The following is a 57,671-nucleotide window of genomic DNA, read 5'->3' on the forward strand; positions in this document are numbered from 1 at the left end:
TTTAAGTAGTAAAAGAGAGGGGATTATCAATGTTGACGAAGTTTAATCTTCACCGTGTATATTAACCTTAATCCTCTCTTTTGTTCTTTCTGATTATTTATCTAATTTAATGAATTGTAAACTTAAGACGTGTATAATTAATTGCTAGTACAGGCTTACTTACGAAAATCCTCGCGGATTTTCTATTCAGTTTGTATTTGCTAAATTAGTTGCTTAAACACGCAACGAAATCATACACAAACACGTTATGTGCAACTTAAGACATACTGACAATCATAATTTTTCTAGTTTAGCAAAACCTACTGTCTTTCTATAATTATCGGGAGAAACACCTACTTTCTTCTTGAAAAACCTACTAAAATAAAATTCATCGTCATACCCAAGATTAGCTGCGATTTGTTTCAAAGGTTTTGAGGTTAAATATAGTTCGCGTTTAGCCTCTATAATAATTCTATTAGAAATTAACGAACTAGGTGTTTGCTGTAAATATTTTTTCACAATTCCAGCCAATGTTTTAGTGCTAACACATAAAACATCTGCATAATCTTTCGGAGAGTGTAACTCAGAATAATTCTTCTCAATAGAATCTACTAAATTTTGCAATATTTCAGATTGATCATCAGAAAATTTTGGCACTATATCTTTATTGGATTGTTTTTTTTGTCTCACAGCTTCTATTAAAAACACCTTTAAAAAAGCCACAAGAACCTCATGCTGAGCAATAGAATCTCTATCCATTTCTTTTGAAATTTGATCTATAAGGTTAAAAAACAACGCTTTTTCAGAAATTTTAAAATGTGGTAATCCATGAAAGTTGTTAAAAAGAATGCCCTCTGTTTCAATTTCATTTTGATGTCGATATGTACAAAAAAAGTCAGGGTGAAAATTTAATAACCAGCCTGAACAAGACTCTTCAGAAGAAATCATAAATGGTTGATAAGGTGACAAGCAAATCATTTGGTTGCCTTGTAATTCATAATTAGAAACATCTACATTTAACTTGTAATTGTTTCCTTTTAGTAAAATAATAGAATAATAATTTTTTCGCTGTAAATGGTCAAATTGATTAAGATTTTCAAACCTTTCTAGTCTAAATGCCAGTTCACCATTTTGCTTATCAATAATAATTTGAGCCATAAGAGTCTATTTCTTCTTTAATGTTACGTATTAAAAAGAAAGGAGTGTTTGTTACACTCCTTTCTAAAGATAACAATTATTTCGAAGCTATGATGTTTATTTTTTGAATTGCTGATGCTTCAAAACCATCTAAAAGAACAGGCGCATTTTCCATAAGTGCTGCTGCAACTTTCCCTGTTAAATGTGTATCTCTACCAGAATCATCTGCAAAAGTATCAAAGATTGCATATGTAGTAGCATCTATTTTTATAGCATACCAAGATAAAGTTTTTGGCTCGTCACCAACTAATTGTTTGCCGACATTAAGGAAGTTTTCAACATCTGTTGTCTTTGCTTCTTTAGATTTCATAATAACAAGCAAACCCTTGTTTTGCAATCCGGATTTATGATTAGATGCTAATACATCTACTGCTTGAATATCTGTGCTAGGATCAAAGTTCTCTAATAAATCACCTGCATTTGCTAATAATGCCTTCGCAACTTCGCCTGTTAAATGTGCTTGTCTTCCTTCTTCTACTTCAAAAGTATCATAAATACCAAAAGTATTATTATCTATTTGAAAGGCAAACCAAGATACTGTTTGAGGTTCTTGATTTACTAATGCTAATCCACCAAGTAAGAAGTTTTTGACGTCTTGTTCTTTTCCTGTTTTTGCTTTCATAATTACTAATAATCCGATAGTTTCTTTTTTTGTACTGTTCATAATGTTTGTGTTTTTAGATTTTGAAAATGTTTGAATTGTAAATCCTAGTAGAAAAACTAGGAATGCTAATTTTAATGGAACTTTAGTTTTCATCGTTTCTTGTTTATTTGTTACAGTGCAAATTTGAGACGAAACAAAAGACTATGGAATGGATGTTTATTACTAACGCATGGACAATTTTCAAAAAAAGCAATACTATTGAATCCAGTATGCACATAACATGCGTATAAACCAAATTAAAAACACTTAACCCATTAATTTTTAGAATACATAATATTCCTATTTTTCTTTTCAAATGAAAAGAACTTTCCGAGGTTCCGGGCTCATGCGTTAAGAATGGCAATGGCATCCTTTTTTAAGCCAATCTTCTGGTTTGATGTTGCCTATCAATTTTTTTTAACGGACCTCTTACACACTGCTGTAAAATTAACATGGATATGGCAAAAATGGATGCAGATTTTTTTAAACGGTTTTAATTTACAAAACTTCGGCTCTTTAAAATTTATTTAATATTAGTTCTATACATTGATTGCCATGCAATGAAATTTCAAAACTTTGATTTCAGTTGGCAGAACAAGCCATATTAACAAGAAATCTACAGGCCAAAATAACGTCTTTTTATTTCTGTAATATTATCTTTACACCTAAAGTCTAAACACTAAATGAATGAATTTAACCATAGATAATATACTTTTAATTGGCTCTTTATTACTTCTTATCAGTGTTCTTGCTGGTAAAACTTCCTATAAATTTGGAGTACCCACTTTATTACTCTTTTTAACAATTGGAATGTTAGCCGGTTCTGACGGTATTGGAGGTATTCGTTTTGATGACCCAAAACTTGCTCAATTTATTGGTATGGTATCACTTAATTTTATTTTATTTTCAGGTGGTCTGGACACCAATTGGAAAGCTGTTAAACCCATTCTTCGTGAAGGTATTGCCCTTTCTACATTAGGCGTCTTATTTACTGCTGTTTCGCTTGGTTCATTTGTTTGGTTTATTACTGATTTCACTATTTATGAGAGTTTATTATTAGGCTCCATCGTATCTTCCACAGATGCCGCTGCCGTATTTTCTATTTTGAGATCAAAAAGTCTAGCATTAAAAACAAATTTAAGACCCACTTTAGAGTTAGAAAGTGGAAGTAACGACCCAATGGCGTATGTTTTAACAATTGCATTTTTAACCTTGGTTATTAACCAAGACCAAAGCTTTGTATCTATAATTCCATTGTTTTTTCAACAAATGATTTTTGGTGGTCTTGCGGGTATTCTCTTTGGAATATCAAGCAAATATATCATCAACAAAATAAAACTGGATTTTGAAGGCCTCTACCCTGTTTTAGTTATTGCTTTGATGTTTATTACATTTTCTGCAACTAATTTTATAGGTGGCAATGGGTTTCTTGCCATTTACATTTGTGCCGTTTATTTAGGCAATCAAGACTTAATACATAAAAAAACCATCATGAAAATGTTTGATGGTTTCGCTTGGCTAATGCAAATTGTACTATTCCTGACTTTAGGTTTGCTTGTTTTCCCTTCACAAATTATCCCATATATGGGTATTGGACTCTTGATCTCGTTATTCCTTATAGTTATTGCGCGACCCATAGGTGTATTTCTCAGTCTTATATTTTTCAAAATGAAAATGAAAAGAAGGTTTTATATTTCTTGGGTTGGTTTGCGTGGCGCGGTACCAATTGTATTTGCAACTTATCCACTTTTGGCAGGAATTGATAAAGCCAATATGATTTTTAACATTGTATTTTTTATTTCTGTTACGTCTATTTTAATTCAGGGAACAACGCTTTCTATTGTTGCAAAATGGTTGGGTGTAGGCATACCAGAAAAGCAAAAAAAGCTGACTACCACGGATATGCTATTGGCGGAAAACCCCAAAGCGGAAATGAAAGAATTCCAAATAACATCAGACTGTTATGCTGTTAACAAGAAAATAGTGGAATTAGGCTTCCCTAAAAACGCAATTATTGCAATGATTAAAAGAGATGACAGCTATATTATTCCAAACGGATTAACAAAAATTGAGACAAAAGACATTCTTATTGTTTTAGCAGATAAACCCAAAATTTTTGATGAAGTTTACAGAAATCTGAAATCACAATAAATTCTTTAGATCAATCTATATTATTGACATTTTAGCATCTCAACTTGCTAACTATTGAAGTGTTAAATTTTATGACTAGCCGTAAGCGCGTTAAGGATGGCAATGGCATCCTTTTTTTACGTCTAAACGTAAAAAGAGATATAATGGACAGCCTGACTTTTTACGCCAAATCCCTAATTTAATGTTGGAAACGGCATTTTTTAGCGTAAAAAGGAACGCCCAAAAAAAATAACAGCACATTTTTGTAACAAAAACTGCTTTGCTTACGTATAACTATATAGAACACGTTGTTCGCACAATTTAATTAGAGAAAGAACGTACATGAGACAACTTAAAATTACCAAGCAGGTTACCAATAGAGAAACTGCTTCGTTAGACAAATATCTTCAAGAAATAGGAAAAGTTGACTTAATTACCGCAGACGAGGAAGTAGAATTAGCACAACGCATAAAAGCGGGTGATCAGGTGGCTTTAGAAAAGTTAACCAAAGCTAATTTACGTTTTGTAGTTTCGGTGGCTAAGCAATACCAAAACCAAGGTTTAACGTTGCCAGATTTAATTAATGAAGGAAATTTAGGCCTTATTAAAGCGGCTCAACGTTTTGATGAAACGCGTGGTTTTAAATTTATTTCGTACGCTGTTTGGTGGATTCGTCAATCTATCCTACAAGCTTTAGCGGAGCAATCACGTATTGTGCGTTTACCGCTAAACAAAATTGGATCTATTAACAAGATTAATAAAACCTTTGCTTTCTTGGAACAAGCACATGAGCGTCCACCAAGTGCCGAGGAAATTGCCAAAGAATTGGATATGACGATTAACGATGTTAAGGAGTCTATGAAAAATTCAGGGCGTCACGTAAGTATGGATGCGCCTTTAGTGGAAGGTGAAGATAGTAACTTATATGATGTATTAAATTCTGGCGAATCACCAAATCCAGACCGCGATTTATTACATGAATCCTTACGTACAGAAATTGAACGTGCTTTGGAAACTTTAACACCTCGTGAAGCGGACGTAATTCGGTTATACTTTGGTTTAGGGAACCAACACCCAATGACGTTAGAAGAAATTGGTGAAACCTTTGACCTAACACGTGAACGTGTAAGACAAATTAAAGAAAAAGCTATTCGTAGATTGAAACATACGTCTAGAAGCAAAATACTGAAAACTTATTTAGGATAAGTTTAAAAGCAACAAACAGTTACAACATAACTGTTCGTTTTTTGATTGATGAAAGAACCCAGAGCTGATTACTCTGGGTTCATTTTTTATATTATATTTCCATCTCCCCAAAGGAAAAATTTTGAGTCTACCCCTAAATACTATTTGAAAATGAAGGACTTTTAAAAGACTTTATTACCTTTACCGAAACATCAAAACAACACATAATGAACGCAAAAGTAATAGCACCTTCTATGCTTGCTGCCGATTTTGGCAACTTACAACGTGATACTGAAATGGTTAATAATAGTGATGCCGATTGGTTTCATATAGATGTCATGGATGGTCATTTTGTACCGAATATTTCTTACGGCTTCCCTATTATTCAAGCCATAAAAAAGCACGCTACCAAGCCATTAGACGTCCATTTAATGATTGAGAAACCGGAACGCTACATTGAAGAATTTGCTAAAGTCGGTGCGGATATTATTACAGTTCATTACGAATCTACGGTGCATTTACACCGAACCTTAACCCAAATTGAAGATGCTGGCTGTAAAGCGGGTGTGGTATTAAATTTAACAACACCTATTAATGTGCTGGAAGACATATTGCCAAAATGTTATATGGTATTATTAATGTCTATAAATCCAGGTTTTGGAGGTCAGAAGTTTGAAGATATTACCTACAATAGGATTAAGAAATTACGCCAAATGATAGATGAGCAAGGTTTAAATACACGTATTGAAATAGATGGAGGCGTTACGGATAAGAACATCAAGCAATTGGTTGCAGCTGGTGCAGATGCTTTTGTTGCCGGAAGTCATGTTTTTAAAAGTGATAATCCTACGGAAACAATAAAGAAGCTTAAAGCACTTGCTAACGGATAAAAAAATACGTGTAAACGCATAAAAAAGCTCCTTTCGGAGCTTTTTCGTTTTTAAATAATTAGTTAGTTAGTTTAAAATTGTTCTATTAAATAGTTTATTAGGTCGGTTGTGGTAACAATACCTACTAGTTTATCATGGTCTACAACTGGTAAAGCGTGGAATTCTTTAACTGCTAAAATTTCAGCTACTTCTTTTATAGTTGTTGTGGAAGGTACACTGACTAAATTTTTAGCCATGACCTGCTCAATAGTAAACATATTGTAAACCACTGTATCTACAGAATCATCTTCTTCATCTACGGCATCTGCAAAACTAATACGCAATAAATCGGTATAGCTTAACATACCTTTAATGGCATCACCACTAACCACAGGAATATGACGTATTTTTTTAGTTTTAAACAGCCTTTCAGCTGTTTCTAACTCATCGGTGTGATTTAATGTAATGACTGTTTTAGTCATGATTTCGGAAACTGGTGTGCGTTTTTTCATAGTACTTGATTTTAAATTGTTTACTAAAAGTACGCAAGATAAACAGCAATAAATATGATAAAAATCAGCTAAAAGGATTAATAACCTTCGAAATTAAAATTAAGCATTTGTTTGGTTTTAGCATATACTCTCGGGAATTGAGAACGAAACTCTTTTGGTGTTTCAATAAAGGTTTCAATAATAACCGCAACAAATTCGAAGGCATTGGTATACGCGTAATTTCGGATATATCCGGAGTTCAATAAGCGCTGTCGCAACTCGGTTTCTTCAGCTAATACGTTTGCTAATTCTTTAAAAGTGTCCGCAAAAATGGTGGAACTAGCATCTCTGTTTTTTAAACTATTGAAATGGATAGCATGTGCAAATTCATGAATACCTAAATTAAGATTATCATTGGAAACCGAGTAGCCTTCTACAAAATGCTCCCAGGATAAAACTAGCGCCTGCATCCTGGGGTTAAACTCACCTTTATGATGGGCGTCATTGGTTTCTGAATAGTAAGCCGAAGGATAAATAATGATACGCTTAATCATTTTTAAACTGTAATCCCTAAAACCGAATGTAAGCATTATAGCTGTTGCCGATGTCATGACAATCATTTCGTCCGTGAGATCTAAATTATCACGACTCACAAATTGTTTCGATTTTATGAAGAATGCCAATCGGTGATGAAACACCCGTTTTTCCTTTTCAGATAAGCGTTGATAAAACCGGAATTCCGATTGTAAAAGCTGTTGTTGACTAGCAGAAAGCTTTCTGTATGGTGGTACCAAATAGCGATATAGTGGTTTCCGTTTGATTAAAACATACCCTATATCAATCATATTAATAAGGGCATAAAATACAAATGAGGAAAGCACAACCACTAGGAAAATTGCCATGACAACATAAAACAAAGGAATTTCGTCAGGCTTAAACATAAATGGTTCTTGGGATTGTAGGTTTATAAATTTAGGTATTTCAATATACAAATAATGCGCAACTATTTATAGAGGTTTAAATATCTACATAATACTATTACATATGCTCAAGTAGATGGTTATAAAAACAAAAACCACACCCATAATCTCAAGAAAACTTGATTTAAAGTGCGGTTTTATCGTAGTGACCTCGAGAGGGTTCGAACCTCCAACCATCAGAGCCGAAATCTGATATTCTATCCAGTTGAACTACGAGGCCATTATTTGTTACTATTATTTGCTTTTATCTTATTTTTTATAAATTCTCTTCCAACACCAGTTTTAAAAAACCGTTCTCTTTCTATGGCTTCTTCCCTTGTCTTGAAAGATTCGAAATATACTAATTCCCAAGGAATATAACCCTTTGTAGACTTGGTTTTACCAGAATTATGTTCCAACAGTCTACTAGCTATATTATCCGTGTGACCTTTATAGCGTCTTCCATCTACTTCGCTCTTTAAAACATATGTATAAAACATAATTGCCTAAATTTGATATTCCCTGCCTGCTGGCAGGCAGGTATCCAGTTGAACTACGAGGCCATAAATTCCTGCGAAAGCAGGAATCTATATTAAAAATATTTAAGACAACTTAGCCTTTACAATATTTGAAATTGTTTTTCCATCTGCTTGACCTGCTAATTCTTGACTAACAATGCCCATTACTTTTCCCATATCTTTCATACCTTCTGCCCCAATACTGTCAATAGTTGCAACTACAACTGCTTCAATTTCTTCATCAGATAGGGCTTCTGGTAAGAACTGACTGATAACTTCCGCTTCATCAATTTCTGGCAGCGCTAAATCTTTTCTATCTTGTTCTAAATAAATAGCGGCACTATCCTTACGTTGCTTAACAAGTTTTTGAAGTATTTTCAACTCCTGTTCCTCGGTTAATTCGGTTTGAGCTCCTGATTCTGTTTGCGCTAAAAGAATAGCAGACTTAACAGCACGTAAAGCGGTTAATGCCGTTTGGTCTTTTGCTTTCATGGCGGTTTTCATAGCCGTCATTATATCTTGTTGTAAGCTCATAATAGGAAATTAATTGTACCGCGAAGATAACAAGAAAAATAGATTTTGACCGTGATGAAAATGATAAAAATTTCAAAAAGAAAACCCGAAATAACAAAATTTGCTATTTCGGGCCTTCATGAAGTTCAAACACTAAACTTAATACTATTTTTAATCGACGTTATCGTGTAAAAACGAATTGTTATTTCGTATTTGCATATCGTCGTTATCATCTAAACTGATACTGGTATTAGAAATATTAGAATCTGATGAATGTCTAGATTCGTCTAAATTTACACCTTGACGCTTATAAGCTGGTACACGCTCAATGTCATCAATTTTCGCACTATTAAACTTATAATTGAAGTTTTTCATTTTAAGTCTGCGTTCTGCAGCACGTTCTTTTAGCATTTCAGAAATAGGCGTATGAATGGGATCAATTTCTTCACCAGATACAGCGTCTTCCGCTTGTTCCGTGTGTAAGGTTTTCTTCTCAAAAACAACTTCTGAATCCTCAATATCAAGTTCCTTTTTTTGCTTGGTTTCAACTTGAGTCTTGGTGTTCATGCTAGATTCTGCTTCAATATAATCATCTAAAGCATACCGAACTTCACCATTTTTATTGGATTCGGTTACGGGAATTATTTCAACATGATCTGTAACGTCTATTTTTTTTATATTTTCTTCCAGTTCATGCACTACCATATCATCAGCCTTATTTTCAATCGCTGAATTACTAAATGGCATATCAAACGTTAAGGTGATTTGTTGCTCTTCTTCAGGCTCTTCAAAAACGGTTTCTGACGTAACGTCTGCAGCAGGATTGGCATTGGTTATTACAAATTCATCCGAACTCACATCAGACAACACATCCTCATGGGTTACATTCATATTTCGAATAGCATCGGTTGTTTTAATCAAACCCGTTCCTTCATCTTTTTTAGGTTCTGGTGATTTTAGCACTTCTAAATCCTCCAAATCCAAGGTGTGCTTAACCACTTTAGGCTCTACCTTTTCTTCAAAATCAATGCTTGGCATAATAATAGCCGGCTCACGTTCTTTACGTGTTAAGTCTTGCTCCATAGACTGCTCGTCTTCTAAAGCATGAATGACTTTTTTAATTTCGGTATTAGAAATTTCATCTTGTTGTTCAATGTCGAAACCCGTTGCAATAATGGTTACTGCAATAGATTCGCCCAAACTTTCATCCTCACCAACACCCATAATAATATTGGCGCCATGTCCAGCTTCATCTTGAATATGATCATTAATTTCACCTATTTCATCAATTGTAATTTCTTGTATTCCAGATACTATTAGCAGCAATACATTTTTAGCACCTGTAATTTTGTTATCGTTTAATAATGGTGAATCCAAAGCTTTCCTAATAGCTTCTTTTGCACGATCTTGACCAGAGGATTTTGACGAACCCATAATAGCAGTTCCACTATTACTTAAGACTGTTTTAGCGTCACGTAAATCAATATTTTGTGTGTAGTGATGCGTAATAACTTCGGCAATTCCACGTGCCGCAGTTGATAGGACTTCATCAGCTTTTGAGAACCCAGCTTTAAAGCCTAAATTTCCATAAACCTCACGCAGTTTATTATTGTTAATAACAACGAGTGAGTCTACAACACTTCGTAATTTTTCAATACCAATTTGGGCTTGTTCATTTCTCATTTTACCCTCAAAATGGAACGGCATGGTAACAATACCAACGGTTAAAATGTCTAACTCTTTAGCCATTTTAGCTATAATTGGTGCGGCTCCTGTTCCGGTTCCACCACCCATTCCAGCGGTAATAAAAATCATTTTTGTATTGGTATCCAACATGCGCTGCAAGTCCTCAAAACTTTCAACGGCAGATTGCTCGCCAACATCCGGATTTGCACCTGCACCTAAACCTTCGGTTAAGTTTAACCCCAACTGAATTTTATTTGGAACACCACTGTTTTGAAGGGCTTGCGCATCGGTATTACAAATTACAAAATCAACACCTTTAATCCCTTGTTGAAACATGTGATTAATGGCATTACTTCCGCCGCCCCCGACGCCTATTACTTTGATAACATTTGATTGATTTTTAGGTAAATCAAAAGAAATGTTTGTTTCGAATTCTTTGTTGCTGCTCATGAATTTCGTTTTATATGTACTTAATTATTGTCTTATTTATTATTCTTTTCTTGTGGTTGCCTTACTCGGCATTGTCTAAAAAATCTTTTATACGTTCTGAAAATTTGTCCAAAAAAGATTTTTTTGGTGGTTTTGGCTGCTCCTCTATAATTTCTTCTTCTTCTTCCGCTTCCGGTTCATTTATAGATTCCTCATAAGCGACTTCCATTTTTTTACGTTCTTGTCTTTTTAAGCCGTCCATGACTAATCCAACAGCTGTTGCATAAAGCGGACTCGTAACTTCATCGTCACTATTACCAGCTAAATGCTCGTTTGGAAAACCAATTCGGGTATCCATACCCGTTATGTATTCTACCAACTGCTTTAAATGTTTTAGTTGTGCGCCACCACCTGTTAAAACAATACCTGCAATTAGCTTTTTCTTTTGTTCTTCGTGACCGTAATTTTTTATCTCTACATAAACTTGCTCCACAATTTCCACAACACGTGCATGGATAATTTTAGATAAGTTTTTTAAGGTGATTTCTTTCGGTTCACGACCTCTTAATCCAGGAATAGAAACAATTTCATTTTCCTTATTTTCACCTGGCCACGCAGAACCAAATTTTATTTTAAGCAATTCGGCTTGTTTTTCAATTATAGAACAACCCTCCTTAATATCTTCTGTAATAACGTTACCTCCAAATGGAATAACAGCTGTATGACGAATAATACCATCTCTAAAAATGGCTAAATCCGTTGTACCACCACCTATATCTATTAATGCGACACCGGCTTCTTTTTCTTCCTGACTTAACACAGCATTTGCCGATGCTAAAGGCTCAAGCGTAATGCCATCCAAATTTAATCCTGCACTTTTAATACAACGACCTACATTTCGGATAGATGATACTTGACCAACTACCACATGGAAATTAGCTTCCAGTCTGCCACCGTACATACCCACTGGCTCTTTAATTTCCGCCTGACCATCCACTTTATATTCTTGTGGCAAAACATGAATTATTTCTTCACCAGGAAGCATGACTAACTTATGTACTTGGTTAATCAGTTTTTCAATATCTTCATCGTTAATTACCAGTTCGGAATTAGCACGCGTTATATAATCGCTGTGTTGTAAACTACGAATATGCTGACCTGCAATACCAACCGTTACATTTTCAATTTTAACATCGCAAGCCGCTTCTGCTTCTTGCACTGCTAATTGAATAGACTGAATGGTTTGTGTAATATTATTTACCACACCACGATGCACACCTAAACTTTTAGATTTTCCAATACCTAAAATCTCTACTTTTCCATATTCATTTTTACGACCAATCATAGCCACAATTTTTGTGGTTCCGATATCTAATCCTATTGCAATAGTTCCTTCCATGATTTAAGATTTAGTGCACACTACTTGGCTATCAAACTGCAGATTCACCTTACTGTAATTATTCAATATCTTTTCTTTAAATGCCTTTTTATAAAAGACTTTTAAATTATTTATTTTCTTATCTAATTTTTCTAAACCGCCAACATATACTTCAAAAGCGCATTGTCTTAACCGCAGTGAGATACTTTTGTCTTTATGCTGATGAATGCTCGTGACATGTTTACTTAAAAACGCATCATCTTTAACTTTCATTGCCATTTCATACACGTTTTGAAGGTCGTTTTTTGACACATCTCCTGTAACAAGTGGCACTCTAGCTGTATAATTTGTTGATAACGGCATGTAATTCCCGGCATCATCAATATAAAAAGACGCCGAATGTTCAACTCGGGCTATCGGTTTTTTTTGTTCTACATCAGCAACTAAACGTCCGTTAACATCAATAAACACTTGGGCTGACTTAATCATTGGATTAGAATTCAGGGCAGATTCCAATAAATTCAAATCTATGGTTTCTTTAGGCACATTTTTAGTACCTCCTTGATTTACTATTAACAATTTACTAACAGTTTCATGTGTAATAAACAGGTTATCCTCTCCATTGAAATTAATTTCCGGATTACTCACCAAACGTTTGTCATTTTTCTTGGAAGAAAATGCAAATAAACCGACTACTAGCATTAGTAGAAAGAACATCTTTATATAGTTCCAATTAATTTTCATGATTCAAAGCTTGTTTTATATGTTTTACTTGTTCGCCAATATCGCCAGCTCCAATTGTTAAAATAACATCTGCTTGACTTGCTTTAACTTTGTTAATTAAATCAGATTTTGAAATGAGTTGTTTATGCGCATTCGTCATTTTTTCTAATAACCACGATGCTGTAACACCTTCAATTGGTAATTCGCGTGCTGGATAAATGTCCAACAACATCACCTCGTCAAATTGTGATAGACTCTCTGCAAAATCTTCAGCAAAATCCCGGGTTCTACTAAATAAATGGGGTTGAAAAATAGCCAAAACCTGTTTTCCAGGATACATTTCTCGAACCGCCTGATGTACGGCATTTATTTCTTCCGGATGATGGGCATAGTCATCTATATACACCAAATCATCTTGTTTTATATGATATGAAAACCTACGTTTTACGCCTTTGTAAGACGCTAAAGCTTTGACGATCTGTTGGTGAGGGCAACCATATTCTACAGCCATCGCCAAGGCTATTAGTGCATTAGACAAATTATGTCTACCAGGTAGGTTAAATTCTAAATTTTCAAGTATCGTTTTTGGTGTTTTTACATCGAAAATATACGCACCGTTTTCAATTTTTATATTTTGAACGGAATAATCCGAAACATTTTCAATACCATAAGTAAGTCCTGAAATTGGTAAACCATTTTTTACAAATAACGTTCCACCTTCCTTTAATTTATGCGCAAAATCGTGAAAGGATTTTTCCAATTCAGAAGCATCGCCATAAATATCCAAATGATCCGCATCCATGGATGTGATACACGCTATATTCGGTGAGAGCGTTAAGAAGGACCTATCAAATTCATCGGCTTCTACAACGGATACCTCCGTACCATTTAAAATTAAATTCGAATTGTAATTCTCACTTATACCACCCAAAAATGCCGTAACAGGAACATCACAAACATTCATTATATGTCCTAAAATACTGGTTGTTGTTGTTTTTCCGTGTGTACCTGCAACTGCTAAACAGAAGGTATTTTCGGTAATTAATCCCAATACTTGAGAGCGTTTTAAAACGCGATAACCACTATTATTAAAATAGGCCAATTCCTTATGATCTTTTGGAACAGCAGGCGTATAAACCACTAACGTGTTGTTACTATTCAATAAATAATCTTCTAAATTAGCTACTGTATCTTCAAAATGAACTGAAATACCTAAATCAATTAATGCTTCCGTAATGTCGGAAGGTGTTTTATCATATCCCGACACGCGTTTACCATTCGCATGAAAATATCGAGCAAGCGCACTCATACCGATACCTCCAATACCAATGAAATAGACGTTATGTATAGAATCTAGATTCATTTATTCGATTTATTTAATAGCAACTCTACTTCATCAGCAATATGAGTCGTTGCATCTACCATAGCTAACTTTTTTATATTATCGCCTAGCATTTGTTGCTTTTCTGGTGCAATAATTAATTGGGTGAATTTATTTTGAAAATCCACTTCCAAATCATTTTCTGTTATTAATATAGCTGCGTCTTCATCTACAATTGCTTGCGCATTTTTTGCTTGATGGTCTTCGGCTACATTAGGGGACGGAATGAATATAACCGGTTTGCCAACAATGCATAATTCCGAAACCGAAATTGCACCTGCACGCGATATAATAATATCGGCCGCCGCATAAACATAAGCCATATCGTTAATAAACGCATGAACTTGGATGTTTTTAGTGTTTCCGTAAATTTTGTATTTATCATAATACAACTTACCACACTGCCAGATAACCTGAATATTATGGGTTAATAAGAAATCGAGTTCCTTTTCAATCAACTCATTAATCCGTCTAGCTCCTAAACTTCCTCCTAAAACAAGAATGGTTTTTTTATCTTTTTCAAGCGAAAATTTCCCGAAAGCATCATCCCGTTTTTTGGCAATATGCAACAAGTCCGCTCGCACTGGATTTCCCGTTTTTATGATTTTATCTTTAGGGAAAAATCGTTCTAGTCCATCATAAGCCACACAAATTTTATCAGCCTTTTTGGCCAATAACTTATTGGTTATTCCAGGGTATGAATTTTGTTCTTGAATTAAACTCGGGATGCCTTTTGATGTAGCAATCTGCAATAAAGGACCACTAGCAAAGCCGCCAGTTCCAATTACCACGTCTGGCTTGAATTCGGTAATTATTTGGCGTGATTTCCATAAACTACTTATCAGTTTAAAGGGAAAACTTAAATTCTTCAACGTTAATTCTCGTTGGATTCCAGAAATCCACAAGCCTATAATTTTATAGCCCGCTTGTGGTACCTTATCCATTTCCATACGGTCTTTTGCGCCTACAAATAAAAATTCAGCATTTGGAAAACGCGACTTCAATTCGTTTGCAATAGCAACAGCTGGATAAATATGACCACCTGTACCACCGCCTGAAAGAATTATTTTGTATGTCTTATTCGTATTTGTCACTACTCTGTGTAATTTCTTCTTATTAAAGTGTTTCCGTTAAAATATCCAAAGGATTCTCTTCGCGTTGTTCACTATTTACTATTTCTTCTCGTTTTGCACTAACGCTTAGAATAATTCCGAGCGCCAAACAGGTCATCCAAATAGATGTTCCTCCACTACTTATTAAGGGCAAGGTTTGGCCTGTAACTGGAAATAATTGTACTGCTACAGCCATGTTTATTAAGGCTTGGAAAACAATAGGCAAACCAACACCTAAAACAACTAGTTTTCCGAATATGGTTTCCGATTTTTGGGAAACAATAACAATTCGAAACAATAAAGCCAAATACAAAAATAACACGGAGAAACCACCAATTAATCCGTACTCCTCCACAATGATGGCGAAAATAAAATCGGATGATGATTGCGGTAAAAAGTTTTTCTGATAACTCTTGCCAGGCCCAACGCCTTGCACGCCTCCAGTTGCAATGGCTATCTTTGCTTTTTCTATTTGATAATCTTCTTCTGTAATGGCATCATCGGAAAAACTTTCCACACGACTCATCCATGTATCCACACGGTTTGGCATAGCATCTGGAAAGGCTTTTGCCGTTAACACAAAAAGCGTTAAGGCTAGGATTCCCAAACCAATTATAATTCCTAGATACCGAACCGGATAGCCACCCAAAAACACAAGGATTACAACCATACTGAACATAATAGCAGCCGTTGAAAAGTTGGCTGGCAAAATTAGTGCTAGCACAAAAAACACAGGCGTCCAAAGTGGCAGAATGGATTCCTTAAAGGTGATTACTCGATCCTTAATTTTAGCCATATAGTGCGCCACATAAACCATGAGCACCACAAATGCAAAAGTAGATGTCTGAAACGACATACCTACCACCGGTATTTGAATCCAGCGACTCGTGTTGGTTCCAGCGCTGGATGACCCTTGCATAAGCGTTAAAACCAGCAACATTAAAACTACCGGTAACAGCAAAATGGAAATAGCTCGAAAATACTTGTAAGGCATTTTATGAACTATAAAAACAATTAAAAAGCCTAATACCAAATGCATAATGTGACCAAAAAATATGGAGAATGTCCCTTTTCCAGCACCATTGTACGCTAAATTACTAGCCGCACTATAAACTGGTAAAAAGGAAAATATAGCCAATAGCGCCACTATTGCCCATAGATATTTATCACCTTTTATGTTTTTAATAATTGGATGCACTTGTTTTCTTTGTTATCTCTATTACCTTTTTAATCACTTTGCAATACGCTAAATGAGACTTCTATTTTTATAAATTTCTTACCGATTCTTTAAATTGACGACCACGATCTTCATAATTTTCGAATAAATCGAAACTTGCACAAGCTGGAGATAGTAAAACATTATCACCTGATTCTGCAATTTTATAAGCAATCTTAACCGCTTCATTCATGTATTGAGTTTCCACAATAATATCAACCATGGATTCAAAATTCTCAAACAATTTCTTATTGTCAACACCTAAACAAATAATAGCTTTTACTTTTTCATTGATAAACGGAAATAACTCTTGGTAATCGTTGCCTTTATCTTGCCCTCCAACAATCCAAACGGTTGGTGCGTTCATACTTTCTAAAGCATAATAAGTAGCATTAACGTTGGTGGCTTTGGAATCGTTGATGTAATTCACTTTATTAATTTTCAAAACCTGCTCCAAGCGATGCTCGACACCATGAAAATTCTCTAAACTTTCACGAATGGTTTGTTTTCTTATTTTTAGTAAGTGCGCAACGGTAGACGCTGCCATAGCGTTCTTAATATTGTGTTTTCCTTGTAATGCTATATCCTTTGTTGGCATAATTATTTGATTGTTATCTATTGTTATTTTTAGTGTCTCTTTTTCTAAATACGCGCCATTTTCTATAATTTTCGTTAATGAAAACGGCAATAATGTTGATTGAACTGGGTATTTTTCTAGCCAATTGGTGATGACTTCATCATCGGCATCATAAATCAAATAATCTTCAGATGTTTGATTCATGGCAATTCTAAATTTTGAGGCGATATAATTATCAAATTTATAATCATACCGATCCAAATGATCTGGTGTTATGTTTAGTAAAACAGCAATGTGTGGTTTAAAATGAACACAATTATCTAATTGAAAACTGCTAATTTCCAGCACATAGCTTGGGAAATTATTTTCCAAAACTTGCTTAGCAAAACTGTCGCCAATATTTCCGGCTAAACCAACTTCCAATTCTTGTTTTAACACATGATGTGTTAATGAAGCTGTTGTTGTTTTGCCATTGCTACCAGTTATCCCAACTAAGGTTGCTTGAGTATATTGCGATGCAAATTCAATTTCAGAAATTACTGAAATACCTTTTGCTTTAAGTTGCTTTATAATTGGAACCGTATCTGGAATCCCAGGACTTTTTACAACTAAATCAGCATTTAAAACCTGTGATTCTGTGTGCTGCTCAGACTCCCATTCAATCTCATTATGTTTAAGAACGTTTATATATTTCTCTTTAATTTTTCCTTTATCTGAAACAAAAACCTCAAAGCCTTTTGCTTTTCCTAAAAGTGCTGCTCCTACACCACTTTCTCCTCCTCCTAATACGACTAATCGTTTCATTCTAAATCAGCGCTTTTATTTGCTATCTAATTTTTAGGGTTACAATGGAAATAATGGCGAGTAAAATGCCAATAATCCAAAAACGTGTCACTATTTTGCTTTCATGATAACCTGATTTTTGATAGTGATGGTGCAAAGGCGCCATTTTAAAAACTCGCCTGCCCTCACCATATTTTTTCTTAGTATATTTAAACCAACTAACCTGCATGACTACAGATAGATTTTCTGCCAAGAATATTCCACATAACACCGGAATTAACCATTCTTTTCTAACGGCAATGGCTATAACTGCTATAATTCCACCTATAGTTAAACTTCCTGTATCTCCCATAAATACTTGAGCTGGATAAGCATTATACCAAAGGAATCCAATGAGCGCGCCAACAAAAGCGGCTATATAAATGGTAATTTCTTCAACACGCGGTATGTACATAATGTTTAAATAATCTGAAAACACGATGTTACCAGAAACCCATGCAAAAATGCCAAGGGTTAATACTATAATTGCCGAAGTTCCAGCTGCCAAACCATCAATACCATCGGTAAGGTTAGCACCATTTGAAACAGCAGTTATGATAAAAATGGTTACTAGAATAAAAATAATCCAGGCATACTTTCCTAAATCTGGGCTTATCCATGTAATTAAATCGGCATAATCAAATTCATTTTCTTTAACGAATGGAATGGTTGTTTTTGTTGATTTTTCTTCTAATTGAAACAGTTTTGACGATTCTACTTTTGGATTAGCCGCCAATATTTCTTGCTGTTGTTCTTGCGGTAATTTCTCTTTTAGAGTAACATCGGGATGAAAATATAAAGTGGCACCCACAATAATTCCTAAACCAATTTGACCCAACACTTTAAATCGGCCTTTTAATCCTTCTTTGTCATTTTTAAATTTCTTGATATAATCATCAATAAACCCAATAGTTCCCATCCAAAGTGTGGTTATAACTAATAGAATGATATAGATGTTTTCTAATTTTGCAAATAACAAAACAGGAATTAAGGTTGCTAGAATGATTATAATTCCACCCATAGTTGGCGTTCCAGCTTTTTCTACTTGACCATCTAAACCTAAATCGCGAATGGTTTCACCTACTTGCTGTTTTTGAAGAAAGCGAATAATTCGTCTCCCAAAAATTGTGGATATCAACAAGGATAATATAATAGTCACAGCCGCTCTAAAGGTTAAGAAACCAAATAAAGCAGATCCCGGAAAATCATAATATTTGTCTAAATATTCAAATAGGTAATACAGCATATTATTTTTCTAATTGATTTAATAGTTCTTGAACAATTTTGAAGTCATCGAAATCAAAACGTTCGCCATTTATTTCTTGATAATTTTCATGACCCTTCCCTGCGATTAAAATAATATCATTAGGTTTTGCCATTTGACAAGCCGTTTTAATAGCTTGTTTTCTATTAGTAATTGAAACGGTTTTTTTAAAATTTTGAGGCTCAACACCTGCTTCTACCTCATTCAAAATTGTTTCTGGATTTTCTGTTCGTGGATTATCACTGGTAAAAACAACTTGCGTACTCAAAGCCGACGCAATATGTCCCATTTTAGGTCGCTTGGTTTTATCACGATCACCTCCACAACCAACAACCGTTATCAGTTCTTCGTTTTTAGTTCGGATGCTATTAATGGTTTCCAATACATTTTTCAAAGCATCAGGCGTATGCGCATAATCTACAATAGCCGTTATTTTTGATTCGGAAATTAGATATTGAAAACGTCCTGAAACACTTTTTAAATCGCTTATCAATCTTAAAATTTCCACTTTCTCTAAACCTAATAATTCAGCGGTTGCGTAAATTGCCAACACGTTATAAGCATTGAAACTTCCTATTAATCGCGTCCAAACTTCACTATCATTAATTTTTAGTAATAATCCTGTAAACTGATTTTCTAAAATTTGCGCTTTATAATCGGCATAACTTTTTAAGGCGTAGGTATGTTTTTTGGCGGCAGAATTCTGCAACATGATTAAACCATTTTTATCATCCACATTTACTAATGCGAATGCATTTTTAGACAAGCCATCAAAAAAAGCTTTTTTCACATCGCGATACTCCGCAAAACTGCTGTGATAATCCAAATGATCATGGGTTAAATTGGTGAAAATCCCACCTTCAAATTGTAACCCTTCCGTACGTTTTTGATGAATACCATGCGAGCTGACTTCCATAAAACAAAACTCGACTCCAGCATCATTCATCTGTTTTAAATAGCTGTTGATAGAAATGGAATCTGGTGTCGTATGTGTGGCTTTAAATTCAGCATCATCTACCATAATTTTAACGGTAGATAACAAACCAACCTTATAACCCGCACTTTTAAACAACTGATATAATAAAGTGGCAATAGTCGTTTTTCCATTGGTTCCCGTAACACCAACTAATTTTAAATTAGCCGAAGGAACACCATAAAAATTAGAAGCCATAATTGCCAAAGCACTCGACGTATCACTGACTTCAACATAGACTATGTTGTCAATTAAAGTATCTGGAAGGTGTTCACAAACTACCGCAACACACCCTTGATTAATGGCGGTTTGAATATAATCGTGACCATCTGAAACGGTCCCTTTTACAGCGATGAATACGTCATTTTTAGTCACCTTTCTAGAATCGAAAACCAAATTATTTACAGACACAGTCGTACTTCCTGCAACAGCAAGTAACGGTACTTTATAGAGTATGTCTTTTAAAATCATCATGATGCTTGAATAGTTACTATTTGATTCTTCTTTATTTTTTCGCCTTTAGTAATGGATTGAATTTTCACTTGACCAACACCTTCTGCTTTCACATTTAATCCCATATTTTCTAATAAGGCAATAGCGTCCATTGCTGGCAGCCCAACAACATTTGGCATAATTGTTTTATAGGTTTGTGCGGTTTTAAAATAGGCGTCATACTCGGCATTTACCGCAATATCATTCACCTCCAAAGTTTCAACTACATCAATAATTGGGGTGTCGGTAAATATTTTTTGTGCTATACGTTTAAAAACAGGCCCGGAAACATCAGCTCCATAAAACCCTTTTTTAACGCTTGGCTTATGAATAACTACTATACACGAGTATTTAGGGTTTTCAGCAGGAAAATAACCTGCAAAAGACGACACATACCGTTTGTTTTCATCCCAGTCTTTTTTCCAATATTCGGTTTTAGCTGTCCCTGTCTTTCCTGCCATTGAAAAATAAGGCGAATACAGAGATCTTCCTGTACCACGAACCACCACATTCTTCAAAATTTCTTGCATTTCCCGAATGGTTTTATCGGAGGCTATTTTCTTATTTATGATATACTTATCAAACGTCTCTATATTTTTATCAAGCTCTTTTACTGATTTAATAAAACGTGGTTTCACCATAACACCATTATTTGCAATAGCATTGTAAAATGTAAGGGTTTGTAAAGGCGTCATCTCCATATTGTAACCGTAGGCCATGGAAGGCAAAGCATTCTTACTCCAAATATCATCGCCTGGACTTGGAATTACAGGTTTCCCTTCACCTAAAATGGGCAAGCCTAAAGGTTTATGTAAAGACCAACTTTTTATACGATTGATAAATTTATCAGGGTTTTTAGAGTAGTGCTCATCTATAATAGTTGCGAGCCCAATATTTGAAGACACTTCCAGTGAACGAGCGGCAGATATTTTACCATAACCGCCATGTTTGGAATCTGTAATAGTACGGCCATAAAATACTTTACGCCCTTTTTTTGTATCCACAATTGTTGATGTATCTATCACCTTATCTTCCAAAGCCGCCATTAAAGCCATAACTTTAAATGTAGAACCTGGTTCATGAGATTCTCCAACAGCATAATTTAATTTTTCGTAATAACCTCCACTTTTCGTTTTTCCTAAATTTGAAATAGCACGAATTTCACCAGTTGCCACTTCCATAACAACCACACAACCGTGTTCGGCTTCATAGGTTTCTAACTGTTGCAATAACGCGTGATGCGCTATATCTTGGATATTCACACTTAATGTAGTGTAAACATCATAGCCATCTCTAGGTTCAATCTGGTTGTAATCGGCAATAGGTTTCCATTGCCCTTTTCCTATTTTTTGTTTTAAACGCCTTCCGTCTGTGCCACGTAAATATTTAATTCCAAAAGCGCCATCAATTCCCGCTCGAGTTGCGTTGCCTTTTTCATCAAAACGTTCGTAGCCAATAGAACGCTGTGCAATTCCTCCCAAGGGATGTTCTCGTTTGGTAGTTTGCTCTACAATTAAACCGCCTTTAAAAGCACCCAAATTCAAAAGTGGAAAATTGCGCATGCGCACATAGTCCGAATACCCGATATCGCGAGCCAACAAATAATACCTGTTTTTATTAGCACGTGCCTTTCTAATTTCTTTTTGATAATATGCGGATGGTTTTCCCGAATACTTAGATAACGAATCGCATAATGGCTTTAACAACGATTCAAATCGCGTTGCTGAAGGTGTCAATGCATCCATACGAATATCATATTTTGGAATGGATGTAGCCAATAAATTACCATTGGCAGAATATACGTTCCCGCGATTAGCAGGAATCACAACATCTTTAATGGTCCGTTCTTCTGCCATGCTACGATACTTTTCGCCATGCAGCATTTGGATACTTAAAAGTTTAAACACGACTGCTAGAGCGAAGATGAACATACATCCTGCTACAAAATATAATCGGTTTGATATGTTCTTCTCGTTTGTTGCCAAGCTGAACTACTTTTTAGATTTAACTTTAATTTTTGTTGGCGGTATTTCTGAAATTGCCAACCCTTTTTTTTCCATTTTCAATTCTACAACGGTTTCTTTTTTCAGTTCCATAAGGCGTGTCCTGCCATCCACAAAAGCCGACCGTAATTCTTTTGCTTCATTATTTAATTGTGCAATTTGATGTACTTTTTTATCTGCACTATGGGAACTGGCTATCATAACAATGGCTAAAACGGAAACGAACAAAATCATTCGCCAGCTTTTAGGCGCATCTTCATTTATAAGAAACGTTCCTTTTAGTATGTTATTAATCCCCTTTTTCATTTGATTCTCTATTTAATAGGAATTATAGTTTTTTAGCAATTCGAAGTTTGGCACTTCTTGCGCGATTATTTACTTTTATTTCTTCTCGCGATGGCACTATTAAACTACCAACCTTTTTCATTGGCACTTCAAAATTGCCAAACACATCGCGTTCTGGTTCGCCTTCAAAAAGACCATTTCTTATAAAACGTTTTACCAATCTATCTTCTAATGAATGATAAGAAATAACGCTTAACCTGCCTCCTTTCACCAAAATCTCTGGTGCTTGTAACAAAAAGGATTTTAAAACTTCAATCTCCTGATTCACTTCAATACGAATGGCTTGATAAATTTGAGCCAATACTTTGTTTTCCTTTTTATGCTGTAAAAATGGCTTTAAAGCCAATTTTAACTGATCACTGGTTTTAATGGGCTCTAATTTTCGCTGCTCAACTATAGCGCGTGCCATAGCATTTGCTTGTCGTAACTCGCCATATTGCCAAAGCACTTGACTTATTTGCTCTTCATCATAATCATTCACCACATTATAAGCAGACAAATCACTTTTCTGATTCATACGCATATCTAAATCCGCTTCAAAGCGAGTAGAAAATCCGCGTTCTGCTATATCAAATTGATGAGATGACACGCCAAAATCGGCCAAAATACCATCCACTTCTTTCGCGCCATAGAATCGTAAAAAACGCTTCATAAACTGAAAATTCTCATGAATTAGCGTAAATCGTTCGTCATCAATCGTATTTTCAAGGGCATCAGGATCTTGATCAAAAGCAAAAAGCTTCCCATTTTCCCCCAAACGTTTTAGGATTTCTTTACTGTGCCCACCACCTCCAAAGGTGACATCCACATAGACACCATCTTCTTTAATATTCAAACCATCAACGGTTTCTTTCAGTAAAACTGGATTATGATATTCCATGATCGTCATCGTCTTGTCCCATTACTTCCTCCGCCAAATCAGCAAAATCTCCTGTAGCATCATCAATAGCTTGCTCGTATTTATCTTTATCCCAAATCTCAACGATGTTGATTGCACTTGACATAACTATTTCTTTTGAAATATCTGCGAATGCAACTAGATCTTTAGGAATAAGCAAACGACCAGTTGCATCCACCTCAATAATTTTAACACCCGCCGTGAAGCGACGTATAAAATCATTGTTCTTTTTCTTAAACCGATTTAACTTATTTACTTTTTGCATCAAGACCTCCCATTCAGCCATTGGATACAATTCCAAACACGGTTGAAAAACAGCACGTTTTAAAACAAATCCGTTTTGCAAAGCAGGCGCCAACTGTTTTTTCAGCGCAGCAGGCAACATCAGTCGTCCTTTTGCGTCTACTTTACATTCGTATGTTCCTATTAATGAGCTCAAAGCGGTTTGTATCGATTCTCGGGTTTAAGATTCAAATATATTGAAAATTTTACCACCTTTTACCACTTTCTACCACTTTGTTGATAATTTTTCGATTATATGTGAAGAAAAGTCGATTTGAAAACACAGAAAAGTCCTTTAAGAACTACCAATCAGGAAATTAAACGCTGAAAAACTTTAACATTTAGCAATTGTTAACATCTTGATTAAAAGTCTGCCATGTCACTTTTAAGAAAAGTGAATATATTCACAATGATTTACCTATATTTGTTTGAAGAAAAGACTAACCAATTAATGGCGCATAGATTAAAAAAAGAGAAAAGCTATAGTTACATAGAGGTAGGAGAAGGCACACCCATCATTGTTTTACATGGTTTAATGGGTGGATTAAGCAATTTTGATTCTGTAACTAATTATTTCAGTCAAAAGGGGTATCGTGTAATTATTCCTGAATTACCGATTTATTCCATGTCGCTTTTAAAGACAAACGTAAAAAGTTTTGCCAAGTATTTACACGATTTCATAGAATTCAAGGAACTTGATGAGGTTATTTTATTGGGAAACTCCTTGGGCGGACATATTGGTTTGTATCATACGAAATTATACCCAAAAAAAGTAAAAGGTTTAATTATTACCGGAAGCTCTGGACTTTACGAAAGCGCCATGGGTGGCGGCTACACAAAGCGTAGTGATTACGAGGTGATTAAGAAAAAAGCACAAGACGTTTTTTATGACCCTGAAGTAGCCACTAAAGAAATTGTTGACGAAGTTTACGAAACTGTAAACGACAGGAATAAACTAATTAAAACCTTGGCTATTGCTAAAAGCGCTATTCGTCATAATATGGCAAAAGATTTACCAAATATGAAGACGCCAACTTGTATAATTTGGGGGAAAAATGATACGGTTACACCACCAGAAGTGGCGGTTGAATTTGACGAATTATTACCAGATTCAGAATTATTTTGGATTGATAAATGTGGCCATGCAGCCATGATGGAACATCCCGATGAATTTAACACCATTCTAGATGGTTGGTTAACGAAACGCGGATTATAAAACAGTAACTCTTAAAAACCCAAAATTCTGGGAAAAAGCTATGGAAATTAAATCGGCAGAATTTGTAATGAGCAATTCTGATGTTGCAAAATGTCCCAAAAACTTGGTTCCTGAATATGCCTTTATTGGGCGCAGCAATGTTGGGAAATCCTCATTAATCAACATGCTTACAAGTAGAAAAAGTCTAGCTAAAACGTCAGGTAGACCTGGAAAAACACAGCTTATAAACCATTTCTTAATTAATAAAAATTGGTATTTGGTAGATTTACCGGGCTATGGCTATGCGCGTGTATCCAAAAGCTCCAAAAAAACATTTCAAAAGTTTATAACGGATTATTTCACACAACGTGAGCAATTGGTGTCCGCTTTTGTTTTAGTAGATATTAGACACAAACCGCAGTCCATAGATTTAGAGTTTATGGCATGGATGGGTGAAAACGGCATTCCTTTTTCCATAATTTTCACCAAAGCTGATAAGCTAAAACCGCAAGCCATTTTAAACCATGTAGCCGATTACAGTGCTATTATGCTAGAAACTTGGGAGGACATGCCAAATTATTTTATTACATCTTCTTCTAAAAACATTGGTAAAGATGATGTTCTGAAATACATTCATGAGCTGAATGAAAACATGAAGGAATGAAAACCTGCTTTCATTTCTATTTAAAATTCCTACCGCACAATTTATAGTTGCAAGAAAACATCTTTTAAGTAATCCCTAACGAATAAATTTTTAGACAATCAAAAAGTGTGGCGTTATGACTTCACGTCCAAGGCATCCCGAAGCGCATTTCCCATGAGCATAAAGGCCATAACCAAACTCATAATGCAGAATCCTGGAATTAAAGCCAAATAGGGTTTTCCAAGAATGATGTAATTGTAATGATCTTTTATCATAGCTCCCCAACTTGCCATAGGTGGTTGTGCACCAATTCCTAAAAAGCTCAAGCCACTTTCAATTAAAATAGCTGCCGCGAAATTAGCTGCCGAAATTACAATAACTGGCGCCATAATGTTTGGTAGGATATGTTTGGTGATTATTCTAAAATCATTAAAACCCAACGCACGTGCCGCTGTAACATACTGCATTTCTTTAACACCCATAACTTGACCACGTACTACACGAGCTACTTCCACCCACATAGTTAAACCTACGGCAATAAACACCTGCCAAAACCCCTTTCCTAAAGCTAACGTAATGGCGATTACCAGAAGTAAGGTTGGTATGGACCAAGACACATTTATAAACCACATAATAATGGCATCCACACGACCACCAAAATAACCAGCCACGCTACCCATAAAAATGCCAATTACCAGAGATATAAAAACGGCTATAAAGCCAATGAAGAAGGATATTCTAGCACCAACAAGTGTTCTGCTTAATAAATCACGACCATATTTATCAGTTCCGAAAAGGAAGGTTTTATTCGAAATTAAATCTGATTCAGAAAGGCCATTCATGTCTATCGTTTTGGTCATGCCTTCTAAACCATCAGACGCATATTCTGTATAGGTTACTGTATTATTTTGGATAGAATAAGACGTTATTGGGATTTCAGTATCTTGAATTTTCTTCCCAAAGAATATACTTGAAAAGAACGAATCTTCCATTTCTGTTTCTTGAGGAATAGTTAGCATTTGAACCGTAAATCCTGGTTTTTTAGAATGTATAGACAAATGCATCTGATTGGCATACTGGGAGTTATCAGGCGCAATTACATAAGCAAATATGGAAATTACCCCAACAAAAACAATAAATCCCAAACTAAAAACGCCCCAGAAATCTTTTTTGAATTTCTGGAGCGCTAATTGACTTAATGAGTTGGATTGTTGACTCATGAATTTCTAGTCCTTAACTGTCGCCATTTTTTTAATATTATACGATGTCTTTAGATCTTGCAAAACATGTAATGCTTCTTCAACATACACATCTTTGCTTAAGCTTTCATGCCAGCGCTGACGTTTGTCCTTTAAAACAGTATCCTGAACAAAAAGCTTTTGTTCATAAGGCAATGACTCGTATGTTAAATTGGTTTGGTATTCTCCAATTTTATCAAAGGTTTTGGATTCCGTTTCGTTGGCATCTAATTTCGCTTTGTAGTCTTCATAATTTAATGGGTAGGTTTTTTCATCCATTCGTGCCCGAACCCATTGCGCATTATCTGCAATTAATTTGAGCTGTTCGTTATCTTTCATACGCTCATTACTCATTTTTATGGTGGTATCATAATCAAAATAACCTTCCCATAATTTATAGTCGGCTGCATCAATTTCATCCCAAGACAATGGGTTTCTCTGATCCTTTTCACCAATATCTATATAACTGAAACGGTCTGGAACAACCACATCACTTTTTACACCTTCCAACTGAACAGATCCACCATTAATCCTATAATATTTTTGTCTCGTAACTTTTAAAGCGCCCAAATCTCCTTCTTGATTATTTCTAACCATGTTGTTTAAATCATAAAAAGATTGAACAGTTCCTTTGCCATAGGTTTGTTTACTTCCAATAATAATAGCGCGTTTATAATCTTGCATGGCTGCAGCCATAATTTCTGAAGCTGATGCAGAAAATTCATTAACTAAAATTACTAATGGACCATCCCAAACTATAGATTTATCGGTATCGTTTAATACTTCCTTTGGATGCTCTGTTGAACGCACTTGAACAATTGGGCCATCTTCAATAAAAAGTCCGGCCATTTCCACAACGGTTTGAAGTGATCCACCGCCATTGTTACGCAAGTCTAAAACCAAACCTTCCATGCCTTGCTCTTTAAGACGAATAATTTCATTCTTAACATCATTAGCTGCGTTTAATTTTTGATAATCTTCAAAATCTGCGTAAAATTTTGGCAGGTTTATAATTCCAAAATTCTTGCCATCCTTCTTAACAAAAGCGGACTTGGCGTGGGTTTCTTCAATTTCCACTATATCCCGCGTAATTTTTATTACTTTGGTTGTACCATCAACTTTTTTAACCGTTAAAAACACATTAGTTCCTTTAGGACCTTTTATCAGTTTAATAGCATCATCAATACGCATACCCGTTATGGTAATGGCATCTTTTTCATATTCCTGACGCACTTTCATAATTACATCACCTACTTCCAACTCTTTTCCTCTCCAGGCTGGACCTCCTGAAATTAATTCCAAGATTTTAGTATTATCATTTCGCTTTTGTAAACGCGCCCCAATACCTTCTAATTTTCCGGCCATATCTTGATTAAAAGCCTCCTTATCTTGAGGTGCAAAATATGTAGTATGTGGATCAAATTCTTGGGCAATTGCATTGATGTACATTACAAACCAGTCATCGCGATCTAAATCATCTATATAATCGTTGTAATAAATATCAATAGTTTTAAGTGTTGCTTCACGCGATTCTTTTTCAATTTCAGCCATCGATTTTTTAACAACGCGATCCGTGTTTAAAGAATCGGCACGGGCATTTATTTTTTCTAAATTTTCCTGCTCCACCATCAATTCATCATAATTTGATAAATTGCTATATTTTAAACGTTGTCTCCATCTATCTGTTAATTCTTTCTTATTCTTCACATAGCCGATGTTTTCATAATCTGCATCGTAGGTTTCGTTTTTCGCATAATCAAAAGGTTCATCTAAAATAGTTTTATAGATAACTTTAGCTTCTTCAATACGTTTTATTAAACGCTCATGTGTTAAGTTGAAGAATGAAATATCATAAGCTTTCAATTGATCATCTAACTCCGTTTTATATTTCGAAAATTCTTCAATATCCGATTTGTAGAAATATTGTTTTAATGGATCTATCTGGTCGAGATAATCCAAATACACCTGTTCAGAAAAGTTGTCATCCATTGCTTTTGGATCAAAATGACCACGTTCTAAAACGTAGGTTATTACTTGAATAAGCAATTTATCTTTATCCGGATCATCAAATGTTTTGGTAGTAAAACTACAGGATGCAAATGCCAGTAACAGCAAGAGCACTAAAATATTATAATTCCTTTTCATAAGTCTCAAAAAAAGCATAGATTATTTTTCACTAAATTAATGAAAAAACCATGCCAATTAAACCAATCACTAATAATTTTTTGTTAAACCATATAAATTCAGGCATTGCACATGATTTTATGTATTTTAGCAACCGTAATAAACGAAAATAAAATGACAAAAAGACCACTAATTTTAGTCACAAACGACGATGGTATAACAGCTCCTGGCGTGCGCGCATTAATTGAGGCCGTAAAAGATTTAGGCGATATTGTGGTGGTAGCACCAGATAGCCCACAAAGTGCCATGGGCCATGCCATAACCATTAATTCTACTTTGCATTTAGAGCGTGTAAAAATTGATGAATCTGGGCGTATTGAATACAGCTGTTCGGGTACACCTGCAGATTGCGTAAAATTAGCGGTTAACGAAATTTTAGATAGACGTCCAGACCTTTGTGTTTCTGGTATAAACCACGGTTCAAATTCCTCTATAAATGTTATTTATTCAGGAACAATGAGTGCTGCTTTGGAGGCTGGAATTGAAGGTGTGCCTGCTATTGGCTTTTCGCTTTTAGACTATAATTATAATGCCGATTTTTCCGCGGCCAAAATTATAGCAAAAAAGGTAACGCAAGAAGTTTTAAAAAACGGTCTACCAAAAGATATTGTATTAAACGTTAACATTCCAAACCTGAAGAAAGAAGACATTAAGGGCATTAGAATATGCCGACAAGCCAAGGCAAACTGGCAAGAAGAATTTGATAAACGCCAAACACCTCAAGGGAAAGATTATTATTGGTTAACTGGGAAATTTGTTAATTTAGATAAAGGCGAAGACACAGATGAATGGGCTTTAGAAAACGGTTTTGTTTCCGTGGTTCCGGTTCAATTTGATTTAACAGCGCACCATTATGTTCAGCAATTAAATACATGGAATTTTAATGATTAAAAAAGAAGTTTTTATCGGTTTATTAGTGGGCTTAATTGCCAATGCCATAGGTGTATATTTAGCTACTATGGTTTTAGGGAATCATACTGATTTTATCATGGCACTAAAAAATGCTTCTGCTGAAGGTTTTCTAGGAAAATTGGTGAGCCTTGGAGCCATTTTAAATTTAGCCGCCTTTTTTATCTTTATTAAGAAAAAACAAGATTATCGCGCTAGAGGTGTGCTTTTAGCAACCGTTATTGTTGCGGTTTCAACATTTCTATTTAAATTTATGTAGTATGAAATATTATATAATTGCTGGTGAAGCTTCAGGTGATTTGCATGGTTCCAATCTCATGAAAGCTCTGAAAAAAGAAGATCCTAAAGCGGAATTTCAGTTTTGGGGAGGCGACTTGATGCAAGCCGTTGGTGGTACTTTGGTGAAACACTACAAAGAACGCTCGTTTATGGGTTTTGCGGAGGTGATTATGAACCTCTCCTCTATCTTTAAAGATTTCGATTTATGTAAAACGGATATTGCCGAATACCAACCAGATGTTATAATTTTTATAGACAATTCAGGATTTAACCTGCGTATTGCCAAATGGGCAAAAAAAGAAGGGTTTAAAACCAATTACTATATTTCACCTCAAGTTTGGGCATCCCGAGCAGGGCGTGTAAAAGACATTAAACGCGATATTGATGCCATGTACGTTATTTTACCTTTTGTTGAAACGTTTTATAAAACCCATGATTATCCTGTAACGTTTGTTGGTCATCCCCTTATTGACGCTATTTCTGGTCGTGAACAAATTAGCGAAGCAGCCTTTAGAGCAGAAAACGAATTAAGCGAAAAACCAATAATTGCACTATTACCTGGTAGTAGAAAACAAGAAATTTCTAAAATGCTATCGGTTATGTTAAGCTTGACGCCTGACTATCCTAACTATCAGTTTGTAATTGCGGGTGCACCAAGTCAGGATTACGATTTCTACAAACAGTTTATTAAAAATTCCAATGTTCATTTTATCTCAAACAAAACTTACGATTTATTAAGTGTGGCTTCCGCAGCATTGGTAACATCGGGAACGGCCACTTTGGAAGCAGCTTTATTTAAGGTTCCAGAAGTGGTTTGCTATAAAGGCAGTTGGCTTTCTTACCAAATTGGCAAGCGTTTGGTTAAGCATATTAAATACATTTCATTAGTGAATTTAATTATGGATAAGGAAGTTGTAACTGAACTAATCCAAGATGAGTTTACCCGAAAAAATCTAAAATTAGAACTCGATAAAATTTTGGATAAGCCAACTAGAAACAAGCTATTTTTGGACTACTACGAACTTGAAAAAAAGTTAGGCGGTAAAGGGGCAAGTGCTAAAACGGCACAACTAATCTATAAATCCCTTAACCCGTAAAAGGCAGACTTTAAAACAGTTTTTCTTTTGAATTTTGAACACCAGAAAGTGTTTCCTGCAGGGACTTGGCAATAGCATAACCCAATAAAGGCGGAACGGCATTTCCTATTTGCTGATATTGACTCAAACCCTTTTCCCAACTCATTTTAGTTCGCATCCCTTGAAAAATAAAGGTATCTGGAAATGATTGTAATCGCGCGCCTTCACGTGCCGTAAAATTTCGATGTAAGAACGGATGAATAAAATTACTTTGAAAAGATGCTGCAATGGTTGGCGCAGGCTTTTCAGCATGTAAACGCTGATTATTTTGCGAAAAAACAATCTTGGATTTCTCCTTCGGGTTTCCACGTTTTACCGCAGCATGTTCTTGAGAAACATGCGCCAAAGATTCACCCGCTTTAATTACCTGAAACCGATTGATTAATCGTTGGGTATGACGCATAGCTATGTGGTTAAAAACCAACGTACTTTGCTGCCGTATAAATTCTTGATAAGTATTTGATGCATCCATTTCATAAGTCATTTTTTCGGCACCTTCCGATGCTTTTATTTGTGGTAAATCGGAAATGGCTTCCCAAACGCTTACCGGTTTCTCATATGTTTTCTTTGGGAAAACCGGTTGCTTTTCTAAATCCTTTCGGATGCCAATCATAATAACCCGTTGCCTATTTTGTGGCACGCCATAATCTGAAGCTAAAAGCACTTGATATTCCACCTGATATCCAATTCCAGCATTTTCAAACTCATCTTTCATAAGTTTAATAACCTGTCCTTTTTGCATGGATAATAAGCCACGTACATTTTCCATGACAAAGGCTTTGGGCTGTAAATCGGTAACCACACGAACAAACTCATAAAACAACTCGTTTCTAGGATCTGATTTTGCTTTGTTTCTGTTTTTGTTAGCCAATGAAAACCCTTGACAAGGTGGACCTCCAACAACGACATCCACAGGCTTTGAAAGGTGTTTTTTTAATTCATTTGTAGAAATGTCTCGTAGATCGTTTTTAATAAACGGCACATTTGGAAAGTTATGGGAATAGGTTTTTTCGCAATTTTCATCCACATCACTTGCTAACAGTGTTTGGAATCCAGCCCATTTAAAACCAAGTGCTAATCCACCACAACCCGAAAACAAATCGACTACATTCATATTGTAAAATTCCTTTTGAAAGGTTAAAAGTAACCGTTTTATACCTGTTGTCCAACCAAGTTTTTAAGTTGTTATTATTTTTTATAACAAAAATGTGTATTTTTGGAAATATGCAAAAAAGCTTACTTATTTTATTATGCCTATTCTGTTTTTCGGCATGTAAATCGACAAAAAAGGCGACTAGCTCATCGAAAAGAACAACTAAATCGGCTCCAGCTGTCAAAAAAATAGGCAGTAACAGCGGGACTTATAATTCTCAGGCCGAATCTATTATAGATTACGCCAAAACGTTTAATGGCGTGAAATATAAATATGGTGGTACAACTAAAAAAGGTATGGATTGTTCTGGTTTAATTGTTACATCCTTTAAAAAAGAAGCTATACAATTGCCACGAACCACATCACAATTAGCCGTAACAGGCGATTGGGTAGATGTTAAAGAAGTTCAAAAAGGAGATTTATTATTTTTTGCTACCAATAAAAATAGCCGAAACGTGAATCATGTAGGAATTGTAACCGAATCGCGTACTGGTTTTGTTGAATTTATTCATGCCTCTACCAGTAGCGGTGTTATGATTTCAGAGCTCTCTGAAAAGTACTGGTATTTTGCATTTGTTCAAGCACGACGAATCTTGTAAGTTATTTTTGTAACTTACTAATGTGAAACTTCTTGATTTTCCGATAGTTAAACTAACATGTTGTTTCATGTTGGGTATTTTAGTGAGTTTGCAGTTGGCATTATCACTGAAGTTTTCTGTGACTTTATCTTTCGTACTACTTCTAATTGTTACCATTACTTATTTTATAAATCGTAATCAGTTTAAACAATCCATCTGGTTTGGACTAGCCACGTATTTTATGGTTATGAGTTTGGGTAATTTAAGTGTGGAAGTACATAATCATCTGAATTATGACAAACATTATACACATCAGTACTCAATTTCTGAAGCCAAATTTTCAAAGTTTCAATTACGAATTTTAGAGGTTATTAAACCCAATATATTCAACCAACGTTACATTGCTGAAATAGTAACAATTAATGGTAAAAGTGTTTTTGGAGATATTCTATTAAACATTGGTAAAGACAGCAGTTTTTCAAACCTTGAAGTAGATGATAAGATTCAAATCTTTGGCGGTTTACAAGAACTTTACAGGCCTTTAAATCCGCATCAATTTGATTACCAAAGGTATTTAGAAAACCATCAAATTTATGCTCAAATTTATAGCAAGGCTGAATTTGTTTCTGTTCTATCAAGAGAAAAACATAGCATTTATGGTTATGCTGACTATTTCCGTCAAGCGATAAATAAAGGTCTTCAGAAATATAAGTATAGTGCATCTGAATTAGCGGTTATTAACGCCCTACTTTTAGGGCAGCGTCAGGATATTGATAAAGAATTATACGCAGATTATGTGAATGCCGGTGCCATTCATATTTTGGCAATTTCCGGATTGCATATTGGCATAATTCTGTTCCTTTTAAAGTGGCTGTTTAAACCGTTAATGCTTATTAAACATGGGCGTTATATTACTGCCTTTGTCATCTTATGGATACTGTGGAGTTATGCCGTGGTTGCGGGATTATCACCCTCTATTTTACGGGCTGTAACCATGTTTAGTGTGATAACAATAGGTATGTATTTAAAACGGCCATACAATATTTATAATACCTTAGCTATTTCGGCATTTATATTACTAATATGGAATCCTATGATTTTATTTGAAATCGGTTTTCAGTTAAGTTATTTAGCGGTTATTGGAATCGTAGCAATTCATCCGCTACTGTTTGCACGCTTAAAAACACCCTATGCCTTTCCTAATAAAATCATCACGTTAATAACGGTTTCATTAGCTGCGCAGTTAGGGATTTTTCCTTTGAGTATTTTCTATTTCCATCAATTTCCTGGGCTTTTCTTATTAACTAATGTGGTTGTCATTCCATTTTTAGGATTCATTCTAGGTTATGGATTATTAATTTTCGGAATGGCTTTAATGGACGTTCCTAAGAGCTTATTGACTGATATTTTTGGAGATATTATTAGTTTGATGAATCAGTTTTTTAAATGGATTGCAGAACAGGACGTTTTCATATTTAGAGATATTCCCATGAATTGGTTTCTTGTTATTGGTCTATATCTTATAATCCTACTCTTTACGAGGTATTTTATATCGAAAGCGTTCAATAAACTTGTTTTGGCAATGGTTGTGACTTGCGTATTCCAAATAGGTTTGTTCTTTAATCAGTTTTGGTATAGTAATAACAACGAATTTGTAGTATTTCACAAAAGCAGACACAGTATTATTAGTAAAAATTCTAGATTTCACTTACAAGTATTCCACAACTTGGACAGCCTAAAATTAAAATCAGATTATAGCATTGCTAATTATCGCGTTGGGAATTTTATTAAGACGATAGACTATCAAAGCATTCAAAATGCCTATCATTTCAACCAGAAACAATTTTTAATAATTGACAGTTTGGGTGTTTACAAAAACATATCCTTTAAGCCGGATTATATTATTTTGAGCCAGTCGCCAAAAATTAATTTAAATCGACTAATCGATTCTTTAAATCCGCAAGTTATTATTGCTGATGGCAGCAATTACAAATCGTATATAAACCGATGGCATGAAACCTGTAAAACACGAAAACGCCTTTTTCACTATACAGGTGAAAAAGGCGCTTTTATATTGAAAGAAAACTAAATTAGTTTGTAAACTCTGGTTTAAAAGCTTGAGCAAACGCTTGAAAATCTTGCTGTGTTTTAAAATTGTTATGCTCATTATTTTTAAACACCTTTAAATATAACTCCAATTGTTGTGGTGTTTGATAACCAATAATAGGCGCTAATAAATTAGCATCTTCATCCAAATATACAATAGTAGGATAGGATCGGATACTAAAATAGCGAGCTAATTCATGACCTGAATTACGCTTGTTAGCTTTTGCTGGATCATAACCTGGGTTTGTATACGTTTTCCCTTTAAACGTAACAGTTTCATTTCCTTCAGCATTAAATTTTACGGCGTAAAAATGTTTATTAACATAATCTGCCACATCCTTATTTTGAAAGGTATTTTTATCTAACATTTTACAAGGACCACACCAATTGGTGTACATATCCATCATGATTTTTTTAGGTTTTTTCTTTTGAAGTTCTACAGCTTCTTCAATAGTTACCCAATTAATTTCTTGTGCCACGCTAACTGTCGAGAACCCGACAATTAGTATTAAAGTATAAAATAAATTTCTCATGTTCTATTTGTTGTATTATATGTTCCGAACTTACAAAAAACACGCCAAAAAGGCGTGTTTTGAATTAAATTTAACAATTTTATTGATTAGCGCACACCATGCATTAATCGTTTAAGTAAAGGATTTAATGCCATGGATATAAGTCCCACAGCAACAGGAATTACCGCAAAAATTAAAAAGAAGGTTCCTAAAGAATACGCTTCAGAAATCTTATCAATCATTCCACCCATAGTATTTGCAGCCTTTTGTCCAACGGCAATGGCTAAATACCATACGCCAAACATAAAACCAATCATACGAGCAGGAACTAACTTACTTAAATAGGACAATCCTAAAGGTGATAAGCACAACTCGCCCATGGTATGAAATAAGTAGGCCAGAATTAAGAATACCATGCTTACTGATGCTGTTCTAGCACCAGGTGGAATATCTGATGCACCATATGATAAAATGGCAAAACCAACGCCTAATAACACCAATCCAATACCATATTTCATGGCAGCACTTGGGTTGTATTTACTTTCCCACCATTTCGAAAATAATGGCGCTAATGTAATAATAAAGAATGAGTTTAAAATTCCAAACCAAGTAGCATCAACCGTCATTTCTGTTTGACTAAATTTATCGTATAAACGGAATATTACTAATCCCCAAACCCCAACAAATGCAATGGCTAGGACAATATTAGAAGCGCCAATTTTGGTAAAGGTTTTCTTAAATATTAAAGCAATAACATAGGTTATAATAATCAGCGGAATTGTTGTTAAAAGCCCATCTATTATTTTAAATATTGTCGCCGAATTCCCAGTTAAACTTCTATCGGTATAATCACTTGCAAACAAGGTCATAGATCCTAAAGATTGCTCAAAGAACGCGAAGAAAAAGACTGTGAATAAGGCAAATATGGTAACAGCAATTAATCGGTCGCGAACTATAGGTAAATAACGTGCAATACGTGTAATTAACAAAACAAGAAACATGGCCAAAGCCGCAAGAATAACGATATTCGTACCACTCATTCCTCCTATTTCAAAAGGTACCAAGGACATTGAGTAGATAACATCCAAAGGATCATTAAAAAGATACAGTAATCCACCAATAGAGGATAAGACAATCAAGACATAATCGAAAGTCGTAAATGGATTTAGCTTAATTTCTGCTTGCATTTCCTCTACTATTTCCACATTGGTTTCGTTTGGTGTATGCTCCAAAACAACCTCTTCTTTTCTACCTGGTTTATCACCAATACTTCCAAATATTTTATGAGCTAACATAAATTGAAGCATTCCTAAAAGCATAAATATACCTGCTAAACCAAAGCCCCAATGCCAGCCGTAATTTTCGGCTAAATAACCACAAAGCATCATTCCAAAGAAAGCTCCAGCATTAACACCCATATAAAATATGGTATACGCACCATCCTTCTTGGACTCACGTGTTTTATACATTTCAGAAATTATAGAGGTGATATTTGGTTTAAAAAAACCAGTTCCAATTACCAATAAGGCAAGACCTATATAAAAACTCATAGTGGTATCAAAAGCCATGGCTGCGTGACCAAGGGTCATGACTAAACAACCAATAATTACGGCAATGCGATAGCCTGTAAACTTATCAGCAATCCAACCTCCTACAATAGGCGTTAAATATAGTAAAGAGGCATAAGTACCTATTAGCGCCAATGCATGTTCTCGAGGCCAATCCCATCCCGGATTATCACTCATCATTGGAGCTGTTAAAAATAAGATAAGAAGGATTCGCATTCCATAGAAAGAAAAACGCTCCCACATCTCTGTAAAGAAAAGAATAAATAGTCCTACTGGATGTCCGAGAACTGTGTCCTTAAATAAATTTTCAATATCCGTATTCATAGTATAGTTAGTTAAAATATAAAGCGCATATATAGACGAAACCGCCTGTAAATTATTTTACTTTCAAAAAGCTAGTACTGAAAATCATTACTACCTTTTCAAGTAAACATTAAAAATTACGTTACTCAATTCCATGCATCATTCTTTTCAGCATCGGGTTTAATAACAACATAATTAAAGCTGCTGAGATTGGAATTATAGTAAATATTAAAAAGAAGGTTGTTAAACCGTATTCTTCAGAAATTGGGTCGATATAACTTCCCGTAAAACCACCTAATAGATTTGCAAAGAAATTAGCTGTAAACCAAATTCCAAACATTAAACTAACAAATTTCACAGGCGCTAATTTACTTACATAAGATAACCCAACTGGAGACACACATAGCTCTCCCATAGTATGTAAGAAATAGGCAACTACCAAAAACATTAAACTAACAGAAGCTGTTTTAGCACCATCTGGTATTCCCGCTGCTCCATAAGCTAAAACTCCAAATCCAAAACCTACTAGAAGCAAGCCAATAGCAAATTTAACCGGGCCTGAAGGATTTAATTTACTTTCCCAAATTTTAGAAAATAAAGGCGCAAATAATATAATAAACAATGAATTTAAAACTGAAAACCATGATGCCGGAACTTCTGTTGCATCTGATTGAAACTCTCTATTTAACATCCAAATAACAATTCCCCAAATAATTACAAAACTCAAGCCTAATAACACATTGGCAAACGCGTAATTCTGAAATGTTTGCTTAAATAACATCACTAAAACCCAAGTAATAACCAACATTGGAACCACTGTGATTATGGTGTTTACTATTTTGAAAGTTAGTGCTGCACTACCAACTAACGCTCGATCTGTATAATCTGCTGCAAAAACGGTCATAGATCCTCCCGCTTGCTCAAATGCCCACCAGAAAAATATTACAAATATTGAAAACACACCAATAACAATCATTCTATCTCTGACAACTCCAGAACTTTCTGCTTCTTCGATAACTTCTTCTATATCTTCTCCAATTTTTTCAACACTATCCTCAATTACATCGTCAAAATCTTGTGTTTGTTTTGGCGACAATCCAATTCTTCCAAATATTTTTTGAGTAAAATAGAATTGTAACATCCCTAAAAACATAAAAATACCAGCTAATCCAAAACCATAATGCCATCCAATATTTTCCCCAATATATCCACATAACAAAATACCTAAAAAGGCTCCTGCATTAATACCCATATAAAAAATGGTATAACCTGAATCTTTTTCTTTACCATGATTTTTATAAAGTTGTCCAACCATAGACGAAATGTTTGGTTTAAAAAATCCATTTCCTATAATTAATAAGGATAACCCAATATAAAAGAAAATAGATGTCAATCCCTCTAGTGCCATGGAACCGTGACCAAGAGTCATAATTAATGCACCAAGTACCACAGCGTTTCGGTATCCCATAAATTTATCTGCAATAAAACCACCAATAATAGGTGTTAGGTAAACCAATCCTGTATACCAACCGTATAAAACTAATGCGTCTGCTCTAGACCAATCCCAACCACCATCAATAAGTGTAGACACTAAAAATAGTACAAGTAATGCTCTCATACCATAGAAGGAAAAACGCTCCCACATTTCAGTAAAAAACAACACAAATAATCCTGCAGGATGTCCTAACACTGTTTTTTGATTCTCAGCAGAGCCTCCAAATTTAAATTCCATAATAATTTATATTAGTTAGTATTAATTAGTTTAACTTTTGATTAAAAAAAATCTATGGCAAAATTTTATCACCCAACGTTTGGTCAATAAAATTTGTCATTTTTTTATATAAATGTAAGCGGGTGTTGCCTCCGTAGATACCGTGATTTTTATCAGGATAAATCATGCACTCAAATTGTTTATCCGCTTGGATTAATGCTTCTACCATCCGCATAGTGTTTTGAACATGTACATTATCATCACCCGTTCCGTGAATTAATAAAAAATCGCCTTTCAATTTATCCACGTGGTTTATGGGTGAGTTTTCATCATAACCACTTGGGTTTTCTTGCGGTGTTGTCATATAACGTTCTGTATAAATAGAATCGTAAAAACGCCAGCTTGTTACAGGTGCTACAGCAATAGCCATTTTAAAAACATCATTCCCTTTAAATAACGCATTACTACTCATAAATCCACCATAACTCCAACCCCATATACCAATTCGAGACGCATCGATATACGATTCTGCACCTAACTTTTTAGCGGCATCTATCTGATCTTCTACTTCGTATTTCCCGAGTTCTTTTTGAGTTACTTTCTTAAATTCAGCCCCTTTGTATCCGGTGCCGCGTCCATCTACACAAGCAATGATATAGCCTTTTTGAGCTAAATACTGATACCAATAGTCATTAGCGTTATTCCAAGAATTAGAAACACTTTGAGAACCTGGACCCGAATATTGAAACATAAATAAGGGGTAGGATTTGCTTGCGTCAAAATTAGCAGGCTTAATCATCCACATATTCAAATCATTGCCGTTAATAGCAATTGTTGAAAATTCTTTTTTAGACATTTGGTATTCCTTCAACTTATTTTGAAGCGCTGTATTGTCTTTAATTAATTTAATTTGCTTACCATTCTTGGCGTTATTTAATGTGTAAACTGGTGCTGTAGTGGCACTTGAAAAGGTTTTTATAAAATATGAAAAATCAGCACTAAAGGCCGCACTATTTGTTCCATCATTTGCCGATAACCGGGTTTTATCACGACCATTTAATTTAATAGAATAAACATCGCGATTAATGGAACCATTTTCAGTTGACTGATAGAAAATAGTTTTATTCTTGGCATCAAAACCATAATAACTAGTGACTTCCCAATTCCCTTTAGTAATTTGGTTGATTAGTTTCCCAGTTTCATCATAATGATAAATGTGGTTGTAGCCATCTTTTTCACTGGTCCAAATAAAACTATCATCCTCTAAAAAGGTTAAGTTATCCGTTACATCCACATAGGCATTATCACGATCTTCCAACACTAAATTAGTTGTATTTGCTTTTGCGTTTACAAACCATAAATCCAATTCATCTTGATGTCTGTTCATATATTGCGCACTTAAAACATCAGGATTATTGGTCCATGCTATTCGAGGAATATAAAAATCGGTATACGTTTTATTAACCTTTACTTCTTCTGTTTGTGAAGCCTTTAAATCATGAATATGCAATGATACTTTAGCATTTGCTTCACCAGCTTTTGGATACTTAAACACGTTTTGAGTTTGATACAAATCCTGTCCGTACACATCCATAGAAAATTCTGGCACATCCGTTTCATCAAAACGAATAAAAGCTATTTTATCGCTTCCTGCATTCCACTCAAAAGCTCGCACAAAGCCAAATTCTTCTTCATAAACCCAATCCGTGATTCCGTTTATAATTTTATTTTTTTCACCATCAAAAGTAATTTGTTGGGTATTTCCTGTTTTTAAATCTTTAACAAACAGATTATTATTGTAACCATAAGCTAATTTGGTTCCATCAGGAGAAAACGTTGGTTCTTGAATTTTTTCTTCAGCTACTAATTCTAATTGTTTTGTTTTGGTATCATATATAAAATATTTCCCAAGGGTTGAACGTCTAAAAATAGATTCAACGTCTGTAGCTAAGAGTATTTGACTTTCATCGTCACTAAAGGTGTAATCTGTAAAATATTTTATCGCTTCTAAATTAGCAGAATTTACTAATGTTTTTTCCTTGTTTAAGGTTTTATAATCATAAACATCAATGGTTGTAGAACCCGAAGTACGGTCAAAATTCAACACAGAATATTGCTGACCATTATTCATGGAGTGTAAAGCGTCCATGCGCTCGGTTCTAAAGGTACCAGACCAGATGTCTTCAAGTGAAATTTTATTATTTTGAGCCGTAGAAAATAGGCTCGTTATAAAGCAAACTAACAGAAGTTGTTTTGTAAATCTCATTAAAAATAATGTTATAGATAAATTAATGCCAAGTTTACTAAAAAATAAGCAAAAAACCGTATTTATTAACAGTTAAATAGCCTTGACATGCAGAACTCACACAATAATAGTATCTTTACGTTTTGAAAAAAATCTAAATGAATACACCCATATCAGGCTTTTCTAAATTCTCAAAATCCGAAAAAATCAATTGGATAGTTGACACTTATTTTACGAATTCAGAAGCTGCCAAAAAAACGCTAAAACAATATTGGAATTCAGACGAAAAGCTACAACAGCTTCACGATGAATTTATTGAAAACACCATTACCAATTATTATTTACCATTAGGCGTGGCACCAAACTTCCTTATTAACGGAAAATTACACACCATTCCTATGGCTATTGAGGAAAGTTCAGTAGTTGCAGCAGCAAGTAAAGCGGCTAAATTTTGGTTGGAGAGAGGTGGTTTTAAGGCAACCGTTTTATCAACTACTAAAATTGGTCAGGTACATTTTATGTTTCCTGGAAATCCAGAAACACTCCAATCATTTTTTGAACAGGTAAAATCTAAATTATTGGCAGATGCCAAATCCATTACTCAAAACATGGAAAAACGTGGTGGTGGTATTTTAGATATTGAACTCCGTAATAAAACATCCCATTTATCTGGCTATTACCAACTTCACGCTACGTTTGAAACCTTGGATGCCATGGGAGCAAATTTCATAAATTCCTGTTTGGAGCAATTTGCAACAACTTTTAAACGTGAAGCTTTGCTCTATCCCGGTTTTAACGACGCTGAAAAGCAAATTGAAATCGTCATGAGTATTCTCTCTAATTATGTTCCAAACTGTTTAGTGCGTGCGGAAGTATCTTGTCCTGTTTACAATTTATCAGATGATAAAAATATTGATTCAGAAGCCTTTGCACAAAAATTTATTCAAGCTGTTAAGATTGCCGAAATTGAACCGTATCGTGCGGTAACCCATAATAAAGGTATTATGAATGGTATTGATGCCGTTGTATTGGCAACTGGTAATGATTTTCGTGCTGTGGAAGCTGGTGTTCATGCCTATGCCTCGCGCGATGGGCAGTACCGAAGTTTAACACATGCTAAAATTGAAAATGGCATATTTACCTTTTGGATGGAAATCCCTTTAGCATTAGGAACCGTTGGTGGACTTACAGGTTTACATCCTTTGGTGAAATTTGCCATGGAATTATTACACAAACCTAACGCTCAAGAACTCATGCAAATAGTAGCTGTGGCTGGATTAGCACAGAATTTTGCCGCACTGCGGTCTTTAACAACAACAGGGATCCAGGAAGGACATATGAAAATGCATTTAATGAATATCTTAAATCAGTTTGATGCGACTCCAGATGAGAAAACACAGATAATCCATCATTTTAAAAACCATGTGGTAACCCATAGCGCGGTAGTAGAAGCTATTGAGAATATACGAAAATAAGCGAAATTGAAATTGTCCTAAAAAAGATAAATCACAAAGCATGACAGGTTTTTATAGCAATGGTAAATTATTATTAACTGGCGAATACGTGGTTTTAGATGGTGCGCTTTCACTTGCTTTACCTACTAAATACGGGCAATCGTTATTTGTAAAACCTATTAAAACACATAGTATTCTATGGAAAAGTAAAGATGAAAAAGGAAGGATTTGGTTTGAAGACAGCTTTACTATTTCTGAAAACCGCATCAATAGTAACAACCGAAATAATCCTATTTCAGAGCGATTAATTCAGATTCTTCAAGAAACAAGAACTCTAAATCCAAAATTTTTAAATTCAGGTTATATTGTTGAAAGCCATTTAACATTCTCAAGAAATTGGGGGCTTGGCTCTTCTTCTACCTTACTGAATAACATAGCCAATTGGGCCCAAGTAAATCCATATCAACTATTGGATAAAACCTTTGGAGGCAGTGGTTATGATATAGCTTGTGCACAGCATGACACAGCCATAACCTATCAATTACAGAATAAAAACAGGGACGTAAACCCCGTTCAGTTTAATCCAACATTTAAGGAACATTTGTATTTTGTATATTTAAACCAAAAGCAAAACAGTCGGGATGGTATAGCTAATTACAGGCAAGCAGCTAAAAGCAATTCAAATGCTATTTTAGAAATAAATACGATTACCAATCAGATGATTGTTTGTGAAACCATTTCAGAATTCAATCTACTATTGAATACTCATGAAGAAATTATTTCTAAACTAATTCAACAACCAACCGTTAAAGCACGGTTGTTTTCAGACTTTCCTGGCGCATTAAAAAGCCTTGGTGCTTGGGGTGGCGATTTTATTTTGGTGTCTTCTACTGAAAATCCTGAACCCTATTTTAAGGCGAAAGGCTTTCAGACAATTATTAAGTATCAAGATTTGATTTTATAATTAAATCAGTATTCACAAAGCGTTTTACATTCAAATTTATTTTTTAAAGGACTATAGGTAACTGAAACCTGTGCAGTTTGATGATTAACATGAATATGATGCTTCTAAAATATCACAACGAGATTCTATATAAAAACAAAAAAGGCTTTACAATGTGTAAAGCCTTTTCGTTTTATAAAAATACAGCTAAATTATTGTACCGTTTTAGCTCTATTATCTTCAATTTCAGAAGCCTCCTTAAGCGCAGGGTATAATTTAGAATTTACTGAATTAACTTTAGATACTTGCACTTGATTGGCAAGTCCTTGGTAATTATCTAATTCTGCAGCTGGCGTTAGTTTTTCAACGCGAACCATATACATCCCTTTTTCACCTTCAATTAATTTAGACGTTTCACCCTCTTTCATTCCAAAAGCATAACCAACAACTTTTGGCTCATTTCCTGCTCCTGAAATAGTTGGTGTTTTCATATTAATTGCTAATGCCGAACGTACTGATGTGTTTTCAGCTTTTGCTAAATCTTCTAATGTTGTTGCAGAAACTCTACTTCTAATTTGCTCTGCTTTCTTTTGCTTGCGAATTGCTGGTAAGGCTGTAACTGAAGCGTCTTCAGATTTCATTAAACCTGCTTTATTTTTAGCTACTAACTGAACAATTGCATAACCACCTGGCACATTGAAACGCTTGTAATCTCCTACTTCCGTAGCTTCCTCAAAAGCCCAACGTGTAATAGCGCGTTGATTTCCTAAACCTGGAATAGTTTCATCCAATACTTTAATCGTATTTACTGGACGCACAACATAATCCTTTTCTTTAGCCAAATCTGTAAAATCACCTTTTTCTAAACTAATTTCAAAGTTAGAGGCATTTCTAAATACATTATTAACTGTTTGTTCTGATGGCTCAATTTTTCTAGCAATTGTTCCAATTTTAACAGCGCGTTGTTTGTTTTTCTGACCTAAAATTTCAATTACATGAAAACCGAAATCCGATTTTACAACACCTACTGTACCTTCTTCGTTCTCAAACGTGAAATCTCTAAATTCAGGAACCATAGCATTGTAAGTAAACCAATCTAAAACTCCTTCTTTTTCATTACTTACTGTATCAGCAGAAAAATCTAACAATGATACAAACTTATCCTTATCTGCTTTTATAACCGCCATTAAACTATCAGCTGTTCTTTTAGCTTCAACTTCTGTTTGTGTAGTTGTTTCAGTTTGCGAACGAGATCCTACAAAAGGAATTAAAATATGTCTAGCTTTAACCGAATCCGGCAATTGGGTTACGGCTATCATTTTAGTTAATTTAACTAAACCATTATCTTTATAAGGCCCGTAAACATCACCAACGTTTAAATTGAAAATATCTTCTGCAACGGCTTCAGGCAAAGCTGATTTTAAAATAAAACGATTATCAAACTTCACTTCAGAATTTGCAATAAAGTTGATGTAGTTCTCATTGTTTTTAACTTTTGAGAATGCTTGAATTGTATCTGTTCTCCCATTTACAAATTCAGCACGATCTGTTTTGTACTTGGAAATTTCATTTTCTAATTCCTGAATATCTTCTACAGATGCCTCTTCTTTAAATTGAACATACTGTAAATCTCTAGATTCTTCTACTTCGTATTGTTTTCTATGATTTTTCATGTACGTTTCAATTTCTGCTTTAGAAACTGTAATTGTACTATCTGCTATTGAAGAAAAAGGAACTTGAACAAATTTAATATCGGCATTATCTCCTTCTAATTTGTGTTGTAATTTACCTTCAGCAAGCGTTCCAATCATACCAGCTTTAACCATGTTAAAGTAGTTTTGTTGCAATGCATTTACAGAAATAGAATTTTCATAGTCAATCCATTGTTGATATGCTGCGGCAGACGTTGCTTTTAAATTAGCAATATATTCTGTTAGTTTATTATCATCAAAAAGTCCAGCTTCATTTTGAAAATCTGGATTTGAGGCCAAATTAGTGCGTAAAATATCACGCATTTGATCTCTTTCAACAGTTATTCCTAATTTTTCAAATTGGTTTTCCAGTACAGCATTACGAACTTCTTGTTCCCAAACACGGTTCATTATTTGCGTTTGTGTAGCTTGACCACCCATTTGTTGAGTTGCACTTTCTACTTTCATTAAAAAATCCTCACGTGTAATATCTTTACCATTTATGGTAGCAACAATGTTTTGAGATTTTGCTGAAAGCGCATCACTGTTTCTGAATAAATCTGATAATACGAATGAAAATAATGCTAATGCAATTATTAATATCAGGAATAGTGAGCGTTGTCTAATTTTATTTAAAACTGCCATCTGTCATTTAAATTTTTTACGATATAGTGCGCGAAAATACCATTTTCTATTTAATAATAAAAGGAGAATTTCGCATTAATTATTTTAATTGTCGGGAAATTAGTCTTCTTCAAGAATTTTAAGTTTGACTAAATCGATTTTTGTGTTAGAAACTTCTAAAATAGTAAACTGAAAGTCTTCCATTATAACCACTTCATCTTTCTCTGGAATACCTTCGGTAAAATCTACAATTAAACCTCCTAAAGTCTCGTAGTTCTCACTATCTGGCAGATTAATTTTATAGGTTTCATTCAGGTAATCCACCTCAAATCTTGCCGAAAAAATATAGTTTTCGTCATCAATTTTCTCTTCTGTTAATACAACGGTATCGTGTTCGTCTTCAATTTCTCCAAAGAGTTCTTCAACAATGTCTTCAACGGTCATAATTCCAGAGGTACCACCATATTCATCTAAAACAACAGCAATACTCTTACGTTTTTTAATTAAAACACTTAAAACATCTTTAATCAACATGGTTTCTGGCACAAATTCAACAGGCCTTATTATGGATTTAAGTGTTTTTGGTTTTTTAAATAGTTCAAAAGAATGGGCATATCCTATTATTTCATCAATGTTCCCTTTATAAACTAGTATTTTTGTAATTCCTGTATCGGTAAATTTCCCGTTAATAGTTTTCAGTGATTCAGTAACATCAACCGCAATAATCTCTGTTCTAGGCACCATGACTTCGCGTGCTTTTACTTCCGAAAACTCCAAAGCATTTTGAAATATTTGAATCTCGGTATCCACATCATCATGCGGTTCTGCCGATTCCATTTGCTCACTAATATAATGACCGAGTTCTATTTTGGTAAATGCCAGTTGCACTTGATCGCCTTCAGTTTTAAAGAATTTTTTAAGAACAAAATCGGTTATCCAAATAATAAAATCGCTTATCCATGAAAATAGCACATAAAATATATAAGCTGGTATTGCCAATAATTTAAGCAAGGAATTGGCATAAATTTGGAAAAATACTTTCGGCAAAAATTCTGCTGTAATTAATATAATAAGGGTTGAAATAACCGTTTGGGTTAGCAGACTAAAATCTACCAATAAGTAATTTAAAATAGCGGAATTGGAATTAGACAGTGCTAGCATATCTTGAAACCATGCCACCAACAAATCACCCATAAAAAACCCGTAAACTACCAAAGCAATATTATTACCAATAAGCATGGTAGCAATAAACTTGGAAGGTTTTACCGTTAATTTAGATAATATTTTAGCCAGTAATCCACTTTGCTTTTTTTCAATTTCAATGTGAATTTTATTAGAAGACACATAGGCAATTTCCATACCTGAAAAGAAGGCAGAAAGGATTAAGGATGCAATTATAATAATGACATCTGGATTCATAGGCTATTTGCGGTCTCTTTCTTCAAAGCGTTTATTGAATTTTTTTCTAAAGAAAAACATAAAAATAGCGGCAGCGGCTAATAGAATGGATGCATAATCTATGTACTCATTTTCCATATATTTTTGCGCAGCTACATAAATAAATAGAATAGCAAAAATTAAATAGGCGTACTGAAAAAATTTAAAGATTTTCATCTTGATAGGTTTGAATTGTTTATTAAAAACAAAGGTAAATAAAAAAACCTCATGCGTTTATAATTCATGAGGTTTCCGTTATATATTTAATAATGTGCTATTCGTCTACATTAATTAGACCATCAATTTCAAGCACTTGGGCTTTTGTGAACTTTACATCCGAATCAAACCCCTTACCATTTATAATGTCTGATCCAGTTCTAAATGTTACGGGTTGATTTGTAAACATCCACTCTCTATTCTGATCATAGTACAATTGGTCAGCATATAATGTGTCGTTTTTATGAGACGCCAATACCACGTTCCCTTGCATATCAATCAGCCCCGTTTTATCATAAACAATGGCGTAATCTGCTGTAATGGTACTTTTCTGATTATTTTCGTCAAACAAATCCAATTCAACCGCATCTGGAAATTCTGAAAAGGGAAAATCTCTATTAGAAAAGTCTAACATTTTAGGACTGCGTAAAAGGGCCGTTACACGACCGGAATCTGTATATTTTAAATTCATATTTTCGGCAATACCAATGGGTGCATTTTCCGAAATACCAATTTTTTTAACGTCCTCAAAATTATTTTTACAAGAAAAAACCATAGTCAAAGCAATGGCTAAGACTATGGTTTTATGTATATGTTTTATTAAAACAGTCATTAAATTTTTGGTACGGTAATCGTTCTACCAATCCAGCAACCTACATTAATTTGTTTTCCTGACATATTCTCTTGGAAAATCTCTGATTTTTGTGGGGCTTTAGCTCTATAACTAGTTGCTGTTTGTGCAGCTGCACTTTTTAATGTTGGATCTACGCGACCAGCTTTTTCAGCTTCGTCAGCAGCTAACCAAAACACAGCACGCTTGTTAAAGTTACTATCTCCACAATCGTTAGCACTTGCATTATACATAGATGCAATACGTAAGTGAGGACGACCATTTGAAGGGTTTAACCTTAAAGACTTCATATAGTACTCACGAGCACTTCCATAACGCCCTTTATTTTTAAGTTTGTCACCAATTCTTTCATTAAGTCTCGCTTTTTTGAAATTATCGGTTTCTAAACCTACAGCTTGCTCATAAAACGCTAAAGCTTCATTTACTTTTCCTTCTTTATCTTTTAAGATCCCTAAATAGTAAGCTGAATTAGCCGAAGGGCTTATTTCATGATATGCGTTTACTAACTTAAAGAACATTGGATCGTCTGTACATTCTTTTTCAGACATTTTTCCTGCTGCACGTTGTAACCACAGTGCGTTAGCTTTATTATCTTCAAAGCCTTTTTCGTATAGTGGAATTAAGTTTTCACAGTTTGCACGATCTCCTAATTTCTTATCAACAGCACTTGATACTTGATCATAAGCTTTTAAATAACTTTCGTAAGATCTTTGGTAACTAGATTCTTTTCTAGTTAAAGCTGTTCCCGCTTCTTCTTTTTCAATGATAACATTTAATTTCTCTGAATAATTACCAACTTCTGTTTGAATTTTTTCAGCAACATCATCATATTTATCAAATAATTCCGCAGCAGTTTTAGACTGCGCATCATATAAATCTACCATTAAAGAAAAATACGTGTATAATGATTTAGGGTTTGTAAAATTTTCTTTATCCGCATTAAAAGCGGCATCAAAACAATTATATAGTTCTAAATCTGACAAACCTAAAACGTCTCGGTTATCATATTGTAACTGACAAGATTTTGTTTGAAACTCACCAACTGGCGAATCACTTGCAAAGTTAGCTTGGCGTTCTTCGTATAGTTTAGATAAATCTTTGATAAAGTTTACCTTTTCTGCGCCTGAAGCTTTATCAATTTTATGTTCTAAAATGTCAGCTCCTTGACTATAAATGGCTTTGTGCAATTTTGGACAATTAGTACGGACATACATCCAAGGCTCATAAGCAGCATCATAATTTTTTGCTTTTGCATACTCAGAAAATATGGATAGTTTCGTCATACATTCCTCGTTCTGTTGCGCATGGGCAACTTGAAATCCTAAAAATAGCACTACTGCTAATAATGTGATTTTCGTTTTCATAATATTCATGGTAAAAGTGTTAATCATATCTTCTTTTTTGGAACCATCTATCGTTTAAGGATAAACTTAAACTAACATTAAAATAGTTCTCTTGTATTAAATTATTATTTGTTGTTCCACGCTTTCCGTATTCAAAGCCAATGTTAGCATTTGAGAAGAAATCGTTTCCTACAGGTAATCCTAATCCAAAAGACATGCCAAACTCATCAATGGAGGTGTTATTAATGTTCAACCCAGACGATTCAAAGCGCAATCCAGCCCTGTAAACCACTCGACTTAAGTAACTTGAAAAAGAATTATACTTTGGAATAATAAATCCACCTAATGCTAAAGTTGAACTGTTTGAATAGTCAACTCCTGTATATCCATACAGTTCATTTTTAAAATTTTTAGTGTTTTGGAACGTATATTCAGCACCAACAAACCAAATTCTTGGTTGTCCAATACCGGCTCCAAAAGATATTTTTGAAGGTAAAACAAACTCCGTTTCCTCTAAACCTTGTGCGGCTAAATCAGCATCTATAGTATCAACAGGGAATTCAATATTGGTGTCGGGATTGAAGAGAATAGTACCAAAAGACCGTTCGTTACGTGATTTTAATCTGGTTTCTGGTGTAAACGTGAAACCGGATTGTAGTTCTAGATCATCAGTAACCATAGCTTTATAGGTCAGTCCAAAGTTAAGACTAATACCACTTAAATCTGATCGGTTTGTTTCTTGCGATTGATATTGTAGAATGGTACCATCATCTGGATCATAATCAAAAACAATCGTGCTATTTTTAATATTTCCGAAGTTATAATTAACATCTACACCAACACTAAAGTTTTTATTTATGTAGTAACCAGCGGATAAATAGGTTCTGTTTACCCCACCTTCACCACGAAAGCGTTCGTTTAAACTTAAATCGTTATTTCTAGTTTCTAATTTATAACCAACCGATGTATATGGAATTAAACCAAAACCAACACCAAGTCTACCAAGTGGAATACTCATAGATAGGTAATCGAAAGTTGATGATTTTAAGTTATCTTCTCCAGAATCACTTTTAAGCTTTAATCGGGAATGTGATCCTGCTACCGAAAATATTACAGGTCTATTTTCGTTACCGTAAACAGCTAAATTTTTACTTCCGTAAGCTGCTGGGTTTTTTAGGTTAAGGTGAATACTATCTGTATAGATGCTTATGCCTCCCATACTCCTGTTTTCAACGGTACCTTTAAATTTCAAGCTCCCAATTCCATAAAAGGAATAAGGTGAAGCTGTACCATCTTGCGCATAACTTTTAATTGCAAATACAGCAATAAAAACTAATACCAGTTTTTTAATCATTCGTTTGAATTATATTGTAAAATGTGGTTTAAACCTTCTAATAAGAAATTAGAATGGGCAAATATGCTACTTTTTAATTGTTTAGACAAAAAATTAGCGTCTCCTCCTGTTAAAATAACTGTTAAATCTGAAAATTTTTCTTTATAAGTTTGAATCACACCATCAATTTCAAATAAAACGCCATGAACAACACCAGAATGAATGGCTGAATTTGTGGTATTACCAATTATCATTTTCGGATTCTCTTTAATTAATAACGGTAAATTGGCTGTTAAATTATTTAAAGATGTGTAACGCAATCTAATCCCTGGGGAAATGGCACCTCCTAGGTACTGATTTTGATTCGTAATAAAATCATAAGTAATACAGGTACCTGCATCCATTATTAATGTATTTTGATATGGGTATTTTTTAACTGCAGCACTAACCAATGCCATCCTGTCCACCCCTAATGTTTGTGGTGTTTTATAATCATTTATAAATGGCAACGGTGTTTCTGGGTTTAAAACTAAAACATGAAGTCGTTTTTTAATAGTTTCTAATTGCAAATTAGACAACAATCCAACCGAAGACACGATGGACTTATTGATTTCAGGATATTTTTTTAGAAGGTTTTCAAAATTATTTTCAAACGCCTCTAATGAGCACGTTATTTTTTCAATAAGCTCATCCGCTTGAAATACAGCTATTTTCACGGATGTATTGCCAACATCTATTATTAAATTCATAGGATAATTTAAGGATGTAAAAATACAAAACGATTTTTTATAAATTTTCTTTTGGTGAATAATAAAAACAAGTTATATTTGCAACCGCATTTAGCGCTGGTGCCTTAGCTCAGTTGGTAGAGCAAAGGACTGAAAATCCTTGTGTCCCTGGTTCGATTCCTGGAGGCACCACCAGAAAACCCCATAAACGTGATGTTTATGGGGTTTTTACTTTTTTAAGGGGACAACATTAGGGACAACTTACTTGATAAAAACGTTATTTTTTTTCATTTTGATTTTATTTAAAAATCAACATTAAACGTGTAAACCTCTCCAACGTTAGTTGCTCCATCTTCGTCTGTTACCCAAACAGACCATTGGTATGTTGTGTTAAAATTTAAGCCGTTTGCAGTATAGGTATTTATAGCGTAACCTTCATCTACTAACTGTAACTCTTGACCAAGCTCCGAGAAATACACTTTATATGTTAAGTTGACACTACTGGTTTCATTATCAAACGCTTGCCATTGCAATAAAATTGATTGACTAGAAGTGGACATGCCATCTTCTGGAAAGATATAATCCAACTGTGGCATGGTATTACTAGTGCCATTTCCTTGGGTATAAAGGCTTCTTGCTTCGCTAAAACTACTGTTTGTACCATTGGTTGCTTCCACTTTCCAATAAATAGCTGTGCTTTGAGTTAGTTGAATATTATATTCGGTATTAGAAGTGGTATAAATATCTACACCATTACTAAAATCTGGAGTTGTAGAAATATATAATTTGTACGTTATTGAATTTCCATTTTGAGTTGTAGATTCATTCCAGTAAAAGGTTAAATCGTTGTTTGAACATTCAGTTTCATCTAATGGAAAAATGAGCTGTGGGATTGTAGGAGCTAATCCATCTTCTAGATAAAAAGACCATGTTTGACTAAATGGACTAATATTAAAATTACTGTCTTTAGATTTTACTCTCCAATAATACACCTGATTTGGATATAGATATATTGTATTATAAGTAACACTGGAATATAATTGTGAACTTATACTATTAAAGCTTGAGTCGTAAGCTACTTCTATGTAATAACTTACTACATCATTGTCAGGGTCATAAGATGGATTCCATTCAAAATATATTTCTTCATCTGCAACTTGTGTAGTTAAAGTTGAACCATTTCCAGGTGTAACAAGGGTTGGCGCATTTGGTGTAATGTTATTGTTAGTATCATTACCGTTCTCTCCAGTGTCTTCGTCGCTACAAGAACAAAACAGAATTAAAATAATTAGGGCCCATATGTTTTTCATTCTTTAATAATTTTAAAGGTTTTATCTCCAAGTGTAGGGAGATTAGCAATATATACTCCTGTTGGTAAATGTTGAATTGAAATTTCAATCTTTTGATTGTTTATAACAGGATCAAATGCTCCAACAAGTCTTCCGTTTATATCATAAAGTTGTAAGGTAATTTCTGTACCATCTTTTATGGCTGGGATTGAAAAGAAAACTTTATCACTTGATGGGTTAGGATGTAATGCAATAGCATCTATAACACTTAAAGTTTCAATGTGTTTTCCTTCACAAGCTTTTGCTGTTGAAACCTCAACAATATCTCCATGATGAGCCTCAAACGTAAATTCATTTTCGCTGGTAGTGCCAATAACGTCATCATTAAGTTTTATGGTAAATGGTGGTGTTCCTGTAGTCATTTCTAAAGTAAATCTGTTACCATCATTAGCCATTCTACTGGTTGCTTCTAACGGTTCTGGTTCATCAAGGTTAAGAATAAATGTTTTTTTATAGTTGTCTTCAGGAATTCCATCTAAAGTTATATAAATAAAATATTCACCTCCTTCTAAATAATCTATGTTTAACTCCCAGCCATTGTTACTGCTCAATACATGACTTTCATTAAAACTATTATCTGGACTATCAATTTCTATGTTATACGTGTTTTTTCTATCTACTTCTATATGTATAATACCATCACTAGAGTTAATACAAGTTAAGCCAATGGTTGAAACATCATAATTGTTTTGTGGTAATTCTACATCTATGCTTTTACCAAGACGATTCCCTAAATTATCGTATTGATATTCATAGACGATGCCATTGTAAAAAACAACCTTTACCAAACGGTTGAGGTTGTCGTATTTGTAACTGCGTTCTTCTTCGTGCCAATCTTGGGCGAATAGTGTGATTGGGATAAGAAAAAGTATGTGTGTTAATTTCTTCATAAAACATCAATTTATTCTTTATACAATTCTTGTCTTAATTTAAATGAATTCATTTGGTGCAGGTGATATTCATAAGCAGAATTACCAATGAATACTCCTAAAGAAGTAGCAGCATTACCCACTAATGACAAATTAGATTTGTATATGTGAGAATTATATCCATACCTTAAACCATAATAATGATCTTTTGCTGTTGAAGTGAACAAATAAGCTTGTGGAGCAGAAAAACCTACTGCTACTGAACCAGCAGCTAAAAAAGCATCAAGAGAAATAGATTCTCTTTTTTGATAACCATTTAAGCTTTCATCTCCTAAAGTAATTAGTGAAGAAACACCAAAGCCAAAAACACCAAAGCCAACCTTTACATTTTTACTTGCTCCTGCATATTTTAATATAACATCTGTCTTTAAATTTATCAATCCTATTATATTTTCTCCATTTTTACCATTACGATCAATATTACTAATAGGATTATTACTAGAGTATGGGTACAAATTTGCACTCCAAATAGGGTCTTGGGTTAAGAAACGTCCCAATTTAGCATCGTAATAACGTGCTTTTATATAATATAACCCATCATAGGTGGTTACGTCATTTACTATACCATGTTTTCCTAAATAGCCATAGCTGCCAAATGCTTCTGCGTTAGGATTGTTAGGTGTTACTACATTTCCAAAATCATCGTATTTGTTAAAGTGATTAGCTATAACTTCACCATTAGTATCACTTCTAAAGATGATGCTACCACGCAAATCTCCATGATAGAAACTAATAATATTTCCTGTGGTTGGTGAAACCATGCATTCTAATCCTGTAGCACCATAGATATAATAAAATTGTGTGGAACTATTAGGATCGTATTCTTTAATAACATTGTTATTAATAATGTCCCAAATATATCTTCTGGTTTCTGAAACGTTAGTTCCCTGTATAATGTCTTTTTCTATTCGATTGCCATAGGCATCATATTTTAACTGGAAATTGATGTTTGATTCTCCATTGTTTCCTAAAACATTAGTCAATTGGTCATCAATATTATATTGATAATTAATATCTCCTTTTTGAGTTGTATTACCATCATCGCTTACAGAAACGGATTCATTTCCAGCTTGTGTAATATGGTTCGTGGCATTATAAGCATAAGCTTCTGCCTGTAAATCAAAGTCTTGATCTTCTTGGTTTTCAATTGTTTCTAAATAAGTACTATTGTCGGATGTAATATTCCCCTTATTATCAAGTGCTATTTCTTGTTTGAATAATGTATCAAGTCCACCCTGTGAATTATGACGTAAATGTTCAATTCCAGTTAATCTTCCAGCATCATCGTACACATAGTATGCTTCTATAACTTGCTCGTTGATGTAGTAAATTCTTTGTATTCTATCATCAGCAAAATAAGTATATTGAACAACTGTTTGGAGTGAACCATCAGATTTTAGGTTTTGAATAGACACAAGTCTGTTTTTTGCATCATAACCATATTGAACATAAAACCCAAAAGGACTATCTGGATAATGCATACGAATAATGTTACCAACATTGTCATAAGAGTAAAATACTGTTTGATTAGGTTGATTATTAATTTCAACTTGAGAAAGTCTGTTTAATTCATCATAGATAAAATTATAACGTATATCATCTGAAGCAATGCTCTCTACCAAACCTTCTTTTTCAGCATAATCATCATTGTAATAATCTACATTAGTGATAGTACCTGCGTTGTTTAATTTACCATCACTAGTGTAATTATAATTAATTTCTTGACCACTAGGTTTAATATATGTATCAAGTGTACCATCATCGTTATATTCATATTGTTTAACTAATGAGCCAAAAGCTTCACTTGTTACCTGGTCTTCATTATTGTAATCAAATGAGGTGTTTACACCATTAGCATTGGTTATAGTAATGAGATTATCATTTTGGTCATAATTAAAGGTGGTTGTTAAGCCTCCAATATTGGTTTGACTTGTTAAATTATCATTTGGGTCGTAAGAAAAAGACGAGGTTTGCCCATTTATAGTTTGTGAGAGTAACCTGTTAATGCCATCGTAACCAAATGAGGATGTTAGGTTTTCGGGTGCATTAATTGTTGAAACTGCTCCATCATTTTCATAGGTGTAATTAACAGTAATCCCCTCTTGATTTGTAATAGATGTTACTTGCCCAAATGAATCATAATTTAAGTAAATAGAGTTTCCAAGAGCATCTTGGATAGAGGTTAAATTGGAATTACCATCATAATTAAAGTAAGTGCTATGACCATTTTCATCTCGATACTGTGTAAGATTGTTATCATTATCATACCAAAAATCTTCATCTTCATTGTTTTCAACTTGGACAGAAGTTACATTGCCATTGTTGTCATAATTATAATTTATATCTAATCCATTAATATCAATATTTGATGGGAAGAGCGCATCTATATCTGTAGGGTCTGGATAGCTAATATTAATATTTTGATTGTCATTTTGGAATTGTGTAACCATGCCATTGACATCAAATTCATAATTATAATCTTGAGTGCCTCCAGAGTTTGGCATTGGAACGGTTAATAGAGCTGTCGAAGGAGTTGTTGAATTATCATAATTAAACGTTACATCTATAAGAACAGGTTCATTATTGTTAAGGGCATATTGTATGAGCTTTCCATTTTCATCTTCATCATATTCAGCTTCAATAATATTACCTCTAGGTAACCGAACTTTTTTTAATAGAAATCGCCTGTATTGATGTTCGTCAGGAGCATCCTCATCGTTAGACACATAAAAGTACTTGGTTTCTTGACCTTTTGCATCATAAAATCTTTTAAGGCGACCTTCATTGTATGTAAATTGAATATCTCTCCCAATTGGGTCAACTACTTCTCTAATGCGATCAGAATTAAGGAAATAATCAAATTCAAGACGCTTTCCTGAAGGTGCTTCAACCCACTCAATGCGTTCAAAATCGTTATCTACTTCACTTGTTTCATAACCAATATTAATTTGATTACCATTACTATCTTCAATTCGATAGAGATAAAATATTTCTTCGCTATTATCCAAACGTTCAAAAAAATAATGCATTTGATTTTTAGTGGTAATTTCAATATTATCACCACTATCAAACTCACTTAACTCATCATAAACGCCCTTGGTAATATATTCGTTTTCGTTATCATTATAAATGTGAATGGTTCCATCAGCCCATTTTATATAGTAATAA

General features: G+C 34.4%; 48 protein-coding genes and 2 tRNA genes (1 of these 50 running past the window's edge). 13 read left to right on the forward strand and 37 right to left on the reverse strand.

Annotated elements, in window-relative coordinates; all coding sequences use genetic code 11:
* Window positions 1-273: 273 nt before the first annotated feature.
* Together ACFPH8_RS00005 and ACFPH8_RS00010 are read right to left on the reverse strand one after the other, a co-directional pair.
* Window positions 274-1,137, reverse strand: coding sequence for a helix-turn-helix domain-containing protein (locus tag ACFPH8_RS00005; protein ID WP_376857867.1), 864 nt, complete (start codon window positions 1,135-1,137; stop codon window positions 274-276).
* A 76-nt stretch (window positions 1,138-1,213) separates the two neighbouring features.
* Complete coding sequence (locus ACFPH8_RS00010; RefSeq protein WP_260098522.1) at window positions 1,214-1,933, reverse strand: putative quinol monooxygenase; 720 nt, start codon at window positions 1,931-1,933, stop codon at window positions 1,214-1,216.
* A gap of 573 nt (window positions 1,934-2,506) precedes the next feature.
* Between ACFPH8_RS00010 and ACFPH8_RS00015 the strand changes: the two genes are divergently transcribed.
* The 3 genes from ACFPH8_RS00015 to rpe all read left to right on the forward strand — a co-directional run bounded on the left by ACFPH8_RS00015 (window position 2,507) and on the right by rpe (window position 6,024).
* Window positions 2,507-3,970: a potassium/proton antiporter gene (locus ACFPH8_RS00015; RefSeq protein ID WP_376857868.1), complete on the forward strand. Its 1,464-nt coding sequence runs from the start codon at window positions 2,507-2,509 to the stop codon at window positions 3,968-3,970.
* Window positions 3,971-4,291: 321 nt separating this feature from the next.
* The gene (locus ACFPH8_RS00020) at window positions 4,292-5,155 is read left to right on the forward strand and encodes a sigma-70 family RNA polymerase sigma factor (protein ID WP_092205627.1); all 864 of its coding nucleotides are present in this window, start codon (window positions 4,292-4,294) and stop codon (window positions 5,153-5,155) included.
* A 206-nt stretch (window positions 5,156-5,361) separates the two neighbouring features.
* Window positions 5,362-6,024 carry a ribulose-phosphate 3-epimerase gene (rpe, locus tag ACFPH8_RS00025; RefSeq protein ID WP_376857870.1) on the forward strand — a complete coding sequence of 221 codons (663 nt, stop codon included), beginning with the start codon at window positions 5,362-5,364 and terminating at the stop codon, window positions 6,022-6,024.
* 71 nt (window positions 6,025-6,095) lie between these two features.
* Here the strand turns inward: rpe and ACFPH8_RS00030 are convergent, their stop codons facing one another.
* From ACFPH8_RS00030 to mraZ, 18 genes are all read right to left on the reverse strand, one after another.
* Window positions 6,096-6,515 carry a CBS domain-containing protein gene (locus ACFPH8_RS00030; protein WP_248395806.1) on the reverse strand — a complete coding sequence of 140 codons (420 nt, stop codon included), beginning with the start codon at window positions 6,513-6,515 and terminating at the stop codon, window positions 6,096-6,098.
* A 77-nt stretch (window positions 6,516-6,592) separates the two neighbouring features.
* On the reverse strand, window positions 6,593-7,435 hold the full coding sequence (locus ACFPH8_RS00035; RefSeq protein ID WP_248395808.1) for a zinc-dependent peptidase: 843 nt from the start codon (window positions 7,433-7,435) through the stop codon (window positions 6,593-6,595).
* Window positions 7,436-7,620: 185 nt separating this feature from the next.
* A tRNA-Arg gene (locus ACFPH8_RS00040) sits at window positions 7,621-7,694 on the reverse strand.
* A gap of 1 nt (window position 7,695) precedes the next feature.
* The gene (locus ACFPH8_RS00045; RefSeq protein WP_248395810.1) at window positions 7,696-7,953 is read right to left on the reverse strand and encodes a GIY-YIG nuclease family protein; all 258 of its coding nucleotides are present in this window, start codon (window positions 7,951-7,953) and stop codon (window positions 7,696-7,698) included.
* Window positions 7,954-8,055: 102 nt separating this feature from the next.
* The gene (locus ACFPH8_RS00050) at window positions 8,056-8,505 is read right to left on the reverse strand and encodes a GatB/YqeY domain-containing protein (protein ID WP_248395812.1); all 450 of its coding nucleotides are present in this window, start codon (window positions 8,503-8,505) and stop codon (window positions 8,056-8,058) included.
* Window positions 8,506-8,655: 150 nt separating this feature from the next.
* On the reverse strand, window positions 8,656-10,620 hold the full coding sequence (gene ftsZ, locus ACFPH8_RS00055; RefSeq protein WP_248395814.1) for a cell division protein FtsZ: 1,965 nt from the start codon (window positions 10,618-10,620) through the stop codon (window positions 8,656-8,658).
* A 61-nt stretch (window positions 10,621-10,681) separates the two neighbouring features.
* Window positions 10,682-11,998 carry a cell division protein FtsA gene (gene ftsA, locus ACFPH8_RS00060; protein WP_248395816.1) on the reverse strand — a complete coding sequence of 439 codons (1,317 nt, stop codon included), beginning with the start codon at window positions 11,996-11,998 and terminating at the stop codon, window positions 10,682-10,684.
* Window positions 11,999-12,001: 3 nt separating this feature from the next.
* On the reverse strand, window positions 12,002-12,721 hold the full coding sequence (locus tag ACFPH8_RS00065; RefSeq protein WP_376857873.1) for a cell division protein FtsQ/DivIB: 720 nt from the start codon (window positions 12,719-12,721) through the stop codon (window positions 12,002-12,004).
* Window positions 12,711-14,063: a UDP-N-acetylmuramate--L-alanine ligase gene (gene murC / locus ACFPH8_RS00070; RefSeq protein WP_376857874.1), complete on the reverse strand. Its 1,353-nt coding sequence runs from the start codon at window positions 14,061-14,063 to the stop codon at window positions 12,711-12,713. The genes ACFPH8_RS00065 and murC overlap by 11 nt, the downstream gene beginning before the upstream one ends.
* Window positions 14,060-15,175, reverse strand: a complete 1,116-nt coding sequence (gene murG / locus ACFPH8_RS00075; protein WP_376857876.1) for an undecaprenyldiphospho-muramoylpentapeptide beta-N-acetylglucosaminyltransferase — start codon at window positions 15,173-15,175, stop codon at window positions 14,060-14,062. Before murG ends, murC begins: the two co-directional genes overlap by 4 nt.
* Before the next feature lie 22 nt (window positions 15,176-15,197).
* Window positions 15,198-16,391, reverse strand: a complete 1,194-nt coding sequence (locus ACFPH8_RS00080; RefSeq protein ID WP_376857878.1) for an FtsW/RodA/SpoVE family cell cycle protein — start codon at window positions 16,389-16,391, stop codon at window positions 15,198-15,200.
* A gap of 67 nt (window positions 16,392-16,458) precedes the next feature.
* Complete coding sequence (gene murD, locus ACFPH8_RS00085; RefSeq protein WP_376857879.1) at window positions 16,459-17,790, reverse strand: UDP-N-acetylmuramoyl-L-alanine--D-glutamate ligase; 1,332 nt, start codon at window positions 17,788-17,790, stop codon at window positions 16,459-16,461.
* A 22-nt stretch (window positions 17,791-17,812) separates the two neighbouring features.
* Window positions 17,813-19,054 carry a phospho-N-acetylmuramoyl-pentapeptide-transferase gene (gene mraY, locus ACFPH8_RS00090; protein WP_248395831.1) on the reverse strand — a complete coding sequence of 414 codons (1,242 nt, stop codon included), beginning with the start codon at window positions 19,052-19,054 and terminating at the stop codon, window positions 17,813-17,815.
* A 1-nt stretch (window position 19,055) separates the two neighbouring features.
* A complete protein-coding gene (locus ACFPH8_RS00095; protein ID WP_376857881.1) occupies window positions 19,056-20,519 on the reverse strand; it encodes a UDP-N-acetylmuramoyl-L-alanyl-D-glutamate--2,6-diaminopimelate ligase in 1,464 nt (487 codons plus the stop codon).
* Window positions 20,516-22,468, reverse strand: a complete 1,953-nt coding sequence (locus tag ACFPH8_RS00100) for a penicillin-binding protein (RefSeq protein ID WP_376859078.1) — start codon at window positions 22,466-22,468, stop codon at window positions 20,516-20,518. The genes ACFPH8_RS00095 and ACFPH8_RS00100 overlap by 4 nt, the downstream gene beginning before the upstream one ends.
* Before the next feature lie 60 nt (window positions 22,469-22,528).
* Complete coding sequence (locus ACFPH8_RS00105; protein WP_248395837.1) at window positions 22,529-22,846, reverse strand: FtsL-like putative cell division protein; 318 nt, start codon at window positions 22,844-22,846, stop codon at window positions 22,529-22,531.
* 22 nt (window positions 22,847-22,868) lie between these two features.
* A complete protein-coding gene (gene rsmH / locus ACFPH8_RS00110; protein ID WP_376857883.1) occupies window positions 22,869-23,765 on the reverse strand; it encodes a 16S rRNA (cytosine(1402)-N(4))-methyltransferase RsmH in 897 nt (298 codons plus the stop codon).
* Window positions 23,752-24,222 (reverse strand): division/cell wall cluster transcriptional repressor MraZ, encoded by a 471-nt coding sequence (gene mraZ / locus ACFPH8_RS00115; RefSeq protein WP_376857885.1) that lies wholly within the window; start codon window positions 24,220-24,222, stop codon window positions 23,752-23,754. The genes rsmH and mraZ overlap by 14 nt, the downstream gene beginning before the upstream one ends.
* Before the next feature lie 294 nt (window positions 24,223-24,516).
* On the opposite strand from mraZ, the gene ACFPH8_RS00120 reads away from it, so the two are divergent.
* Complete coding sequence (locus ACFPH8_RS00120; protein ID WP_248400644.1) at window positions 24,517-25,281, forward strand: alpha/beta fold hydrolase; 765 nt, start codon at window positions 24,517-24,519, stop codon at window positions 25,279-25,281.
* Window positions 25,282-25,321: 40 nt separating this feature from the next.
* Window positions 25,322-25,924, forward strand: a complete 603-nt coding sequence (gene yihA / locus ACFPH8_RS00125) for a ribosome biogenesis GTP-binding protein YihA/YsxC (RefSeq protein ID WP_376857887.1) — start codon at window positions 25,322-25,324, stop codon at window positions 25,922-25,924.
* Window positions 25,925-26,037: 113 nt separating this feature from the next.
* Here yihA and ACFPH8_RS00130 read toward each other — a convergent pair whose 3' ends face one another.
* Both ACFPH8_RS00130 and ACFPH8_RS00135 read right to left on the reverse strand, forming a co-directional pair.
* Window positions 26,038-27,123 (reverse strand): ABC transporter permease, encoded by a 1,086-nt coding sequence (locus ACFPH8_RS00130; RefSeq protein ID WP_376857889.1) that lies wholly within the window; start codon window positions 27,121-27,123, stop codon window positions 26,038-26,040.
* A gap of 6 nt (window positions 27,124-27,129) precedes the next feature.
* Complete coding sequence (locus ACFPH8_RS00135; RefSeq protein WP_376857891.1) at window positions 27,130-29,286, reverse strand: carboxy terminal-processing peptidase; 2,157 nt, start codon at window positions 29,284-29,286, stop codon at window positions 27,130-27,132.
* A gap of 153 nt (window positions 29,287-29,439) precedes the next feature.
* Between ACFPH8_RS00135 and surE the strand changes: the two genes are divergently transcribed.
* The 3 genes from surE to lpxB are packed head-to-tail and all read left to right on the forward strand — an operon-like array spanning window position 29,440 to window position 31,610.
* The gene (gene surE / locus ACFPH8_RS00140) at window positions 29,440-30,216 is read left to right on the forward strand and encodes a 5'/3'-nucleotidase SurE (protein WP_376857893.1); all 777 of its coding nucleotides are present in this window, start codon (window positions 29,440-29,442) and stop codon (window positions 30,214-30,216) included.
* Window positions 30,209-30,493: a hypothetical protein gene (locus tag ACFPH8_RS00145; protein ID WP_376857895.1), complete on the forward strand. Its 285-nt coding sequence runs from the start codon at window positions 30,209-30,211 to the stop codon at window positions 30,491-30,493. Before surE ends, ACFPH8_RS00145 begins: the two co-directional genes overlap by 8 nt.
* A gap of 1 nt (window position 30,494) precedes the next feature.
* Complete coding sequence (lpxB, locus tag ACFPH8_RS00150; RefSeq protein ID WP_248395858.1) at window positions 30,495-31,610, forward strand: lipid-A-disaccharide synthase; 1,116 nt, start codon at window positions 30,495-30,497, stop codon at window positions 31,608-31,610.
* A 10-nt stretch (window positions 31,611-31,620) separates the two neighbouring features.
* On the opposite strand, the gene ACFPH8_RS00155 is transcribed toward lpxB, so the two are convergent.
* Window positions 31,621-32,763 (reverse strand): DNA cytosine methyltransferase, encoded by a 1,143-nt coding sequence (locus ACFPH8_RS00155; RefSeq protein ID WP_376857896.1) that lies wholly within the window; start codon window positions 32,761-32,763, stop codon window positions 31,621-31,623.
* 299 nt (window positions 32,764-33,062) lie between these two features.
* Between ACFPH8_RS00155 and ACFPH8_RS00160 the strand changes: the two genes are divergently transcribed.
* Together ACFPH8_RS00160 and ACFPH8_RS00165 are read left to right on the forward strand one after the other, a co-directional pair.
* Window positions 33,063-33,401 carry a C40 family peptidase gene (locus ACFPH8_RS00160; RefSeq protein WP_376857897.1) on the forward strand — a complete coding sequence of 113 codons (339 nt, stop codon included), beginning with the start codon at window positions 33,063-33,065 and terminating at the stop codon, window positions 33,399-33,401.
* Window positions 33,402-33,519: 118 nt separating this feature from the next.
* A complete protein-coding gene (locus ACFPH8_RS00165) occupies window positions 33,520-35,469 on the forward strand; it encodes a ComEC/Rec2 family competence protein (RefSeq protein WP_376857899.1) in 1,950 nt (649 codons plus the stop codon).
* 1 nt (window position 35,470) lies between these two features.
* Here ACFPH8_RS00165 and ACFPH8_RS00170 read toward each other — a convergent pair whose 3' ends face one another.
* From ACFPH8_RS00170 to ACFPH8_RS00185, 4 genes are all read right to left on the reverse strand, one after another.
* Entirely contained in the window at window positions 35,471-36,019 is a 549-nt protein-coding gene (locus ACFPH8_RS00170; protein WP_376857900.1) for a thioredoxin family protein, read from the reverse strand.
* 86 nt (window positions 36,020-36,105) lie between these two features.
* Window positions 36,106-37,890 (reverse strand): peptide MFS transporter, encoded by a 1,785-nt coding sequence (locus tag ACFPH8_RS00175; protein ID WP_376857902.1) that lies wholly within the window; start codon window positions 37,888-37,890, stop codon window positions 36,106-36,108.
* Window positions 37,891-38,011: 121 nt separating this feature from the next.
* Window positions 38,012-39,601: a peptide MFS transporter gene (locus ACFPH8_RS00180; RefSeq protein WP_248395873.1), complete on the reverse strand. Its 1,590-nt coding sequence runs from the start codon at window positions 39,599-39,601 to the stop codon at window positions 38,012-38,014.
* Between the two features lie 52 nt (window positions 39,602-39,653).
* A complete protein-coding gene (locus ACFPH8_RS00185; RefSeq protein ID WP_376857904.1) occupies window positions 39,654-41,846 on the reverse strand; it encodes a S9 family peptidase in 2,193 nt (730 codons plus the stop codon).
* 137 nt (window positions 41,847-41,983) lie between these two features.
* Between ACFPH8_RS00185 and ACFPH8_RS00190 the strand changes: the two genes are divergently transcribed.
* Window positions 41,984-43,300, forward strand: coding sequence for a hydroxymethylglutaryl-CoA reductase, degradative (locus tag ACFPH8_RS00190; RefSeq protein WP_376857906.1), 1,317 nt, complete (start codon window positions 41,984-41,986; stop codon window positions 43,298-43,300).
* A gap of 40 nt (window positions 43,301-43,340) precedes the next feature.
* A complete protein-coding gene (locus tag ACFPH8_RS00195; RefSeq protein ID WP_376857907.1) occupies window positions 43,341-44,243 on the forward strand; it encodes a GYDIA family GHMP kinase in 903 nt (300 codons plus the stop codon).
* A 191-nt stretch (window positions 44,244-44,434) separates the two neighbouring features.
* On the opposite strand, the gene ACFPH8_RS00200 is transcribed toward ACFPH8_RS00195, so the two are convergent.
* The 7 genes from ACFPH8_RS00200 to ACFPH8_RS00230 all read right to left on the reverse strand — a co-directional run bounded on the left by ACFPH8_RS00200 (window position 44,435) and on the right by ACFPH8_RS00230 (window position 52,246).
* Window positions 44,435-46,558: a peptidylprolyl isomerase gene (locus ACFPH8_RS00200; protein WP_376857909.1), complete on the reverse strand. Its 2,124-nt coding sequence runs from the start codon at window positions 46,556-46,558 to the stop codon at window positions 44,435-44,437.
* 99 nt (window positions 46,559-46,657) lie between these two features.
* Entirely contained in the window at window positions 46,658-47,956 is a 1,299-nt protein-coding gene (locus ACFPH8_RS00205) for a hemolysin family protein (RefSeq protein WP_248395886.1), read from the reverse strand.
* 3 nt (window positions 47,957-47,959) lie between these two features.
* Entirely contained in the window at window positions 47,960-48,151 is a 192-nt protein-coding gene (locus ACFPH8_RS00210; RefSeq protein WP_248395889.1) for a hypothetical protein, read from the reverse strand.
* Between the two features lie 97 nt (window positions 48,152-48,248).
* Entirely contained in the window at window positions 48,249-48,803 is a 555-nt protein-coding gene (gene lptC / locus ACFPH8_RS00215) for an LPS export ABC transporter periplasmic protein LptC (protein WP_376857910.1), read from the reverse strand.
* Complete coding sequence (locus ACFPH8_RS00220; RefSeq protein ID WP_376857911.1) at window positions 48,803-50,212, reverse strand: tetratricopeptide repeat protein; 1,410 nt, start codon at window positions 50,210-50,212, stop codon at window positions 48,803-48,805. The genes lptC and ACFPH8_RS00220 overlap by 1 nt, the downstream gene beginning before the upstream one ends.
* Window positions 50,205-51,518 (reverse strand): hypothetical protein, encoded by a 1,314-nt coding sequence (locus tag ACFPH8_RS00225; protein WP_248395892.1) that lies wholly within the window; start codon window positions 51,516-51,518, stop codon window positions 50,205-50,207. Before ACFPH8_RS00225 ends, ACFPH8_RS00220 begins: the two co-directional genes overlap by 8 nt.
* Window positions 51,515-52,246: a type III pantothenate kinase gene (locus ACFPH8_RS00230; protein ID WP_376857914.1), complete on the reverse strand. Its 732-nt coding sequence runs from the start codon at window positions 52,244-52,246 to the stop codon at window positions 51,515-51,517. Before ACFPH8_RS00230 ends, ACFPH8_RS00225 begins: the two co-directional genes overlap by 4 nt.
* Window positions 52,247-52,344: 98 nt before the next feature.
* Between ACFPH8_RS00230 and ACFPH8_RS00235 the strand changes: the two genes are divergently transcribed.
* Window positions 52,345-52,420, forward strand: a tRNA-Phe gene (locus tag ACFPH8_RS00235).
* 107 nt (window positions 52,421-52,527) lie between these two features.
* Here ACFPH8_RS00235 and ACFPH8_RS00240 read toward each other — a convergent pair.
* The 3 genes in view from ACFPH8_RS00240 to ACFPH8_RS00250 are tightly spaced (at most 11 nt apart) and all read right to left on the reverse strand, a layout consistent with a single transcriptional unit that may run on beyond the window.
* Window positions 52,528-53,535 carry a phage tail protein gene (locus ACFPH8_RS00240; protein WP_376857915.1) on the reverse strand — a complete coding sequence of 336 codons (1,008 nt, stop codon included), beginning with the start codon at window positions 53,533-53,535 and terminating at the stop codon, window positions 52,528-52,530.
* Window positions 53,532-54,464: a T9SS type A sorting domain-containing protein gene (locus ACFPH8_RS00245; protein ID WP_376857916.1), complete on the reverse strand. Its 933-nt coding sequence runs from the start codon at window positions 54,462-54,464 to the stop codon at window positions 53,532-53,534. Before ACFPH8_RS00245 ends, ACFPH8_RS00240 begins: the two co-directional genes overlap by 4 nt.
* An 11-nt stretch (window positions 54,465-54,475) precedes the next feature.
* A protein-coding gene (locus ACFPH8_RS00250; protein ID WP_376857918.1) for an RHS repeat-associated core domain-containing protein crosses the window boundary here: on the reverse strand, window positions 54,476-57,671 show its 3' portion. 833 nt of this gene lie beyond the right edge of the window; only the last 3,196 of its 4,029 coding nucleotides appear in the window; its start codon lies off the right edge, out of view; it ends in the stop codon at window positions 54,476-54,478.

Source organism: Bizionia hallyeonensis (assembly GCF_042657385.1).
Lineage (GTDB): Bacteria > Bacteroidota > Bacteroidia > Flavobacteriales > Flavobacteriaceae > Algorimicrobium > Algorimicrobium hallyeonense.

What these genes read in the sequence shown, in the direction of transcription:
- ACFPH8_RS00005 (WP_376857867.1), bottom strand. Translation starts at nt 1,137, where the DNA reads ATGGCTCAAATTATTATTGATAAGCAAAATGGTGAACTGGCATTTAGA.
- ACFPH8_RS00010 (WP_260098522.1), bottom strand. Translation starts at nt 1,933, where the DNA reads ATGAAAACTAAAGTTCCATTAAAATTAGCATTCCTAGTTTTTCTACTA.
- ACFPH8_RS00015 (WP_376857868.1), top strand. Translation starts at nt 2,507, where the DNA reads ATGAATTTAACCATAGATAATATACTTTTAATTGGCTCTTTATTACTT.
- ACFPH8_RS00020 (WP_092205627.1), top strand. Translation starts at nt 4,292, where the DNA reads ATGAGACAACTTAAAATTACCAAGCAGGTTACCAATAGAGAAACTGCT.
- rpe (WP_376857870.1), top strand. Translation starts at nt 5,362, where the DNA reads ATGAACGCAAAAGTAATAGCACCTTCTATGCTTGCTGCCGATTTTGGC.
- ACFPH8_RS00030 (WP_248395806.1), bottom strand. Translation starts at nt 6,515, where the DNA reads ATGAAAAAACGCACACCAGTTTCCGAAATCATGACTAAAACAGTCATT.
- ACFPH8_RS00035 (WP_248395808.1), bottom strand. Translation starts at nt 7,435, where the DNA reads ATGTTTAAGCCTGACGAAATTCCTTTGTTTTATGTTGTCATGGCAATT.
- ACFPH8_RS00045 (WP_248395810.1), bottom strand. Translation starts at nt 7,953, where the DNA reads ATGTTTTATACATATGTTTTAAAGAGCGAAGTAGATGGAAGACGCTAT.
- ACFPH8_RS00050 (WP_248395812.1), bottom strand. Translation starts at nt 8,505, where the DNA reads ATGAGCTTACAACAAGATATAATGACGGCTATGAAAACCGCCATGAAA.
- ftsZ (WP_248395814.1), bottom strand. Translation starts at nt 10,620, where the DNA reads ATGAGCAGCAACAAAGAATTCGAAACAAACATTTCTTTTGATTTACCT.
- ftsA (WP_248395816.1), bottom strand. Translation starts at nt 11,998, where the DNA reads ATGGAAGGAACTATTGCAATAGGATTAGATATCGGAACCACAAAAATT.
- ACFPH8_RS00065 (WP_376857873.1), bottom strand. Translation starts at nt 12,721, where the DNA reads ATGAAAATTAATTGGAACTATATAAAGATGTTCTTTCTACTAATGCTA.
- murC (WP_376857874.1), bottom strand. Translation starts at nt 14,063, where the DNA reads ATGAATCTAGATTCTATACATAACGTCTATTTCATTGGTATTGGAGGT.
- murD (WP_376857879.1), bottom strand. Translation starts at nt 17,790, where the DNA reads ATGAAACGATTAGTCGTATTAGGAGGAGGAGAAAGTGGTGTAGGAGCA.
- mraY (WP_248395831.1), bottom strand. Translation starts at nt 19,054, where the DNA reads ATGCTGTATTACCTATTTGAATATTTAGACAAATATTATGATTTTCCG.
- ACFPH8_RS00095 (WP_376857881.1), bottom strand. Translation starts at nt 20,519, where the DNA reads ATGATGATTTTAAAAGACATACTCTATAAAGTACCGTTACTTGCTGTT.
- ACFPH8_RS00100 (WP_376859078.1), bottom strand. Translation starts at nt 22,468, where the DNA reads ATGTTCATCTTCGCTCTAGCAGTCGTGTTTAAACTTTTAAGTATCCAA.
- ACFPH8_RS00105 (WP_248395837.1), bottom strand. Translation starts at nt 22,846, where the DNA reads ATGAAAAAGGGGATTAATAACATACTAAAAGGAACGTTTCTTATAAAT.
- rsmH (WP_376857883.1), bottom strand. Translation starts at nt 23,765, where the DNA reads ATGGAATATCATAATCCAGTTTTACTGAAAGAAACCGTTGATGGTTTG.
- ACFPH8_RS00120 (WP_248400644.1), top strand. Translation starts at nt 24,517, where the DNA reads ATGGCGCATAGATTAAAAAAAGAGAAAAGCTATAGTTACATAGAGGTA.
- yihA (WP_376857887.1), top strand. Translation starts at nt 25,322, where the DNA reads ATGGAAATTAAATCGGCAGAATTTGTAATGAGCAATTCTGATGTTGCA.
- ACFPH8_RS00130 (WP_376857889.1), bottom strand. Translation starts at nt 27,123, where the DNA reads ATGAGTCAACAATCCAACTCATTAAGTCAATTAGCGCTCCAGAAATTC.
- ACFPH8_RS00135 (WP_376857891.1), bottom strand. Translation starts at nt 29,286, where the DNA reads ATGAAAAGGAATTATAATATTTTAGTGCTCTTGCTGTTACTGGCATTT.
- surE (WP_376857893.1), top strand. Translation starts at nt 29,440, where the DNA reads ATGACAAAAAGACCACTAATTTTAGTCACAAACGACGATGGTATAACA.
- ACFPH8_RS00145 (WP_376857895.1), top strand. Translation starts at nt 30,209, where the DNA reads ATGATTAAAAAAGAAGTTTTTATCGGTTTATTAGTGGGCTTAATTGCC.
- lpxB (WP_248395858.1), top strand. Translation starts at nt 30,495, where the DNA reads ATGAAATATTATATAATTGCTGGTGAAGCTTCAGGTGATTTGCATGGT.
- ACFPH8_RS00155 (WP_376857896.1), bottom strand. Translation starts at nt 32,763, where the DNA reads ATGAATGTAGTCGATTTGTTTTCGGGTTGTGGTGGATTAGCACTTGGT.
- ACFPH8_RS00170 (WP_376857900.1), bottom strand. Translation starts at nt 36,019, where the DNA reads ATGAGAAATTTATTTTATACTTTAATACTAATTGTCGGGTTCTCGACA.
- ACFPH8_RS00175 (WP_376857902.1), bottom strand. Translation starts at nt 37,890, where the DNA reads ATGAATACGGATATTGAAAATTTATTTAAGGACACAGTTCTCGGACAT.
- ACFPH8_RS00180 (WP_248395873.1), bottom strand. Translation starts at nt 39,601, where the DNA reads ATGGAATTTAAATTTGGAGGCTCTGCTGAGAATCAAAAAACAGTGTTA.
- ACFPH8_RS00185 (WP_376857904.1), bottom strand. Translation starts at nt 41,846, where the DNA reads ATGAGATTTACAAAACAACTTCTGTTAGTTTGCTTTATAACGAGCCTA.
- ACFPH8_RS00190 (WP_376857906.1), top strand. Translation starts at nt 41,984, where the DNA reads ATGAATACACCCATATCAGGCTTTTCTAAATTCTCAAAATCCGAAAAA.
- ACFPH8_RS00195 (WP_376857907.1), top strand. Translation starts at nt 43,341, where the DNA reads ATGACAGGTTTTTATAGCAATGGTAAATTATTATTAACTGGCGAATAC.
- ACFPH8_RS00200 (WP_376857909.1), bottom strand. Translation starts at nt 46,558, where the DNA reads ATGGCAGTTTTAAATAAAATTAGACAACGCTCACTATTCCTGATATTA.
- ACFPH8_RS00205 (WP_248395886.1), bottom strand. Translation starts at nt 47,956, where the DNA reads ATGAATCCAGATGTCATTATTATAATTGCATCCTTAATCCTTTCTGCC.
- ACFPH8_RS00210 (WP_248395889.1), bottom strand. Translation starts at nt 48,151, where the DNA reads ATGAAAATCTTTAAATTTTTTCAGTACGCCTATTTAATTTTTGCTATT.
- lptC (WP_376857910.1), bottom strand. Translation starts at nt 48,803, where the DNA reads ATGACTGTTTTAATAAAACATATACATAAAACCATAGTCTTAGCCATT.
- ACFPH8_RS00220 (WP_376857911.1), bottom strand. Translation starts at nt 50,212, where the DNA reads ATGATTAACACTTTTACCATGAATATTATGAAAACGAAAATCACATTA.
- ACFPH8_RS00225 (WP_248395892.1), bottom strand. Translation starts at nt 51,518, where the DNA reads ATGATTAAAAAACTGGTATTAGTTTTTATTGCTGTATTTGCAATTAAA.
- ACFPH8_RS00230 (WP_376857914.1), bottom strand. Translation starts at nt 52,246, where the DNA reads ATGAATTTAATAATAGATGTTGGCAATACATCCGTGAAAATAGCTGTA.
- ACFPH8_RS00240 (WP_376857915.1), bottom strand. Translation starts at nt 53,535, where the DNA reads ATGAAAAACATATGGGCCCTAATTATTTTAATTCTGTTTTGTTCTTGT.
- ACFPH8_RS00245 (WP_376857916.1), bottom strand. Translation starts at nt 54,464, where the DNA reads ATGAAGAAATTAACACACATACTTTTTCTTATCCCAATCACACTATTC.